General features: G+C 63.4%; 48 protein-coding genes and 6 pseudogenes (2 of these 54 running past the window's edge). 21 read left to right on the forward strand and 33 right to left on the reverse strand.

What is annotated here, in order from left to right; translation table 11 throughout:
• From ACTGJ9_RS32490 to ACTGJ9_RS32510, 5 genes and pseudogenes are all read right to left on the reverse strand, one after another.
• A protein-coding gene (locus ACTGJ9_RS32490; protein WP_456674372.1) for a bifunctional cytochrome P450/NADPH--P450 reductase crosses the window boundary here: on the reverse strand, positions 1-808 show its beginning. Its footprint begins 2,429 nt before the window's first position; 808 of the gene's 3,237 nt are visible here — the first part of the coding sequence; its start codon is at positions 806-808; its stop codon lies beyond the left edge, outside the window.
• A gap of 31 nt (positions 809-839) precedes the next feature.
• Complete coding sequence (locus ACTGJ9_RS32495; protein ID WP_456674373.1) at positions 840-1,835, reverse strand: alpha/beta fold hydrolase; 996 nt, start codon at positions 1,833-1,835, stop codon at positions 840-842.
• Between the two features lie 10 nt (positions 1,836-1,845).
• The gene (locus ACTGJ9_RS32500) at positions 1,846-3,396 is read right to left on the reverse strand and encodes a wax ester/triacylglycerol synthase family O-acyltransferase (RefSeq protein ID WP_456674374.1); all 1,551 of its coding nucleotides are present in this window, start codon (positions 3,394-3,396) and stop codon (positions 1,846-1,848) included.
• 47 nt (positions 3,397-3,443) lie between these two features.
• Positions 3,444-3,719: pseudogene (locus ACTGJ9_RS32505) on the reverse strand (alpha/beta hydrolase); the annotation flags it as partial.
• A 52-nt stretch (positions 3,720-3,771) separates the two neighbouring features.
• A pseudogene (locus ACTGJ9_RS32510) lies at positions 3,772-4,002 on the reverse strand (DUF6489 family protein); the annotation flags it as partial.
• Between the two features lie 374 nt (positions 4,003-4,376).
• On the opposite strand from ACTGJ9_RS32510, the gene ACTGJ9_RS32515 reads away from it, so the two are divergent.
• The 12 genes and pseudogenes from ACTGJ9_RS32515 to ACTGJ9_RS32570 all read left to right on the forward strand — a co-directional run bounded on the left by ACTGJ9_RS32515 (position 4,377) and on the right by ACTGJ9_RS32570 (position 18,257).
• The gene (locus ACTGJ9_RS32515) at positions 4,377-5,978 is read left to right on the forward strand and encodes an ABC transporter substrate-binding protein (protein ID WP_456674375.1); all 1,602 of its coding nucleotides are present in this window, start codon (positions 4,377-4,379) and stop codon (positions 5,976-5,978) included.
• Positions 5,979-6,079: 101 nt separating this feature from the next.
• Positions 6,080-7,060 carry an ABC transporter permease gene (locus ACTGJ9_RS32520; protein ID WP_456674376.1) on the forward strand — a complete coding sequence of 327 codons (981 nt, stop codon included), beginning with the start codon at positions 6,080-6,082 and terminating at the stop codon, positions 7,058-7,060.
• A 1-nt stretch (position 7,061) separates the two neighbouring features.
• Positions 7,062-8,024, forward strand: a complete 963-nt coding sequence (locus ACTGJ9_RS32525) for an ABC transporter permease (RefSeq protein WP_456674377.1) — start codon at positions 7,062-7,064, stop codon at positions 8,022-8,024.
• 13 nt (positions 8,025-8,037) lie between these two features.
• Complete coding sequence (locus tag ACTGJ9_RS32530; protein ID WP_456674378.1) at positions 8,038-9,024, forward strand: ABC transporter ATP-binding protein; 987 nt, start codon at positions 8,038-8,040, stop codon at positions 9,022-9,024.
• Positions 9,021-10,010, forward strand: a complete 990-nt coding sequence (locus ACTGJ9_RS32535) for an ABC transporter ATP-binding protein (protein WP_456674379.1) — start codon at positions 9,021-9,023, stop codon at positions 10,008-10,010. Before ACTGJ9_RS32530 ends, ACTGJ9_RS32535 begins: the two co-directional genes overlap by 4 nt.
• Positions 10,011-10,091: 81 nt before the next feature.
• Positions 10,092-11,897, forward strand: a complete 1,806-nt coding sequence (locus ACTGJ9_RS32540; RefSeq protein WP_456674380.1) for a gamma-glutamyltransferase family protein — start codon at positions 10,092-10,094, stop codon at positions 11,895-11,897.
• Positions 11,898-11,906: 9 nt separating this feature from the next.
• On the forward strand, positions 11,907-12,617 hold the full coding sequence (locus tag ACTGJ9_RS32545) for a DUF1028 domain-containing protein (protein ID WP_456674381.1): 711 nt from the start codon (positions 11,907-11,909) through the stop codon (positions 12,615-12,617).
• Positions 12,614-13,603 carry an ABC transporter ATP-binding protein gene (locus ACTGJ9_RS32550; protein ID WP_456674382.1) on the forward strand — a complete coding sequence of 330 codons (990 nt, stop codon included), beginning with the start codon at positions 12,614-12,616 and terminating at the stop codon, positions 13,601-13,603. Before ACTGJ9_RS32545 ends, ACTGJ9_RS32550 begins: the two co-directional genes overlap by 4 nt.
• Before the next feature lie 175 nt (positions 13,604-13,778).
• Positions 13,779-14,886 (forward strand): annotated as a pseudogene (locus ACTGJ9_RS32555) (ABC transporter ATP-binding protein).
• A gap of 22 nt (positions 14,887-14,908) precedes the next feature.
• A complete protein-coding gene (locus ACTGJ9_RS32560; protein ID WP_456674383.1) occupies positions 14,909-16,417 on the forward strand; it encodes an ABC transporter substrate-binding protein in 1,509 nt (502 codons plus the stop codon).
• A 10-nt stretch (positions 16,418-16,427) separates the two neighbouring features.
• Positions 16,428-17,369, forward strand: coding sequence for an ABC transporter permease (locus ACTGJ9_RS32565; RefSeq protein WP_456674384.1), 942 nt, complete (start codon positions 16,428-16,430; stop codon positions 17,367-17,369).
• Positions 17,370-17,372: 3 nt separating this feature from the next.
• On the forward strand, positions 17,373-18,257 hold the full coding sequence (locus ACTGJ9_RS32570; protein ID WP_456674385.1) for an ABC transporter permease: 885 nt from the start codon (positions 17,373-17,375) through the stop codon (positions 18,255-18,257).
• Here the strand turns inward: ACTGJ9_RS32570 and cnbZ are convergent.
• From cnbZ to ACTGJ9_RS32625, 11 genes are all read right to left on the reverse strand, one after another.
• Positions 18,254-19,000 (reverse strand): 2-amino-5-chloromuconate deaminase CnbZ, encoded by a 747-nt coding sequence (cnbZ, locus tag ACTGJ9_RS32575; protein ID WP_456674386.1) that lies wholly within the window; start codon positions 18,998-19,000, stop codon positions 18,254-18,256. The two genes, ACTGJ9_RS32570 and cnbZ, sit on opposite strands and share 4 nt — an antisense overlap.
• Before the next feature lie 9 nt (positions 19,001-19,009).
• A complete protein-coding gene (locus tag ACTGJ9_RS32580) occupies positions 19,010-20,260 on the reverse strand; it encodes an adenylate/guanylate cyclase domain-containing protein (RefSeq protein ID WP_456674387.1) in 1,251 nt (416 codons plus the stop codon).
• Entirely contained in the window at positions 20,257-20,646 is a 390-nt protein-coding gene (locus tag ACTGJ9_RS32585; RefSeq protein WP_426412687.1) for a response regulator, read from the reverse strand. The genes ACTGJ9_RS32580 and ACTGJ9_RS32585 overlap by 4 nt, the downstream gene beginning before the upstream one ends.
• Positions 20,643-21,137, reverse strand: coding sequence for a sensor histidine kinase (locus tag ACTGJ9_RS32590; RefSeq protein ID WP_456674388.1), 495 nt, complete (start codon positions 21,135-21,137; stop codon positions 20,643-20,645). The genes ACTGJ9_RS32585 and ACTGJ9_RS32590 overlap by 4 nt, the downstream gene beginning before the upstream one ends.
• The gene (locus ACTGJ9_RS32595; protein WP_456674389.1) at positions 21,074-23,770 is read right to left on the reverse strand and encodes a GAF domain-containing protein; all 2,697 of its coding nucleotides are present in this window, start codon (positions 23,768-23,770) and stop codon (positions 21,074-21,076) included. The genes ACTGJ9_RS32590 and ACTGJ9_RS32595 overlap by 64 nt, the downstream gene beginning before the upstream one ends.
• A 53-nt stretch (positions 23,771-23,823) precedes the next feature.
• A complete protein-coding gene (locus tag ACTGJ9_RS32600) occupies positions 23,824-24,807 on the reverse strand; it encodes an ABC transporter substrate-binding protein (RefSeq protein ID WP_456674390.1) in 984 nt (327 codons plus the stop codon).
• 123 nt (positions 24,808-24,930) lie between these two features.
• A complete protein-coding gene (locus ACTGJ9_RS32605; protein WP_456674391.1) occupies positions 24,931-28,026 on the reverse strand; it encodes a MexW/MexI family multidrug efflux RND transporter permease subunit in 3,096 nt (1,031 codons plus the stop codon).
• Between the two features lie 68 nt (positions 28,027-28,094).
• Positions 28,095-29,288, reverse strand: a complete 1,194-nt coding sequence (locus tag ACTGJ9_RS32610) for an efflux RND transporter periplasmic adaptor subunit (protein WP_456674392.1) — start codon at positions 29,286-29,288, stop codon at positions 28,095-28,097.
• A 1-nt stretch (position 29,289) separates the two neighbouring features.
• Complete coding sequence (locus ACTGJ9_RS32615; protein ID WP_456678699.1) at positions 29,290-29,991, reverse strand: TetR/AcrR family transcriptional regulator; 702 nt, start codon at positions 29,989-29,991, stop codon at positions 29,290-29,292.
• 144 nt (positions 29,992-30,135) lie between these two features.
• Entirely contained in the window at positions 30,136-30,726 is a 591-nt protein-coding gene (locus ACTGJ9_RS32620) for a thiamine pyrophosphate-dependent enzyme (RefSeq protein WP_456674393.1), read from the reverse strand.
• The gene (locus ACTGJ9_RS32625; protein ID WP_456674394.1) at positions 30,723-31,265 is read right to left on the reverse strand and encodes a phosphonopyruvate decarboxylase; all 543 of its coding nucleotides are present in this window, start codon (positions 31,263-31,265) and stop codon (positions 30,723-30,725) included. Before ACTGJ9_RS32625 ends, ACTGJ9_RS32620 begins: the two co-directional genes overlap by 4 nt.
• A gap of 106 nt (positions 31,266-31,371) precedes the next feature.
• Here ACTGJ9_RS32625 and ACTGJ9_RS32630 point away from each other — a divergent pair, with 106 nt between their 5' ends.
• The 5 genes from ACTGJ9_RS32630 to ACTGJ9_RS32650 all read left to right on the forward strand — a co-directional run bounded on the left by ACTGJ9_RS32630 (position 31,372) and on the right by ACTGJ9_RS32650 (position 37,792).
• Positions 31,372-32,592: a cytochrome P450 gene (locus tag ACTGJ9_RS32630; RefSeq protein WP_456674395.1), complete on the forward strand. Its 1,221-nt coding sequence runs from the start codon at positions 31,372-31,374 to the stop codon at positions 32,590-32,592.
• A gap of 6 nt (positions 32,593-32,598) precedes the next feature.
• Positions 32,599-33,276 (forward strand): ion channel, encoded by a 678-nt coding sequence (locus ACTGJ9_RS32635; RefSeq protein WP_456674396.1) that lies wholly within the window; start codon positions 32,599-32,601, stop codon positions 33,274-33,276.
• Positions 33,277-33,434: 158 nt separating this feature from the next.
• Positions 33,435-34,649 carry an ornithine--oxo-acid transaminase gene (gene rocD / locus ACTGJ9_RS32640; RefSeq protein ID WP_456674397.1) on the forward strand — a complete coding sequence of 405 codons (1,215 nt, stop codon included), beginning with the start codon at positions 33,435-33,437 and terminating at the stop codon, positions 34,647-34,649.
• Positions 34,650-34,988: 339 nt separating this feature from the next.
• Positions 34,989-36,179, forward strand: a complete 1,191-nt coding sequence (locus ACTGJ9_RS32645) for a hypothetical protein (protein WP_456674398.1) — start codon at positions 34,989-34,991, stop codon at positions 36,177-36,179.
• A complete protein-coding gene (locus ACTGJ9_RS32650; RefSeq protein ID WP_456674399.1) occupies positions 36,176-37,792 on the forward strand; it encodes a hypothetical protein in 1,617 nt (538 codons plus the stop codon). Before ACTGJ9_RS32645 ends, ACTGJ9_RS32650 begins: the two co-directional genes overlap by 4 nt.
• A 66-nt stretch (positions 37,793-37,858) precedes the next feature.
• Here ACTGJ9_RS32650 and ACTGJ9_RS32655 read toward each other — a convergent pair whose 3' ends face one another.
• The 5 genes from ACTGJ9_RS32655 to ACTGJ9_RS32675 form a co-directional block, all read right to left on the reverse strand.
• Positions 37,859-38,236, reverse strand: a complete 378-nt coding sequence (locus ACTGJ9_RS32655) for a hypothetical protein (RefSeq protein WP_456674400.1) — start codon at positions 38,234-38,236, stop codon at positions 37,859-37,861.
• Between the two features lie 367 nt (positions 38,237-38,603).
• Positions 38,604-39,254 carry a hypothetical protein gene (locus ACTGJ9_RS32660; RefSeq protein ID WP_456674401.1) on the reverse strand — a complete coding sequence of 217 codons (651 nt, stop codon included), beginning with the start codon at positions 39,252-39,254 and terminating at the stop codon, positions 38,604-38,606.
• A gap of 148 nt (positions 39,255-39,402) precedes the next feature.
• Positions 39,403-39,708 (reverse strand): hypothetical protein, encoded by a 306-nt coding sequence (locus tag ACTGJ9_RS32665; protein ID WP_456674402.1) that lies wholly within the window; start codon positions 39,706-39,708, stop codon positions 39,403-39,405.
• A gap of 63 nt (positions 39,709-39,771) precedes the next feature.
• Positions 39,772-40,794 carry a tetratricopeptide repeat protein gene (locus tag ACTGJ9_RS32670; RefSeq protein ID WP_456674403.1) on the reverse strand — a complete coding sequence of 341 codons (1,023 nt, stop codon included), beginning with the start codon at positions 40,792-40,794 and terminating at the stop codon, positions 39,772-39,774.
• On the reverse strand, positions 40,719-41,573 hold the full coding sequence (locus tag ACTGJ9_RS32675; protein WP_456674404.1) for an adenylate/guanylate cyclase domain-containing protein: 855 nt from the start codon (positions 41,571-41,573) through the stop codon (positions 40,719-40,721). Before ACTGJ9_RS32675 ends, ACTGJ9_RS32670 begins: the two co-directional genes overlap by 76 nt.
• Before the next feature lie 255 nt (positions 41,574-41,828).
• Here ACTGJ9_RS32675 and ACTGJ9_RS32680 point away from each other — a divergent pair, with 255 nt between their 5' ends.
• A complete protein-coding gene (locus ACTGJ9_RS32680; RefSeq protein ID WP_456674405.1) occupies positions 41,829-41,936 on the forward strand; it encodes a Spy/CpxP family protein refolding chaperone in 108 nt (35 codons plus the stop codon).
• Between the two features lie 162 nt (positions 41,937-42,098).
• On the opposite strand, the gene ACTGJ9_RS32685 is transcribed toward ACTGJ9_RS32680, so the two are convergent.
• From ACTGJ9_RS32685 to ACTGJ9_RS32730, 10 genes and pseudogenes are all read right to left on the reverse strand, one after another.
• A complete protein-coding gene (locus ACTGJ9_RS32685) occupies positions 42,099-42,329 on the reverse strand; it encodes a hypothetical protein (RefSeq protein WP_456674406.1) in 231 nt (76 codons plus the stop codon).
• A gap of 735 nt (positions 42,330-43,064) precedes the next feature.
• On the reverse strand, positions 43,065-43,928 hold the full coding sequence (locus ACTGJ9_RS32690; protein ID WP_456674407.1) for a sugar phosphate isomerase/epimerase family protein: 864 nt from the start codon (positions 43,926-43,928) through the stop codon (positions 43,065-43,067).
• Positions 43,928-45,117, reverse strand: a pseudogene (locus ACTGJ9_RS32695) (dihydrodipicolinate synthase family protein). The gene ACTGJ9_RS32690 and the pseudogene ACTGJ9_RS32695 overlap by 1 nt, the downstream one beginning before the upstream one ends.
• Before the next feature lie 136 nt (positions 45,118-45,253).
• The gene (locus ACTGJ9_RS32700; protein ID WP_456674408.1) at positions 45,254-46,405 is read right to left on the reverse strand and encodes a Gfo/Idh/MocA family protein; all 1,152 of its coding nucleotides are present in this window, start codon (positions 46,403-46,405) and stop codon (positions 45,254-45,256) included.
• A gap of 5 nt (positions 46,406-46,410) precedes the next feature.
• Positions 46,411-47,798, reverse strand: a pseudogene (locus ACTGJ9_RS32705) (enolase-like domain-containing protein).
• A gap of 4 nt (positions 47,799-47,802) precedes the next feature.
• Positions 47,803-48,651, reverse strand: coding sequence for an ABC transporter ATP-binding protein (locus ACTGJ9_RS32710; protein ID WP_456674409.1), 849 nt, complete (start codon positions 48,649-48,651; stop codon positions 47,803-47,805).
• Positions 48,648-49,640, reverse strand: a complete 993-nt coding sequence (locus tag ACTGJ9_RS32715; RefSeq protein WP_456674410.1) for an ABC transporter substrate-binding protein — start codon at positions 49,638-49,640, stop codon at positions 48,648-48,650. The genes ACTGJ9_RS32710 and ACTGJ9_RS32715 overlap by 4 nt, the downstream gene beginning before the upstream one ends.
• A gap of 109 nt (positions 49,641-49,749) precedes the next feature.
• Entirely contained in the window at positions 49,750-50,559 is an 810-nt protein-coding gene (locus tag ACTGJ9_RS32720) for an ABC transporter permease (protein WP_456674411.1), read from the reverse strand.
• 234 nt (positions 50,560-50,793) lie between these two features.
• On the reverse strand, positions 50,794-51,453 hold the full coding sequence (locus tag ACTGJ9_RS32725) for a TetR/AcrR family transcriptional regulator (protein ID WP_456674412.1): 660 nt from the start codon (positions 51,451-51,453) through the stop codon (positions 50,794-50,796).
• 203 nt (positions 51,454-51,656) lie between these two features.
• Positions 51,657-52,505 (reverse strand): VOC family protein, encoded by an 849-nt coding sequence (locus ACTGJ9_RS32730; protein WP_456674413.1) that lies wholly within the window; start codon positions 52,503-52,505, stop codon positions 51,657-51,659.
• A gap of 208 nt (positions 52,506-52,713) precedes the next feature.
• Between ACTGJ9_RS32730 and ACTGJ9_RS32735 the strand changes: the two genes are divergently transcribed.
• Together ACTGJ9_RS32735 and rbsK are read left to right on the forward strand one after the other, a co-directional pair.
• The gene (locus ACTGJ9_RS32735) at positions 52,714-53,607 is read left to right on the forward strand and encodes a sugar kinase (protein WP_456674414.1); all 894 of its coding nucleotides are present in this window, start codon (positions 52,714-52,716) and stop codon (positions 53,605-53,607) included.
• A 75-nt stretch (positions 53,608-53,682) separates the two neighbouring features.
• A complete protein-coding gene (gene rbsK / locus ACTGJ9_RS32740) occupies positions 53,683-54,600 on the forward strand; it encodes a ribokinase (protein WP_456674415.1) in 918 nt (305 codons plus the stop codon).
• 156 nt (positions 54,601-54,756) lie between these two features.
• Here the strand turns inward: rbsK and ACTGJ9_RS32745 are convergent.
• Positions 54,757-55,988, reverse strand: a pseudogene (locus ACTGJ9_RS32745) (NAD(P)/FAD-dependent oxidoreductase).
• 242 nt (positions 55,989-56,230) lie between these two features.
• Between ACTGJ9_RS32745 and ACTGJ9_RS32750 the strand changes: the two are divergent.
• A complete protein-coding gene (locus ACTGJ9_RS32750) occupies positions 56,231-57,025 on the forward strand; it encodes an enoyl-CoA hydratase/isomerase family protein (RefSeq protein ID WP_456674416.1) in 795 nt (264 codons plus the stop codon).
• Positions 57,026-57,034: 9 nt separating this feature from the next.
• On the opposite strand, the gene ACTGJ9_RS32755 is transcribed toward ACTGJ9_RS32750, so the two are convergent.
• Positions 57,035-57,671, reverse strand: the 3' portion of a protein-coding gene (locus ACTGJ9_RS32755) for a TRAP transporter large permease (RefSeq protein WP_456674417.1). Its footprint extends 704 nt past the window's final position; only the last 637 of its 1,341 coding nucleotides appear in the window; its start codon lies off the right edge, out of view; the stop codon is at positions 57,035-57,037.

A 57,671-nucleotide genomic window follows, 5' to 3' on the forward strand; every position in this document is an offset into this window, starting at 1 on the left:
TCAAAAACGTGTTGATCTGGTAGCGGATGTTGACGTCGTCGAGCTGCTCGCCGGTCGAGCGATCGACGCCGGTCATCATCGCGGCCAGCATGTCCTTCTTGTCGTCAAGGCCCGCTGCGCTCTTGCGGCGCTCGGCGATAATTTCGTCGACCATCTTGTTCATGAAATCGACGTCTTCGCTCAACGTCTTCCGCCGCTTCTGCATCCAGAGCTGCTCGAACGGCAGCCCGCGCGTCATCATGATGGTTTCGAGCGAACGCACCAGCGACTCGACGAAAGGATGATAGTCGCGCCGGTAAAATGAATTGAACCGGTACTCGAAACCGCACAGGCCGATCGTGTCGAGCGTCAGCGCCGTCATGTCGTGGACGACGTCGATTTCGTCGTCGGCGTTCAGGCGCTCCCATTTGTGGACGAGCTGCGCGGCGATATCGACCATGCTCGGGTGATAGGACTGCATGGCGCGGCTGCCGAACGGCTGCAGCAAGATGTTGTGCGCCTTGCTCCAGTTCGGCTCCTTGGTATCCGCCGTGAACAGGCCGTCGCCGCCGACTGCGCGCACGCGCCGCAGCGCGCCGCGCACGGCCTTGTCGAAGCGTTTCTCGTCGGAGAGCTCGTTGACGAGATCGTGTCCGGAGACGACGACGATCGGCGATCCCATCATGTCGAGCCAGAAGATCGGGCCGAGCTCCTTGGCAAGCCGCGTCAGGTTCTGCACGGGTGCTGCCGAATCCAGCGACAGCATGTTGCCGACCACCGGCTTGGTCGGCGGCTGGGGAATCGGGTCCAGACGGTTCTTCGATGACATTGCTACGCTTCCCCCTGCTCGCAATGACGAGCTAGCCAAACCGCCTTCTACGCCATTCGATCAGCTTGGCGCTGACCTCTTCCGGCTTCTCCTGCTGCGTCCAATGTCCGCTATCGCGGACAAGATATTTTTCCAGATCGGGAATCAGCTTGTCCATGCCGTCGGCGGAAGATGGCGGCAACACCGCATCGTTCTCGGCCATGATCATCAGCGATGGCACGCGCACCGTATGATCGAGCCCTTCGGCACGCATCCAGTTGCGCGACATGTTGCGGTACCAGTTGATGCCGCCGGTGAAGCCCGTTCTGGTGAAATTGTCGACGAACACCTTTTTCTCTTCCGGCGACAGAATCGGCGCGCGCGGATCGTGCTTCGCGTCGTACGCCGCAATCATCTGCGGAAACGCCAGATTGACCCGCGGCGAAGCGCCCACGCCGGCAATCACTTCCTCCGCCGGCGCATCGGGCGGCCGCGACGCCGGCTTGCGCATGAACGCATCGAAAGTTTGCTCCACCCGGCTGCCAAATATCCTGTCGGGCTCGCGCCCCGGCTCCTGGAACTGCACGATGTACATCTTGTCGCCGAAGCGAGCGCGCAGCAGCTCGATCGGATCGGCCCAGGCACGATTGGTATGGGGCGTATTGATGCCGACAACGCCGGCAACCCGGTCGATGTACCGCAGCGGCATCTGCCAGACGATGAAGCCGCCCCAGTCGTGGCCGACGAAAATCGCCTTGTCGATCTCCAGATGATCGAGCAGTCCGACGAGGTCGCCGGTCAGGTGCTCGATGTCGTAGTCCTCGACCGGCTCCGGCCGCTCGGTCGCGCCATAGCCGCGCTGGTCCGGCGCGATCACGCGGATGCCGGCCTCGCTCAGTGCCTTGATCTGGTGACGCCATGAGAAGGCAAGCTCCGGCCAGCCATGGCACAGCACCATCGGCGGCATGTCGGAGACCGGACCAGCCTCGTAATACCCCATGCGGATTCCGTTCGTCTGCACGAACTTGAGCGGCGGCATTTCGATCATGGCAATATTCCTACTCTGCGGCGCGCTTGACGTCCGCCGCCGGCGGCGCGAAGGCCGCCTCCAGCGCGGCAAACTCCTCAGGCAGCATGTCGCACATCACCTGCACGTGCGGAATGATGTTGGCGCCGACGATGAAGCCGAAATCGAGCTGGTCGCGGTAGCTCTGCACGGTGATGTTCAGCGCCTGCCCATGTGTCGAGATCGATACCGGAAAGATGTGCAGCAGTTCGGCACCTGCGGCATAGAGCGTCTGCCGCGGGCCCGGCACGTTGGAGACGGTAATGTTCACCGCCGGCGGCAACACGTCCGACAGGTCGGAGCGGCTGTAGAGCAGCGCCATGATCTGGACGATGATTGGAGCGCCCAGCATCGAGATGTTGGAGACCTGCGGCATCAAGGCCCGCAACGGGTGCGACATCTCCTTGGATTTGGTCGACTGCGCGATGATGGCTTCCAACCGCGCCTTGGGATCCTCGATGTTGGTTGCGATCGAGCAGATCATGCCGAACACCTGGTTGTTGGCCTCGGTGTTGCCCTCCTCGCGCAGCGAGATCGGCACGGCGGCGGTCAGCGATTTCGCCGGCAGCGTGCCGTATTGCAGGAGGTAGCGCCGGACCACGCCGGAGGCGAGCGCCAGCACCACGTCGTTGAGCTTGCCGCCGGCCTGCTTGGCCAGCGCCTTGGATCGCGACAACGAGATCGACACGCCGGCAAAGCTGCGCTCGGAGGAGATCGACTTGTTGAGCATGGTCGGCGGCGACACCATGCTGGCGAGGCTCTCGCGCGACTTCGGATCGGAAATCTTGCCGAGCACGTCGGAAACACTCTTGACCATGGTCGGGATGTTACCGGCAAAGCGTACCGCGCTCTCGATCTGGTACATCGCATTGTCGAACAGGATCGAGCCGATGTCGCTCTTGCCGGTGCGCGGCAATTGGAGGTTCTTCGCGGCCGCCGAGGCATCGAGCGGCTGACTGAAGAGCTGCTGATAGGAATCGAGCAGGTTCGCCGCGATATCGCGCGGCTCCTGTCCGGGCTTCGATCCGCCCGTCGGCGGCTCGACCTTTCGCGGGATCGGCGAGATGTCGTAGATCATGTTGGTCAGGGCCGCACCGGCACCGCCGTCGATGGCGGCGTGGTGCATCTTGGAATAGAGCCCGACCTCGTTGTCCTTCATGCCTTCGAACACGTAGAACTCCCAGAGCGGGCGAGCACGGTTCAGGAGCTTGGCATGCATCCAGCCGACGATGCGCTCGAGCGTGGCGCGATCGCGCGGCGCTGGCAGGCTGGCACGGAAGATGTGACGGTCGATGTCGAATTGGTCGTCCTCGACCCAGGTCGGATGATCGATGTCGAGCGGTGCCTTCTCCAGGCGCGCTTTCAGGATCGGCGCGATGTGCAACCGCGAGACGATCATCGCCTTGAAATCTTCGAAGAAGTCGCCTTTGTAATCGTCAGGCAGACGAAAGATCGCCATGCTGCCGACATGCATTGGCATTTCCGGCGTTTCCAGATAGAGAAACGACGCGTCCAGCGATGACAGCTTCTTACCGTCAGCCATGGTTCCCTCCGCTCAGATTCGACGGGCGCCTTTGCTGGCGCTTCTCGTCAGGCCGATACTGCCCGCTGCGGCGGGGCATATGCAATGGCAAACGGACCAGCCCGGTCAAATGGCCAGAACTCCCCTCCGGTTGCGCCAGGCGATCCGCCACGACCTACAACGCAGCCGGATTTCCCCGAGCCGATATGGCTTGCGAAATGCACCTCGACATTCTCGGCCCGGCGGGTGGCGACTAGCCCGCAAGTCCGCCGATTCACGACACCGTCTTTGCGCGAATGGCGCGAATAGATCGACTTCGCCGGCCCTGGAAGATCGCCGGCGAGGCTGGCGCCCCGTCGCGCGGTCGGCACTATTTCTTCTTGTCGCCGCTGCGCGGCTGCCGAGACCGGCCATGGTGACGAACATGTCCTGAAACCGTTCGGCGATCTTGGGATCGAAGGTGAACCAGCTCTGGATCAGCGATTCCGGCGAGACCTTGTCGATGTTGCTCAGCACCTGCTGCTGCAGCTTGTCCATCACTGCCGTCTGCATCGGCGACACGTCAGGCAACCCGAAAAACTGCCGGGCTTCGAGGGGGGTACAGTCGATTTCGATGTTAACTTTCATATCCCCTCCGGATGAGATTCGAGCGGCGTCACACAGTATCGCCGCGACATGGCGTGCGACGCAAGCGACCTGAGACGTCGGGGTCGGACACCGGCTTCCGTAATCGGCGGATATGGTCAATCAAATAGTGGGCGCGAATGAGCGCCGGCAGGCCGTTTCCGCCTCATTCTCCGGACCCGGTGGTCCATAAGTCCAATGTCGTCGACGCGCCTCTCGCCCCTAAATTGTTGGTCAGCATTGCTGCACAGCGGTGCAACTTGGCGCGTTCCTTGCTGGAATGGCGCTTGCACGGGTCGAGAACTCTGGGCAACATGGATCGATCAAGCCCGCCGAACAATCAAAAATACGGCGCGGGCGAGTGGAGAGGGTCAAGAATGTCAGTCGGACGAAGTCTGTTTGCGGCGACGCTCGCCGGTGTGCTTGCGTTGGCGGTCGCGCCGGCGTCGAGCCAGACGCTGCGCTACGCCAACCAGGGTGAGCTGAAGTCGCTCGACCCCTACACGCTGAATGAGTCGACCACCAGTGCGCATCTCGGCCACGTCTATGAGGGCCTGGTCGCCCGCGGCAAGGACCTGAAGATCGTCCCGGCGCTGGCCGAAAGCTGGGAGACCCCGGAGCCGACACGCTGGCGCTTTCATCTGCGCAAGGGCGTGAAATTCCACAACGGCGACCCCTTCACCGCGGACGACGTGGTGTTCTCGGCCGAGCGCGTGCGGGCGAAGGGCTCGAATTTCCAGAGCCGCGTTCCCGCCGACGCCAAGGCGGTCAAGATCGACGATTACACCGTCGATTTCGTCCTGACTTCGCCCAATCCAATCCTGACGGCGCTGTGGGCGACCTGGTACATCATGGACAAGAAATGGGCAGAGGCGAACGATGCGGTGGCACCGACGCCCGCAGCCGCGACGACCCCGAGCTATGCCTCGCTTCATGAAAACGGCACCGGCCCTTTCACGATCGAGAGCCATCAGCCGGGCGTGAAGACCGTCTTCAAGGCAAATCCGAACTGGTGGCGCAAGCCGGAGCATAATCTGAAGGAGATCATCTTCACGCCGATCGCAAACCCGGCCACGCGTGTCGCGGCGCTGCTCTCGGGCGAGGTCGACGTGATCGAACCGGTTCCGGTCCAGGACATCGAGCGCGTCAAAGCCAGCCCCAACGCCACCGTGCTGACAGGACCCGAACTCCGCACCATCTTCGTCGGCATGGATCAGCAGCGCGATGAGCTGTTGTACTCCAACGTCAAGGGCAAGAACCCGTTCAAGGACGTACGCGTCCGCGAAGCCGTGTACCGGGCGATCGATGTCGACCTGATCAAGAATCGCGTCATGCGCGGGCTCTCAACGCCGTCCGCATTGATGGTCGCACCGGAGATCTTTACGCTCTCGAAGGACTTCACCCGGCCGAAGTTCGATCCCGACGCCGCCAAGAAGCTCCTGGCGGACGCCGGCTATGCCGACGGTTTCGAAGTGACGATGGACTGCCCGAACGATCGCTACGTCAATGACGCCGCGATCTGTCAGGCCGTCGTCGGCATGCTCGCCCGTATCGGCATCAAGGTGGAGCTGCTGGCGCAACCCAAGGCGCTGTATTTCGCCAAGGTGCTGAAGCCCGGCGGCTACAAGACTTCACTGTTCATGCTGGGCTGGACTCCGGATACGCTCGACGCCCACAACGTGCTGCACGACATCATGGGCTGCCGGGACGACCCCAAGGATCCGAACCGTGGCGAGGCCAATCTCGCCGGCTACTGCAACAAGCAGTTCGACGAACTCGCCGACAAGATCCTCGTGGAGCCCGACGTAGGCAAGCGCGATCTCCTGATCAAGCAGGCCTTCGAGGTCTCGATGAAGGACTGGGCCTACGTCCCGCTTCACCAGCAGGCGCTCGCCTGGGGCGTGTCGAAGAAAGTGAAGCTGACCCAGCGCGCGGACAACATGGTCATGCTCTACTGGGCGACCAAGCAGGACGAGTAGGTGTCGACAAGTCGTGAAGTCCCGGAAGCCCTGGCTTCCGGGACTTGCTGTTTCGGGCTAACGCAATGATGCGTGCTGCTGAAGAGATGTGAAAGGAACAGATGCTCGCTTTCACACTGCGCCGGGCCATCCAGGCCCTCGGTGTCATGATCGCCGTCGGGATCATCTCGTTCTCGATGTTCCGCTTTGCCGGCGATCCCGTGAACCAGATGGTCGGGATGGACACGTCGGGCGCCGAACGCGCCGCGATCCGCAAATCCCTCGGTCTCGACGATCCCGTGATCATGCAGTTCGGTCGGTACGTCGGCAACGCTGCGCAGTTCAAGTTCGGCGTATCTTACCAGTTCCGCTTGCCGGTCACCAATCTGCTGATGGAGCGGATGCCCGCGACGCTGGAGCTCGCGATCTGCGCCACCATCTTTGCGATGATCAGCGGCATCCTGATGGGGGTCTATTCGGCGCTTCGCCGTGACAGCTGGCTCGCGCATATATTCCAGGCCGTCTCGCTGATCGGCATCTCGCTGCCGACCTTCCTGATCGGCATTCTCATGATCTACCTGTTTTCGGTGACACTTGGGTGGCTGCCCTCCTTCGGGCGGGGCGATGTCGTGCATATCGGCTGGTGGACGACGGGCCTCCTGACGCTATCAGGCTTGAAAGCACTGATCATGCCTTCGATCACCCTCGGTCTGTTCCAGATGACGCTGATCATGCGGCTCGTCCGCGCGGAGATGCTCGAGGTTCTGCGGACCGACTACATCCGCTTCGCCCGCGCCCGTGGGCTCACCACGCGGGCCATCCATTTCGGCCATGCGCTGCGCAACACGCTGGTTCCTGTGATCACCGTGGCGGGCCTGCAATTTGGCTCGGTCATTGCCTTCGCAATCATCACCGAGACGGTGTTCCAGTGGCCGGGCATGGGGCTCCTGTTCGTGCAGGCCGTTCAGAACGTCGATATCCCGATCATGGCAGCCTATCTGATGATGGTGTCCCTGATCTTCGTCACCATCAATCTCGTGGTTGATATCCTCTACACCATCGTCGATCCGCGGCTGCGCTCGACGGTCAGCCGGGCGCACTGACATGAGCGAGGCCGTCGTTCCACACAGCACCGAGAAGCGCGCTGCCGCCGCACCGGGCTGGTTCAAGCGCGCGCTCGACAGCGACCTGTTCTTTTCGTTCCGGCGCTCCAAGATCACCATGATCGCGGCCGCGGTGACCCTGCTGTTTTTCATGCTCGCGATCTTTGCCTCAGTGCTGTCGGTGCAGAATCCGTTCGACCCGGCGCAGCTCCAGCTGATGAATTCGCGCATCTCGCCGCTCTGGACCGCCGACGGCCAGAGCCCGTTCCTGCTCGGCACCGACGAGCAGGGCCGCGACGTGCTGTCCGCGATCCTCTACGGCCTGCGCATCTCGCTACTCGTCGGCGTACTCGGCGTGGTATTATCCGGCGCGCTCGGCATCATGCTCGGGCTGACGGCCGGCTATTTCGGCGGCGCCGTCGACGGGCTGATCATGCGCATCGCCGACGTGCAGCTTTCCTTTCCGGCCATCCTGATCGCGCTCCTGATCAACGGCATCGCCAAATCGGTCTTTGGCAACAAGCTCGATGAGATGAGCATGTTGGCGGTCCTGGTCTTCGCGATCGGGCTGAGTTTTTGGGTGCAGTACGCGCGCACGGTGCGCGGCTCGGTGCTGGTCGAGAAGAACAAGGATTATGTCGCAGCCGCGCAATTGATCGGCCTGCCTGCTCCCGTGATCATGCTGCGCCACGTGCTGCCGAACACCACGGGGCCGATTCTCGTGATCGCCACCATTAACCTTGCGCTCGCCATCATCACCGAGGCGACACTGTCGTTCCTCGGCTCGGGCATGCCCGAGACCATGCCGTCGCTCGGCACGTTGATCCGCATCGGCAACGGCTATCTGTTCGCAGGCGAATGGTGGATCGTCGCATTCCCCGGAATCGCACTCGCGGCCCTGATCCTGTCGATCAACCTGCTCGGCGACTGGCTGCGCGACGCGCTCAACCCGAAACTCCGATGAGTATGCAGCGTTCATGACCGAACCCGTTCTCTCCATCCGCAATCTTCAGGTCGAGTTCGCCTCCCGCCGCGGCACGCTGCGCGCGATCGACGGCGTCTCCTTCGACATCGCCAAGGGCGAAGTGCTCGGCGTGGTCGGCGAATCCGGCGCCGGAAAATCCGTCACCGGGCTATCGGTGATCGGCCTGATCGATCCGCCCGGCCGCATCGCCGGTGGCGAGATCCATCTCGCGGGCCTGCGGATCGACAATCTGCCGCCGGAGGACATGCGCCGTATCAGGGGAAAGCGCATCGGCATGATCTTCCAGGATCCGCTCACGTCCCTCAATCCGCTGTACAAGGTCGGCGACCAGATCGTCGAGACGATCCGGACCCACCTCAATCTTTCTGAACGGGCTGCCCGCCGCCGTGCGATCGACCTCCTCGCCGAGGTCGGCATTCCGGCGCCGGAAAAGCGCATCGATGGCTACCCCCATGAATTCTCCGGCGGCATGCGCCAGCGCGTGGTGATTGCGCTGGCGATCTGCGCCGAGCCGGAGCTGATCATCGCGGACGAGCCGACCACCGCCCTCGATGTCTCGGTGCAGGCGCAGATCATCTCCCTGATCAAGCGGCTCGGCCGCGATCACGGCACCGCCGTGATGCTGGTGACCCATGACATGGGCGTGATCGCCGAGACCTCCGACCGCGTCGCGGTGATGTATGCCGGCCGCGTCGCCGAGATCGGCCCGGTGCAGGACGTGGTCAGGAACCCGCTGCACCCATACGCCAGGGGCCTGATGGGCGCGATCCCGACGCTTGCCGGCGACGACAAGCGTCTGGTGCAGATTCCGGGCTCCATGCCGCGCCTGTCGGCGATCCCGCGCGGCTGCTCGTTCAACCCGCGGTGCGCGTCCGCCTTCGATCGCTGCCTCGTCGACCGGCCGGAGCCGCTTTCGCGTGGCACGCAATCGGTTGCCTGCCATCTCTATGACAGCGTGCCGGCGGAGACCGCGGCATGAGCGCGCCCTTCGTCCAAGCCACAAATCTCCGCCGCGTGTTCGACGTATCAAAGCCCTGGCTCAACCGCTTGCTGGAAGGCGGACATCTCGAATATCTCAAGGCTGTCGATCACGTCACCTTCGACATCAAGAAGGGCGAGACCTTTGCGCTGGTCGGTGAGTCCGGCTCAGGCAAAACCACGGTGGCGCGGATGGTGGTCGGCCTGTTGCCGCCGAGCTCCGGGAACGTCCTGATCGACGGCGTCTCGATGACCGATCCGCGGCAGGCGTCGGCGCGCCGAAGGCTGCGCCGCCGCATCCAGATGATTTTTCAGGATCCTTATGCGAGCCTGAACCCGCACTTCCGTGTCGATGCCATCATTGCCGAGCCGATCCGCGCCTTCGACCTGATCCAGGGCGAACGCGACATCCAGGCGCGCGTCGGCGAGTTGCTCAGCCTCGTCGGCCTGCACCCCGACGACCGTCTGAAATTCCCGCACGAGTTCTCCGGCGGGCAGCGCCAGCGTATCGCAATCGCGCGGGCGCTCGCATCCGACGCCGAATTCATCGTCTGCGACGAGCCGACCTCGGCGCTCGATGTCTCCGTGCAGGCGCAAATCCTGAACCTGATGCGCGACCTGCAGGACAAGTTCGGCCTGACCTATTTGTTCATCAGCCATAACCTCGCCGTGGTCCGCCACATGGCGAGCCGGGTCGGCGTGATGTATCTCGGCCGGATCGTCGAGATTGCGGAGGGGCGTGAGCTGTTTGCCCGTCCACGCATGCCTTACACCAAGATGCTGCTGGGCGCCGTGCCTGATCTCGCGATGTCCGGTCGCCAGCGCATTCCGGTGAAGGGCGAAATCCCGAACCCGATCAATCCGCCGCCCGGCTGTGCCTTCAATCCGCGCTGCCCGCTGGCGTTCGACCTCTGCCGCAAGCAAGCTCCGGAATTGATCGACGGTGTCGCCTGCCACGCGGTGAACACCGCGCCGGTCCCGGCGTGACGCGCGCGTGCCATGCGGCCTCCGCATTGGCCGCGCGGCATTGCCTGTGATCAATTGCGCCCGCCGCAAATGAGGTAGCCCATGGCCAGCAACGTCAATCCCGATCCCTTCACGACGCGCCCCGAGATCGAGGGCACGTTCGGTGTCGTCGCAACCACCCACTGGATCGCGACCGCCGTCGGTATGGCTATTCTGGAGAAGGGCGGCAATGCCTTCGACGCCGGTGTCGCGACCGCCTTCACGCTCCAGGTGGTCGAGCCGCATCTGAACGGCCCCGGCGGCGACGTGCCTGTTATCGTCCATGACGTGAATCGCGGCCGCACCGAGGTGATCTGCGGCCAGGGTCCGGCCCCGGCGCGCGCCACGATCGCGCATTACAGGAACGAGGGCCTCGACATGGTGCCCGGCACCGGCCTGCTCGCGGCCTGTGTTCCCGGCACCTTCGAATCCTGGATGATGCTGCTGCGCGACTACGGCACGATGCGCGTCCGCGACGTGCTGGAGCCCGCGATCGCCTATGCCCGCGACGGCTATCCGCTGGTCGAGCGCGCTTGCGCCACGATCCAAACGGTCGAGCAGTTGTTCCGCAAGCACTGGCCGACCTCGGCCGCTGTCTACCTGCCGAACGGCGAGGTTCCGAAACCTGGCACGCTCTTCACCAACAAGACGCTGGCGGCGACCTATGCACGTATCCTCAGCGAGGCCGAAAGCGGTGGCGGAGGCCGCGACGCCGAGATCGAGCGCGCAAGAAAGGCCTGGTCCCAGGGTTTTGTCGCGGAAGCCATCGACAAATTCTGCCGGACCCAAGAGGTGATGGACGTCAGCGGCTCGCCGCATCGCGGCGTGCTCTCCGCCGACGACATGGCACGCTGGCAGCCGACGATCGAGGCGCCCCTCACCTACGATTATGGCCGCTACACCGTGTGCAAGGCCGGCGTCTGGAGCCAGGGCCCGGTGACCCTGCAACAGCTCGCGCTCTTGAAGGGCTTTGCGCTCGACGGGCTCGATCCGACCGGATCGGAGTTCATCCATCTCCAGATCGAATGCGCCAAGCTGGCCTTCGCCGACCGCGAAAAGTTCTACGGCGATCCAAAGTTCAGCGAAATCCCGATCGCGACCCTGCTGTCGGACGCCTACAACGACGAACGCCGCAAGCTCATCAGTGACAAGGCGTCGCTCGACTTCCTACCCGGCACCGTTGAAGGCTTCGGGGGCGTGATCAAGCTGCGCCGCGCTGAAGGACAGCGCGAGGCGGTCGGCGCACTCGGCGCCGGCGAGCCGACGGTCGGCCGCTTCGGCGAAGTTCGCGGCGACACCGTGCATTTCGACATCATCGACAAGGCCGGCAATATGGTGTCCTCGACGCCATCGGGTGGCTGGCTGCAATCTTCACCGGTGATCCCGGAGATCGGGTTCTGCCTCGGCAGCCGCGCCCAGATGTTCTGGCTCGAGGAAGATCACCCGGCGGCGCTCGCTCCGGGCAAGCGGCCGCGCACGACGCTGTCGCCAACCATGGCGCTGCGCGACGGCGAGCCTTACCTCGCCTGGGGCTCGCCCGGCGGCGATCAGCAGGACCAATGGATCACGCAGTTTTTCCTGCGCCACGTCCATTGCAACCTCAACCTCCAGGAGGCGATCGACGCGCCGGCCTGGCACTCCGAGCATTTCCCGATCTCGTTCTGGCCGCGCACCGCGCGCCCCGGCGTGCTCGTGGTCGAAAACCGGGTACCGAAGGCAACGATCGAGAATCTGCGCGAGCGCGGGCATATCGTCGAGGTCGGCCCCGACTGGTCCGAGGGCCGCCTCACCGCGGCCTCGCGCGTCGGTGTGCGTCGCCGCGCCGCCGCCAATCCGCGCGGCATGCAGGGCTACGCCGCGGGACGCTGAAGGCAGCACATGACTTGGTCGATCATCGCGCGCGATCCTGCCACCGGCCAATTCGGCATCGCCGTCGCAACTCGCTTCTTCGCGGTCGGCGCACGCGTCCCCTACATTGCAGCCGGCCTCGGCGCCATCGCGACGCAAGCCTTCGTCAATCCCTATTACGGCATCGACGGCGTCAAGCTGTTGCGCCAGGGCCTGAACGCGCATGACGTGCTCGCCGCCCTGCTCACGACCGATGACGGCCGCGAGAGCCGCCAGATCCACATCATGGACGCGAGTGGTGCGATCGTCGCGCATACCGGGCGCGACTGCGTCGACTGGTGCGGACACATCGCCGGCAGCGGCTTCTCGATCGCGGGCAACGTGCTCGCAGGCGCCGACGTGCTCGCCGAGACGGCAAAGACCTACATCGTCAATGACAGCCTGCCCTTCCCGCGGCGACTGCTCGCGGCGATGCGCGCAGGCGAAGCCGCCGGCGGCGACAAGCGCGGCAAGCAGTCTGCGGCGCTGCTGATTCACAGTGAGGAGGAATGGCCGGCGCTGGACATTCGCGCCGACGACCATCCCGACCCGCTTGGCGAACTCGAGCGGCTCGAACGGGTCAGTCACGAGCTCTGGGTCCACTTCCGCGGCTCGATGCCGACCCGGCAGAACCCGGCCGGCGACACCGATCGCAGCGTCATCGACGCCAGCATCGCCGCGGCGCGCGCGAGACAAGCATGAGCGCAAGCCTCCTCATCGAGATCAAGGACCTGCGCATCCGCTTTCACGGCGACGACGGCCGCGTCACCCACGCGGTCGACAGCGTCGACCTCAGCGTCGCCAATGGCGCAACGCTCGGCCTCGTCGGCAAATCCGGCTGCGGCAAGAGCGTGACGTCGCTGGCGATCATGGGCCTGCTGCCGAAGCAGACGACGGAGATATCGGGCGCGATTCGCTTCGACGGCTTCGACCTGCTGAAGACCTCCGACCAGACGCTGCGCGACCTGCGCGGCAACCGGCTCGCGATGATTTTCCAGGAGCCGATGACCTCGCTCAACCCGAGCTTCACCATCGGCGACCAGATCATCGAAACCATCTTGCGCCACCGCGGCGGTTCGCGCCGCGGCGCACGGGATCGCGCGATCGAGCTGTTGCGCCACGTGCACATCCCTTCACCCGAGCGTCGGATCGACGAATATCCGCACAAGCTCTCCGGCGGCATGCGCCAGCGTGTCATGATCGCAATGGCGCTCGCCTGCGACCCACAGCTGTTGATCGCCGACGAGCCGACCACCGCACTTGATGTTACCCTGCAGGCCCAGATCCTGGAGCTGATGCGCGAGCTGAAGGCCGCGAGCGGTGCCGCGATCATTCTGATCACCCACGATCTCGGCGTCGTCGCCGAAGTCTGTGACGACGTCGCGGTGATGTATGCCGGCGAAATCGTCGAGCGCGCGCCGGTCGACGAATTATTCTCCGCGCCGCAGCACCCCTACACGGTCGGCCTGCTCGGCTCGATCCCGCGTCTGGACCATCGCGCCGAACAGCTTGCGACGATCGAGGGCATGGTGCCGAACATGGCACAGCCGCCCGAAGGCTGCCGTTTTGCGGCGCGCTGCCCGTTCGTGCTGAACGCCTGCACCAAGGCGCCGCCGCCGCTGGTGGAAATCAGTCCCGGCCACCTCTCGCGCTGCATCCGCGCGCCGCTCGAACGTCTGGTGTCGTGATGGCGCTGTCTTCTTACCTCTTGCCCCGCGCGCAGCGCAGCGCAAGCAAAGCGCAGTGCTGCACCGCTGAACCGGGGCCCATGCGGCAACAACCTGGGTCCCGGTTCAGCGTCGCACCACTTCGTGCTGCGCCGCGCCCGGTACACGAGACCGAATTTTGCGGGGCGCGCCGACGATGACCGCTCTCCTCGAGGTCAAAGGCCTGATCAAGCATTTCGTTGCCCGGCGCTCGCTGTTCGGCCGGGCGCTGGCCCATGTCAGAGCGGTCGATGGTGTCAGCTTCACGCTCGAAGCCGGCAAGACCCTCGCCCTGGTCGGTGAATCCGGTTGCGGCAAATCCACCGTCAGCCGCCTCGTGCTGCGGCTGATCGAGCCGGACGCGGGCACAGTGCGCTTCGGCGGTCGCGACCTGCTCTCGCTTAATCCGCATGCGCTCCGCAAATTCCGCCGCGAGGCGCAGATCATCTTTCAGGACCCCTACGCCTCGCTCAATCCGCGCATGACGGTCGCCCAGATCCTGACCGAGCCGCTGGCGCTGCACGATCTCGTGCCGACGGCACAGCGGTACGAACGCGTCGCGGAAATCTTGCGGCTGGTCGGGCTCGAGCCGCGGCTGGCGCGGCGCTATCCGCACGAATTCTCCGGCGGGCAGCGCCAGCGCATCGCCCTCGCGCGCGCTTGCGGTCGAGCCGAAGCTGATCGTCTGCGACGAGCCGGTCTCGGCGCTCGACGTCTCGATCCGCTCGCAGATATTAAACCTGCTGCGAGAGCTGCAGGACCGGCTTGGCCTGGCCTACATCTTCGTTTCGCATGATCTTGCGGTGGTCAAGCACATCGCCGACCGCGTCGCGGTGATGAATCTCGGCCAGATCGTCGAAGAAGCCGATGCGGATACGCTGTTCGCGGAGCCACGCCATCCGTACAGCCGCGCGCTATTGTCCGCGATCCCGCTGCCTCAGCCTCACGCCAGGCGGACGAGGGTCGTGTTGCAAGGCGAGATCCCGAGCGCGCTCAATCCGCCGACCGGCTGTCGCTTCCACACCCGCTGCCCCTTCGTGATCGACCGTTGCCGCTCCGAGGCGCCCGCGTTGGAGGCAGACGAGGCTGGCCACGCCACCGCCTGCCATCGCATCAGCGAGCTGCCCCCGGCCGACAGCATCCTGCCCAGAGCGGGCGGGTTCACGCCGGAACTGGCAAAATTAGTCGCAGCCTTCAGCCGAAAGACGGAAGGCGCGAGCCCGGCCGAGGTTGGTATACAGAGTGCAGGGGCTACAACGACATAGCCGGAGCAATGGGGACTGTCCGATGAAGATGTTTCGCCAGGCCGCAACCGCGGCTGCATTCCTGCTGTCGCTTGGGGTCGCTCAGGCGCAGACCACGTTGCGTATCGGCCTTGCCGAGGACCCCGATATCCTCGATCCCTCGATGGCGCGCACCTATGTCGGCCGCATCGTGTTCGCCGCGTTCTGTGACAAGCTGTTCGACATCGACGAGAAGCTCAACATCGTGCCGCAGCTCGCGCTGTCGAGTGAGACGGTCGATGACGGCAAGGGCCTCGTTATCAAGCTCAGGCCCGGCGTGAAATTCCACGACCGCGAGCCATTCGACGCGGAGGCCGCCAAATTCTCGCTTGAGCGCCATCTGACCCTCCCCGGCTCGTTCCGCAAGCCGGAGCTCGCCTCGGTCGACCACATCGATGTCGTCGATCCCCTCACCATCAAGCTGGTGCTCAAATCACCGTTCTCGCCCCTGCTTGCCCAGCTCACAGATCGCGCCGGCATGATGGTGTCGCCGAAAGCGGCGAAGGCGGCCGGCGACAAGTTCGGTCTCCACCCGGTCTGCGCAGGCCCCTACAAATTCGTCGAGCGCGTGCAGCAGGACCGCATCGTATTCGAGAAGTTCCCGGAGTACTGGAACAAGGACAACGTCTTCATCGATCGCATCGTGTTCCAGCCCATCGTCGACGCCACCGTGCGGCTGGCGAACCTGAAATCCGGCGGCCTCGATCTGATCGAGCGCGTGCTCGCCACCGATCTCAAGGAGGTGCGCGCCGATTCACGGCTGAAGGTCGCCACCGCGATCGAGCTCGGCTACCAAGGCATCACGCTCAACATCGGCAGGGACAAGGCCAAGGGACCGCTGAGCCAATCAGCCAAGGTGCGGCAGGCCCTCGACCTTGCCATCGACCGCGAGGCGATCAACCAGGTCGTGTTCAACGGCGAGTTCCAGGTCGGCAATCAATGGGTCAATCCTGATCATCCCTACTATCAAAAGAGCTTGCCGGTCCGCCCCCGCAATCTGGAGAAGGCGAAGGCGCTGCTGAAGGAAGCTGGCGTGACGCCGCCGGTAAGCGTCGACTTCCTGGTCTCCAAGGGCGCGGAAACGGAGACGCCGGCACAGGTCATCCAGTCGATGGCGGCGGAGGCCGGCTTCGACATGAAGATCCGCGTTACCGAATTTGCAACCGGGCTCAAGCAGGCCGAGGCCGGCGACTACCAGGCCTTCATGCTCGCCTGGAGCGGCCGCGTCGATCCTGATGGCAACACCTTCGTCTTCCTGCACAGTGGCGCGCCTCAGAATTACGGCGATTGGAACAATGCGCAGGCCGACAAGGCTCTGGAAGACGCGCGGCTCGTGACCGACTTTGCCAAGCGCAAGGCCAGCTATGAAGTATTGGCGAAGCTGGTCCAGGATGAGGAGCCGCTGCTTTATCTCTATCACCGCCGCATCATCATCGCGCATACGACCAAGCTCGAGGGCTACAAGCAGATGCCCGACGGCCTCGTGCGCGTCGTCGGCCTCAAGCTGAAGTGACGCCGCGGGGATGCTGAATTTCCTCGCCCGACGGCTTGCGCAGATCGTGCCGACACTGTTCTTCGTGTCGGTGCTGATCTTCTCGCTGCAGCAATTGCTGCCTGGCGATCCGGCCCTCGTGATGGCGGGCGAAGAGCGCGATCCGGCCGTGATCGAGCAGATCCGCCACCAATATCGGCTCGATCAACCGGTGCCCGTGCAGTATGCCTACTGGATCAAGGGCGTGTTATCAGGCGATTTCGGCGAGTCCCTGCGCAACAAGATGCCCGTGCGCGAGCTGATCGCGCAAAAGCTGCCGGTGACGCTTCAGCTCGGTTCGATGGCGATCATCATCGCCTTCCTGATCGGCATTCCCGCCGGGATCGTCGCCGCCGTGAAGAAGGGAACGGCCTGGGACTACGGCGCCAATTTCTTCGCGCTGTGGGGCATCTCGACGCCGAACTTCTGGCTCGGCATCATGCTGATCTTCCTGTTCTCGATCGAACTCGGCTGGCTGCCGGCCTCGGGCTACGTGCCGCTCACCGAGAACTGGCGCGCGAGCCTGGCCGCCACCATCATGCCGGCCTTCGTACTCGGCAACGCCATTGCCGCGGTCCTGATGCGGCACACCCGCAGCGCCATGCTCCAGGTGCTGGAAAGCGACTACGTCCGCACCGCGCGCGCCAAGGGCCTCTCCGAGCGCTCGGTGATCCTCAAACATGCCATGCGCAACGCGCTCACCCCGATCATAACGCTCGGCGCGCTCGAGCTCGGCACGCTGCTGTCGGGCGCCGTGCTGACCGAGCAGATCTTCTCCATTCCCGGCTTCGGCAAGCTGATCGTGGACGCCGTGTTCAACCGCGACTACGCGGTGGTGCAGGGCGTGGTGCTGGTGACGGCGACCGTCTACATCATGCTCAATCTGATTGCCGACGTCGCCTATATCCTCGTCAATCCTCGGCTGAGGGGTTAGGCCATGACCGACGCCACCCTGTCCGGGCCCCTTGAGCAAGCCGACGAACTGGACAGCCCGGCGCGCCGCGCGCGGCGCCGCCTGTTCAAGCGCAAGGCGGCGGTTGCGGGCCTCGTGGTCCTCACCATTTTCATCCTGCTTGCGTTGCTGGCGCCTCTGATCGTGCCCTACGATCCCATCGCGACGAGTTGGAGTCTGGTGCGCAAGCCGCCCACAATGGCGCACTGGTTCGGCACTGACGAGCTTGGCCGCGATATCCTGAGCCGTGTCGTCTATGGCGCGCGGGCCTCGCTGTTGGCAGGCCTTATCTCGGTCGCGATCGCGCTCGGGATCGGCGTGCCGCTCGGTCTTCTCGCCGGCTATCGCGGTGGCTTCGTCGATGCGCTGATCAGCCGGATCACCGATGCGATGCTCGCCTGCCCGTTCCTGATCCTGGCGATTGCGCTGGCGGCGTTCCTGGGCCCGAGCCTTGGCAACGCCATGATCGCGATCGGCATCTCGGCAACGCCGATCTTCATCCGCCTGACCCGCGGCCAGGTGCTGAGCGTCAAGGCCGAGGACTATGTCGAGGCGGCACGCGCACTCGGCAATCCGCCCTGGCGCATCGCCGTCTCCCACATCCTGCCGAACATCCTGCCCGCACTGCTGGTTCAGGCCACGCTCTCGATCGCTGCGGCGATCATCGCCGAGGCGGCGTTGTCCTTCCTTGGCCTCGGCCAGCAACCGCCGGCACCGTCCTGGGGCAGCATGCTTAATGCGGCGCAACGCTTCCTGACCCAGGCGCCCTGGATGGCGATCTGGCCGGGGCTTGCGATCTTCCTCGTCGTGCTGTCGCTGAACGTGCTTGGCGATGGCCTGCGCGACGCGCTCGACCCGCGGCAGCGTTAAATCACCGTCTCCCGGATCACGCGGCGGCAATCCATCTCGTATTCGAGGTCGAGCACCGGCGGCCGCGCAAAGTGCCAGGTGAGACCTGAGCGTAGCGCACCACGCCGAACCAGTTCATCGACCAGCGCGTGATGGAAGTCGTGTACGGAGTAGGCCTGCACGCCGGTTGTATCCTTCCAGCCGAATCCGAACGCCGCCATCCGGTTCTCCATCTGGGAGGTCGTGGTGAACCGCACCTTCTCGCGCAAGCCCTCCGGGCTGAGGTCGCGGTAGCGTACCGTGCGCTCGACATAGGTCCCGCTGCCCTCGCGCGCCTCGGCCCCGCCGGCAATGACGAAGGACGGCGCTTTGGAGTTGCTCGGACGCGTGAAGGAGAACGCATAGAACGACGACTCCGAGGGCGGATCGAGCTCCGGACAGACATTGCTGCGCGCGACCGGATTGGTGGTGCCGTCGAAGATGCCCCATTCCGACAGGGTCTTGACGTAATGCAGGTTGAACGCGCGAAAACCCTCTTCGCTGAAAGCGGCCGGCGAGCGCAGCTCGCAGGCACAGAAGGCCACCAACGGACGCCCTGCTTCCTGAATAAACTTTGCCGCAAGCGCAAACCCTTCGGCCAGAGGCACGAGACGATCGAACCGGACGCGCTCGATCTCATAGCCGTCGTCGGCGGCAGCACCCGCCGAATACTGAAACACGGAGGGGATGAACCGGTAGTTGCCTGCGGAGAATTCACGCGTCATGACGAGCTCCTAATCCAGTTGAATGCGGACGCCCTTGCCGCCGTTGAGCAGGCGCCTCAAGTGAAATCCGGCGAGAGCATCATCGGCGTGCGCGCCGACCAGCGCGGCAAAGGCCGGCATGGCCGCGGCGTCACCGGCTTCCATCCTGGCAAAGGCCTCGGAATACTGCGCCGTCTCGGGCGCCTCGAACCTTTCAGGCCGCAGCGGCTCGAACGCGCGCAGCGGCTCGCTGCGCCCGCGCAGCATCAGATCGCCGACGGGGCGCCCCTGGAAATTCCCGGCTGCCCCGGCGACACTGGAGCTGACACAGATGCGGGTGCCCAGCTGCTTGTTCGCAGCTTCGAGCCGCGCCGCAATGTTGATCGTGTCGCCGTACGCGGTGTAATCGAAGAAGCGGTTGCCGCCGAAATTTCCGACCAGTGCGGACCCGGCGTGAATGCCGATGCGGGTGGCTCCGAAATCCACGCCTCGATCGCGTTGGCGCGCACAAAACTCCTGAGCCCAGGCATCCAGATCATGGGCGCATGCGACCGCACGCGTCGCATAGTCCGGCTGATCGCCGGGCGCGTTAAACAGCACCTGGATCGCGTCACCGATAATCTTGGCAACAGTCCCCTCATGCGCGAAGACCACTTCGGTCATCCCGCCGACATATTCGTTGAGGAGCGCACCCAGCGTCTCGGGCGGCGCGCTCTCGACCAGGGAGGTGAAGCCGGTGATGTCTGTAAATATGGTCGCGATATCGCGCCACTGCACCGCGATTCCCTCGCCCTCACTGCCTGCCGCCAGACGCTTGGCCAGCTCCGGCGAGAAGTGGCGCGATAGCGCAGCATGGGCGCGCTCGGCCTCCGCCTGGCGACGCCGCACCTCGCGCAACATCTCGATGTGGCGAAGGGTCTTGTCGATCGTGGTTTCCAGGTCGGTGAAGTCGATCGGCTTGGTCAGGAAATCGAACGCGCCGCGATTCATGGCGGTGCGGATATTGCTCATGTCGCCATAGGCCGAGACGATAATGGTCGACTTCTTGTCCTCGGCTTCCTGCAACTTCTGCAGCAGCGACAGCCCGTCCATCCTGGGCATGTTGATGTCCGAGACCACCATGTCGACGTGCGGGTTCTGCTCGAGCGATTCCAGTGCCTCCAGGCCGTCGCGCGCGAACATGATCGAGACGAGCCCGTCGCGGATCTGCCTGCGGAATTTCTGCAGGATCAGCGCCTCGAGGTCGGGCTCATCGTCGACGAAGAGAATGGTCGGGGTCATGCCGCCTGCTCGAGCCTCGTGTCGATCTGCTGGCGCAGCAGCGCAAAGTCGATCGGCTTGGTGAGGAGCCCGGTGGCGCCGCGCTCGATCGCCTTGCGACGCGTCTCGGCATCGCCGTATGCCGTGATCATGATGACAGGAACATGCGGATGCTCGGCGCGCACCCTGGGCAGCATGTCGAGCCCGCTCATCCCGGGCATGTTGATATCTGACAGGATCAGGATCAACGAGGGATCTCGCACCTCGGCCGCGAGCTTGAGCGCATCGGGCGCCGAGGGTGCGAACTCCATCTGGAAACGGCCGGCGCGCAGGTCGCGCCGGAATTGCTGCCGGAACAGCGCCTCGACATCGGGCTCGTCATCGACGACCAGGATGTAAACGTTCACGTCTTGCCTCCGGAACTACCACCTGCCGCCATAACGCGCGGCAGGGTGATGATGAATTCAGTGAATACACCGGGCTCGGTGTTCACGTCGATCGTGCCGCCGTGCTGTTTCACGACGATGTCATGGCTCATGGACAGACCTAGCCCGGTGCCCTCGCCGGCCGGCTTGGTGGTGAAGAAGGGATTGAACATCTTCTCCTTTACCTCGTGCGGAATGCCGGTGCCATTGTCGCGGATCCGGATCTCGACCCTGCCACCGAGATTCTTCGTCGCGGCGCTCAAGGTCGGCTGGAATCCATCCGCAGCGCCTTCCTTGCGCTTGGTCGCAGCATAGAAGCCGTTCGAGATCAGATTGAGGAAGACGCGGGTGATCTCCTGCGGATAGACCTCGGCGGTTCCGGCGGTCGGATCGAAGTCGCGTTGGAGCGTCACGTTGAACGACGGCCGTTCGGCGCGCGCGCCGTGATAGGCCAGATTGAGGCTCTCCTCCACGATCGCGTTGATGTCGGCGGGGCGATGCTCACTCGAGCCTTCGCGCGAGTGCAACAACATGTTCCTGACGATGGAATCGGCGCGCTTGCCGTGCCGCACCACTTTTTCGAGATTCCCCGCAGCATCCCGGTCAGCTCGTCCACCTCCTCCTTCGTCTTGCCGTCCAGTGATGCGGTTTGCAGGACCTCGTTGAGCTCGTCGATCAGCTCGGTCGAGATCGACGAGAAATTATTGACGAAGTTGAGCGGGTTCTTGATCTCGTGGGCGATGCCCGCCGTGAGCTGGCCGAGCGAGGCAAGCTTCTCGGTCTGGATCAGTCGGCCCTGCGCGGTACGCAGTTCATCGAGGGATTGCGACAACTCTCTGGTGCGCTCCTGCACCTCCTCGAACAGCCGGACATTCTCGATCGCGATAAGAGCCTGGTCTGCAAAGGTCGTGGCGAGTTCGATCTGTTTCGGGCTAAAGGGCCGCACCCTGTGTCGAGTCAGGACGAACACCCCGATCGGTGTGCCCTCTCGAAGCAGAGGGACACCCAGCATCGTGCGAATGTTAGAGCGCCTTCGCGCGGACGAGGGCGCAAATTCCGGGTCGGCCTGCACATCCGGGACATGGACCGTCTTGCCATCGAGCAGCGTACGGCCGACCACACTTCCCCGTTCCGGTACAGAGGCGAATGTCCGAAGCTTGTTTTCCTGCTCGGCGTCGAGCCCGCAGCTTGCCGCCAAATAGAAAACGTCACCCTTGGGCCGGAAGATCGTCCCCTCGTCCGCGTCGCACAAGCGAGCTGCCGAAACGACAAGTGTGTTCAGCACGGTTTGCAGATCGAACGCCGAACGGCTGATGACCTTCAGCACGTCGGCAGTCGCCGTCTGCTGCTGCAACGATTCGGTCAGATCATCCGTGCGCCGGCGAAGCTCCTTGAGCAGGCGCGTGTTTTCGATGGCGATGACGGCTTGCTTGGTGAAATTCTCGACCACGGAAATCTGTTTATCGGTGAACGGACGGACCTCCTTGCGATAGACGGCGATCGTGCCGATCAGCTCGCTCTCCCTCAGCATCGGCACGACGACGATCGTACGGGCACCGGCGACATCGGAGATTCCGCGAATGCTTGGTCCTCCGGCAATATAGGCAGATGTGTTTTGCACATCGTGAACATGAACAACCCGACGGGTCCTGATGACGGCAGCAAGCGCGCTCTCCGGATGAGGACGAATCGCCACATCTCTTCGCGAAGCGGCGAATGCAGACGGCACGTTGTAGTCAGCCGCGATTGTGAAGCCTTCGCCGTCCCACAGGTTCATGATCCCGAAGCTCGCGCCGCAAACGCGCGTGGCATTCTCGAGTAACTTGTGGAACACCGGCGTGAGCTCGCCCGGAGACGAACTGATTACCTGTAGCACCTCCGCAGTCGCTGTCTGCTGCTCCAGCGACTCCGTCAATTCAGCCGTTCGTACCTCGACCTTCTTCTCCAGATCCGCGTAGGATTCCTGCAAGCGCGCGCCCATGTCGTTGAACTGGTCGGCTAGCTCCTCGAGTTCGTCGCCGGTCTTGATGGAAATGCGCTGAGAGAAATCGCCGTTGCCCATGCGCTCGGCACCACTGCGCAGCGCCTGGATCGGGCCAACCATGCGGCGCGCGAGAAATATTCCAGCGAGCACCGCGAAAATCGAGGCCGCGAGCAGCACGATCGCGAGCCGCTGCAGCGATGCGTAGAGCGAGGCATAGGCCTCCTCGACCGGCAATTCGACGAACATAGTCCAGCCGAGCGGCGCGATCGGCGCGGAGGCCGTCAGGACCTTCTGCCCCTGGATGTTGGTTGCTTCCTGCAATGCATCCGGCATTGCGCCGCCACCGGCCTGAGCACCGCGTACCTGCTCGAGCTTGGACATGTCGGTGTTGCGTAGCACGAGGCTGATGTCGGGATGCGCGATCAGGCGTCCCTCCGGGCCAACTACATAGGCGTGTCCGTGCTCGCCGACCTTGATCTGGGATACGACGTCCCAGATCAGCTTGAGATTGACCTCTGCAATGCTGACGCCCGCATCCTTGCGGGCGCCGGCCTGCGCCAGCGTCATGTAGGGCTCGGAGTCCCTGCGAAAATAGACCGGCCCGTAATAGACCTTGTGCGCGACTGCCTCGGTGAACTTTGGATCGCTCGACAGGTCGATGCCGCTGTCGATCGCGTCCATCGCCAGCCGCGACACGCGCAAGCGCTCCTTGCCGGTCGAATCCACCTGGGCCAGCTCGGTGATGGCAGGCACCTGACGCAGCAGCCGCAGCGCATCGAACCGGCGCGGCTCGATCGAGCCCGCCGACCAGGGCAATTGCGTAGTCCAGCCGAGCTGGCTCTCGATCTCCTTGATGAACTGGCCAATCTTGGCGGCCGCCGCCTCGGCCTGCTCGTGCTGGACCCGGATCAGCGAGGCCTTGTGCTCCCGATAGTAGAAGAAGACCTCGAACAAACCATTGGTCAGCAGGGCGACGGCGACCACGGCCACGAACAGCGCGACGTATTTGGTGAACAGCCGCGTCCTGATCCCCCGCCCCACCTCACCGGACACGACGCCGCCCCCGGCCGCACGCGATAGCGGCCTGGCTTGTGGGGTATCGGGATGGACGGAAATGCTCATTCCCCAAGCCTAGCAAGAAGGCCGGACCTTGTCTCTCGCGGCAGCGTACAGGGTTACTCGATGACCTCGTCGGCAAGTGCCAGCATGGTGGGCGGAATTTCAAGTCCGGTCGCCTTGGCTGTCTTGAGATTGATCACCAGAGGATAGCGGGTCGGTAACTCGAACGGCAGGTCGCCGGGGTTGGCTCCGCTAAAAATGCGGGCGACCAGTGCGGCCGCTCGCTCGAAGGATTCCGAGGAATCCGCGCCATAGGACATCAGACCACCGTCGCGGGCGAATTGGTCGAATTCGTAAATCGCCGGCAGCTTTCGGGCAGCGGCGAACTCGAACACGCGCTCGCGATTGAGAACGGTCAGCGCGTCCGCCACCATCAGAATGCCATCGGGCAAATCATTGTTCATCGCCGAAAAGGCTTCGTCGAAATCGTCGGGCTCGCGCACGCCGAGCGCCTGCACGGTCAGTCCAAGCGCCTGGGCCGCCTTCGCAGACGCCTGATAGCGCATGGTCATGCCGAGGTCGTCTTTGTTCCAGAGCATCGCGACCTTGGAGAGTTTCGGCGACACCTCCTTGAGCAGCGACAGCCGCTTGGCGCTAAGCGTCGCTGCGACGTCCGAAATGCCGGTGATCTTGCCGCCTGGATGCGCCAGGCTCTCGATCAGCCTGGTTTCGACGGGATCGCCGACGCCGCTGGCCGCGACAGTGGCAATGCCGGCCGCCTTGGCGGCCATGGCGGTCGGGTAGCCAATGATCACGATGACGTCGACGTGTTTGGCCTTCAGCTCTGCGATCAATGCGGGCAGCATCGCGACATCGCCAAGTGCACCCCGCGCTTCGAAGGTCAGGTTGCGGCCGAGCTTGAAACCGCGCTCTTCGAGAACCTTGATCAGGATCTTGCCGCCCCGGCTCTCCACCGTCACCGGCGCGATCGGCGCCACCGTACCGAGGCGATAAATACGGCCTGGCGTATCGGCGGACGCCATGCCCGGGCGCGCCAATGCCGCCCCGCCAAGCACTGCCAGAAATTCGCGCCTCTTCATTCGACGACCCGCCTCAAGCGCACAACCACGGCGCAGATGCGATCATATCACGAGATATCGCGCGACAAGAAAAAGCGGCAACAGCCAAGGCTGTTGCCGCTTCGCACCCAAATCAAGCTTAGGTCAGGTCGGCCGCAGCGCCTTGGCGCCGACGTCGAGTTCATTGACCTGCTTGTTACGCTCGGAATCGGCCGCAGCGCGATGGTCGGTCGCCAGCACCACATAAACGGCCGGCAGCACGAATAGGGTGAACAGCGTGCCGATCGACATGCCCGCGACGACCACAAGACCGATCGAGAAGCGGCTGGCCGCACCAGCGCCGGATGCGGTCAGCAGGGGGATCAGGCCGGTGACCATCGCAGCCGTCGTCATCAGGATCGGCCGGAGACGGATCCGGGCCGACATTTCGATGGCCGAGCGACGGTCGAGCCGCTCGTTGACCTGGAGTTCGTTGGCGAACTCCACCATCAGGATACCGTGCTTGGTGATCAGGCCGACCAGGGTGAGCAGACCGACCTGGGTGTAGATGTTCATCGTGGCCGCGCCGAAGAACAGCGGGATCAGCGCGCCGACGATCGCCATCGGCACCGAGATCATGATCACCAGCGGATCACGCAAGCTCTCGAACTGCGCGGCCAGCACGAGGAAGATGATGATGAGCGCGAAACCGAAGGTGATCGCGAGCTGATTGCCTTCCTGAACATACTGCCGGCTATCCGCGAGAAAGTCATGACTGAAGCCCTGGGGAAGCTTCTTGGCCTCGCCTTCGAGGAAGTCCACCGCAGCGCCGACGGTCACGCCGGGCATCGGCACGGCCGAGAACGTCGCCGAATTGAGCTGGTTGTAGTGCGTCAGCGAGTTCGGCTCGGTCTTGGTCTTGATCGAGACCACGGTCGATAGCGGGAGCTGCTGTCCGGTATTGGTCGTCACATAATAGCCGCCAAGCGATTCCGGCGAGAGACGCTCGCTGCGCGGTACCTGCGGAATCACCTGGTAGGATCGGCCCTCGAGATTGAAGCGATTGATATAGTTGCCGCCGAGCAGAACCGCGAGCGTGCTGCCGAGGTTCTGCATGTTGACGCCGAGATCCTGCGCCTTGGTGCGGTCGATCGTGACCTGCACGTTCGGCTGGTTATAGGCGAGGTCGCTATCGGAGACGATGAACATGCCGCTCTTGCGGGCAGCGTCCTTCAGCTTTTCCATCTGCTCAAAGACGGACTGGTAGCCCGCGGTGGAGTTGATGACCATCTGCACCGGCAGACCGCCCGGACCACCCGGCAGCGGCGGCAGGTTGAACGCGAACGCTTGCACGCCCTCGATCTTGGAGAGCTCGGCCTGGACCAGCGGCTTCAGCGCGATCGACGACCGCTTGCGCTCTTCCCAGGGCTTGAGCAGCATGCCGGCGATACCGCCTTGCGGACCGTTGATGCCGTTCAGCACGAAGCGCAAATCGGTCTCGGGGAATTTCTGGAATTCCTTGTCGAGCTTCTCGCCGTAGAAATCGACATAGTCGATGTTGGCATATTTCGGCGCCTTGGTCACCGCGAATACGATGCCCTGGTCTTCCTCAGGCGCCAGCTCCTTCGAGGTGTGCATATAGAGGAAGCCGACAAGCCCGAGGATCGTCACCGCGAACAGGCCGGTGATCGTCTTGTAGTCGAGCGAGCGGTCAAGCCTGCGCCCGTACCAGCGCGTCAGCGCGCCAAACACCCTGTTGACGAGCTTGGCGAAGCGGCCCTCTTCGGTGTTCTTGAGGAGTACCGAGCACATCATCGGCGACAGCGTCAGCGCGATCACGCCTGACACGATCACCGAGCCGGCGAGCGTGAAGGCGAATTCGCGGAACAGCGAACCGGTGAGACCGCCGAGGAAACCGATCGGGGCATACACCGCCGCGAGCGTGATGGTCATCGAGACGACGGGGCCGACGATCTCGCGCGCGCCTTCGAGCGCCGCCTGCACCGGTGTCTTCCCTTCTTCGAGATGGCGGTGGATGTTCTCCACCACCACGATGGCGTCATCGACCACGAGGCCGATCGCGAGCACCATCGCGAGCAAGGTCAGCAAGTTGAAGCTGAAGCCCAGCGCCAGCATCAGGGTACAGACGCCGATCATCGACAACGGGATGGTGACGACCGGAATGATGACCGACCGGAGTGAGGCCAGGAACAGGAAGATCACCACGATCACGATGATGACGGCTTCGCCCAGCGTCTTCTCCACCTCGTCGATCGAGGATTGGATGAACTTGGTCGAATCGTAGGCGACCTTCATCTTCATAGAGGGCGGCAGATTGCGCTCGAGCTCCGGGAATAGCGCCCGCACGCCCTTGACCAGCGTCAGCGGATTGCCTTGTGGCGTCGCGTTCACACCGATGAAGATCGCATGCTCGCCGTTGAAGGCGACGCTCGCGTCGGTACTCTGCGCCGCCAGTTCGACCGTTGCGATATCCTCCATCCGGACGAAGCCACCGTCCTTGGCCTTGACGATCATCTTCCGGAACTGGTTGACGTCGGTCAGGCTGGTGTTCGTCGAGATGTTGGAAACGATGAGATAACCCTTGGTCTGTCCCGCCGCAGACTGGAAGTTATTGGCCGCAATCGCGGACGCGACATCGGCCGGCGATACGCTGCGGCCGGCCATCTTCACGGGATCAAGCCAGAGCCGCATCGCAAAAGTCTGGCCGCCCAAAATATCGGCCGAGGCCACGCCGTCGACGGTCGACAGCACCGGCTGCACCACGCGCGTGAGATAATCCGAGATCGCCGAGCCCGACAGCTCCTCGGAGGAGAAGCCGAGATACATCACGGCCGTGGTCTGGCCCGTGGTCTTGGTGACGACCGGATCGTTCGATTCCTTCGGAATCAGATATTTGACCGAATTCGTCTTGGCCAGCACCTCGGTGAGCGCCTGGTTGGGATCGAAGTTCAGCTTGATGTAGACCTGGATCGTCGAGGTGCCGAGCACCGAGGACGAAGTCATGTAGTCCACGCCTTCGGCCGAGGCCACCGCCTGCTCGATCGGCGTCGTGATGAAGCCCTGGATCAGGTCTGCGGACGCGCCGGGATAAACGGTCGTGATGTTGATGACCGTATTCGACAGCTTCGGATACTGCCGGATCGGCAGCACCATCGCCGCGCGCAGCCCAATCAGCAGGATCAGCAGGCTGACGACGACCGACAGAACCGGGCGCTTGATGAAAATATCAGTAAAGGCCATCGCGGCGATCTCGATTTCTATGGCTCAAGAAACGTGATCCGGCCAGGCCGGATCACGTGAGTGTATTGTCAGTAGCGCGGCGGCTGCGCCGGGATCTGCGGAGCCGGGTCGGGCGAAATCGCCACCGCGGCGCCCGACTGCAGCTTGAGCTGGCCGACCGCGACGACCTTGTCGCCCGGCTTCACGCCCTTGATGATTTCGGTGCGACCATTGACCCGGCTGCCGGTCTGCACGAACGTGCGCACCGCATTCAGGCTGGTCTTGCCGTCCTCTCCCTGCTTCTCGGTGATCACGAACACCGAGTCGCCGTACAGCGTGTAATCGACTGCCGTCTCCGGAACGGTGATCACGGCCGGCTTATCCGGCAGCATCACCGTCGTTGTCACAAACATGCCGGGCTTCAGGATATTCTCCGGATTGGAGACAGTCGCCTGCACGCGGATGTTGCGCGTGTCCGCGGCGATCTGCGGCTCGATCGTGGTGATCTTGCCCTCGAAGGTGCGGCCCGGATAGGCATCGACCTTCAGCCGTACCGGCTGGCCGACCTTGAGGTTGCCCGAGTCCTTTTCCGTCACTGTGAAGTTGGCCCACAGCTCCGACAGATCGGTCAGCGAGACGATCGCCGTGCCCGCCGTCAGATACTGACCGACCTCGACCTTGCGGACGCCGAGGTCGCCTGAGAACGGCGCCCGGACGAGCTTCTGCGAGATCAGCGCTTCGGTCTTGGCGATCCCGGCCATCGCCTGATCATACGCAGCCTGCGCGGAATCGACGGTCGCCTGCGGACCGAACTGGCGCGACGCCAGTTGCTTGGCGCGGTCGAGCGAGAGCTGCGCAACCGTCGCCTGCGCCTTGTAGTTGGCGAGGTCGCCTTGCTCGGGCGCGTCGAACAGCTGGACCAGCGGCGTGCCGGCCTCGACATGCGCGCCGGGCACGAACTTGATCTCGGTGACACGGCCGTTGACGTCGGCGCTGACATCGACCTGGTGCACGGCGGTGAGGCCGCCGACTGCGGTGAGCAGGTTCGGCACCACCTCGGACTTCGCTTCCGCCGCGCTGACTAAGGTCGGCGGCGGCTTGTTGTTGGCGAAGAACTGCTTGATCATCTGGCCCCGGAAATAGTTGAACCAGACGAGACCACCGACCAGCGCGCCCAGGAGCGTGCCGACGATGATGAACCAGAGCACCGGCCGAACCGGACGCTTGGGAGCCTTGCTGTCGATCGGTTCGCCCGAAATCTTGTGTTCGGCTACGATGTTCATGTCATGCGCTTTCTGCAATCGCCGTTTTGCCGGCACCCGCAGCCTGATCGCGGCCCAGATGCGAAGCAATTGCGGCGTCGTTAAGTCCGATGCCTCTCAAGAGAAACTCACAGAGCTGCCGCTCCAGATCGTTCGCCCTGCCATAAGCAAGACAGGGGGCGGACGGCAGCCTGGTCAGCGCAGCGGTCATCACCGTATGATGCGCAAACCAGAACAGGTTGAGCGGTTCGCTGCCACTCGCCCGCGCGTCGCCGACGGCGACCGCGCGTTCGAGCGAGGCGACAAAGACCGCTCCGATCAGCGTCTCGACCTTGGCATATAGCAAACGGGCGAACTCGCCGTCATCCAGATGACTGGTGGCCATCAGCCGCAGGCGCTGAGCCTCCTTCTGGTCGGGCCCGTCGGCGATCAGCAGGAAATGCTGGACCATGCCGCGGATCAATTCCACCAGGGTGGCCGTCGACGGCTCGCGCTCGAGCAGATCCATGAGCGCCGGGTCCGCCTCGCACTCATCGCTGAGGATTTCGGCATAGAGCGCCGCCTTGGACGGGAAATGCTTGAACAGCAGCGCCTCGGAAATGGCAGCAGCGGCCGCCACGCTCTTGGTCGTGGTGCCGGTATAGCCGTGTCGGGCAAAGCAGCGCTTTGCGGCTCCGAGGATCAATTGACGCCTCAGGTCGCTCGTCATACGCAATGAGCTCATGCTAGTGAGTAAGCACTCACCCACGCCAAAGTCAAGCCAAATGGTGCGACGCAACCTAGATGGGTGCCGACTTGTTGGAAATTGGTCACACATTCCCCACCGCCGAGGGCCGGCGCCGCTGAGGGCGTGAGGAACCAGGTGTTGTCAGATCGGCTGGAAGCCGAGATCGCCACGGATTCGATTGACGATGTAGGTCCCGTCCCGGCTTGGCAAGATCCTCTCGACGCTGGCGCTGTCGATCTTCACATTGGCAAAGCGTGGTCCCGCCGAGAGGTCGTGGACGGTCTTGGCGAAGATTTCGACCTCGGCCATGGTCGAGATCGCCCGGCTGTCGCTGATGCCACAGGCCTTGGCCACGCCCACAAGGTCGGTCGCAGCCGAAGTGTGGCTGGTCTGGCCGCCGGTCTCGCCATAGGCCTCGTTGTCGAGCACGACGATCGAGAGGTTGGAGGGCTTCTGCAGGCCGATGGTGGCAAGGCTGCCCATTCCCATCAGCATCTCGCCGTCGCCGGTAATGACCAGCACCGGCAACTTTGGCTGCGCCAGCGCGAGACCCAGCCCGATCATCGCAGCGCCGCCCATGCCACCCCAGAGATAGAAGTTGCGGGCATGGTCGCCGGCGGCGGTGATGTCGTTGGTGGAGGCACCGAGGCCACCAATGGCGACGACGTCCTCGCGGTTCGCAAGCAGCGCGGACACCACCTGGCGGCGGTCGAGGAGATTGGCCTTGCTCATTTGGTGAAAACCTTGGCGCCGATCAAGCGCTGCGACAGCAGGACGGCGGTCGGCGTCAGCGCGTTGTAGGCTTGCGCCGCAGCCGCCTCCAACACCGCCGGCACCTCGGCTGCGTTCGAGGCGCGCAGCACCTTGACGCCCGACAGTTCGAACACGCCCTGCGTGGTCGACCCCATCGGCACCTGCCACGGGTTGAACTCGCCCCACTCGCCGCGCATGGTCACAAGGGTAAGGAACGGAAAACGCAGGATCGGGATCAGCGACAGCATGTTGATGCAATTGCCGACGCCGCTCGACTGCATCAGCAGCACACCGCGCTGACCACCGGTCCAGGCGCCGGCGAGCAGCGCCACGCCTTCCTCCTCCGTCGTCAGCGGAATGCCGCGCATCGTGGACGAGCCCAGCACGCGCTGGATCAGCTTCGAATGGCCGGCATCAGGCACGTAAGGCACCTGCCTGACGTCGAAGCGCTGCAAGGTCGCGAAAATATCGTCCGGCCAGTTCGGGGCCGTGTCGGAAGCATCAGCGCGGGCGTGCATTTTTCTGTCCGGTCGGCTAGCAAATCACGGCGAGACTGTAGACGGTGATCAGCACGGCTCGAAAGAGCGAAAACGGCATATCGGTCTTAATCGGCGAGTATGGCGCATGAACGCAGATGCGAAAGAATTGGCGGCCAATTTCGATCTGGCGAAGCTGACCAGCGAATTCTACGACGATCCCTACCCGACTTATCGTGCACTGCGGGAGAACGAGCCGGTCAAGCGCCTGCCAAGCGGCACCGTGTTCCTGACCCGCTACGACGACCTCGTCGCCACCTACAAGAACACAAAATCGTTCAGCTCGGACAAGAAGCGCGAGTTCGCGCCGAAATATGGCGACACCCCGCTCTACGAGCACCACACCACGAGTCTCGTCTTCAACGATCCGCCGGCGCACACCCGGGTGCGGCGCCTGATCATGGGCGCGCTGTCGCCGCGCGCGATCGCCGGCATGGAGGGCGATCTCATCAAGCTGATCGACGGCCTGCTCGATACCATCGCCGCCAAGGGTGAGTGCGAGCTGATCGAAGACTTCGCCGCCTCGATCCCGATCGAAGTGATCGGCAATCTGCTCGACGTCCCCCATCAAGAGCGCACGCCGTTGCGCGACTGGTCGCTGGCGATCCTTGGTGCGCTCGAGCCTGTCGTATCGCCTGAGGTTGCCGCGCGCGGCAACAAGGCGGTGACGGATTTCCTTGCCTATCTCGAGACGCTGGTCGCGCGCCGGCGCCGGAAGCCGGGCAATCCCGAGCGCGACGTGCTGACGCGCCTGATCCAGGGTGAAGACAACGGTGAGCGGCTGACGGAGAAGGAACTGCTGCACAATTGCATTTTCCTGCTCAATGCCGGCCATGAGACGACCACCAATCTGATCGGCAACGGCCTCGTCGCGCTGCATCGGAATCCGGACCAGAAGCAGCGGCTGATCGACAATCCCGATTTGATCAAGACCGCGGTGGAGGAGATGCTGCGCTACGAAAGCTCGAACCAGCTCGGCAATCGCATCACGACGCAGCCGGTCGAGCTTGGCGGCGTCATGCTCGAACCGGGCACGTCGGTGACGCTGTGCATTGGAGCTGCCAACCGCGATCCCGCGCAGTTTCCGGACCCTGAACGCTTCGACGTCGCGCGCACGCCGAACCGGCACCTTGCGTTCGCCACCGGCGCGCATCAATGCGCCGGCATGGCGCTGGCCCGGCTCGAAGGCGCAATTGCGATCTCGCGCTTCCTGGCGCGCTTTCCGGACTATGCCTTGAGCGGCCAGCCCGTGCGTGGCGGCCGCGTCCGGTTCCGCGGCTTCCTGAGCGTACCCTGCTCGATCGGCTGAGGCGTCATGAACATCGATCAATTGCGCGAACGCTGGGCCGATCCGGCCCTGACGGTGCTGACCGTACTGCTGGTGATCATGATGTTCGTGATCTCGCCGTTGCAGGCGCTGGGGCTTTTTGCATTCCAGGTGTCCGAGCTCGTACTGGCGCTGCTGCTGGTCTGCGGCATCTTCGTGATATCCGGCAGCCCGGTCGCGGTCGTCGGCATGCTGATCGCGCTCGGGATGATCGTGACCGGCGCGATCCTGCGGATCAAGTCTCCGTCCATTCTCGACCTCAATCTGTTCGCGGGGTCGTGGTTCATCGTGGGAACGACGATGGCCTGGGCGGTGGCGCGCCAGACTTTTGCGCCGGGGCGCGTGACCTATCATCGCGTGATCGGCGCCGTGCTGTTGTATCTGACCGTCGCGATCATCTTCGCAGCCCTCTACACCTTCATCGGCTCGCTGGATCAGGACGCTTTCGTCAGCATGAAGGTGGAAGACAGTCCCAGGCTCGCAAGCGAGGTCATCTATTTCAGCTTCGCGACGATGACCACGACTGGCTATGGCGACGTCGCCCCGCTGCACCCGGTTGCGCGCAGCCTGTGCAACATGGAGGCCATCTTTGGCCAGCTCTTTCCCGCGACGTTGCTGGCGCGTCTGGTCACGCTCGAGATCGCGCATCGCGATCAGGACTCCTGAAAAGCCAGGCCCAAACAAAAATGTCGAAAACAACCCCATGCACAGTAGGGGCGCGGGTTGGTCGAAAATGCCCGGTGGATGCGCGGAACCATTTGACACGCCGGGGCAAATCGGCAGCATCGCGCAGGTCCCAAGCTGCCCAATGGGAGTGACGAAAAATGAGCTCGTCGGTCATTGATCTCCTCGCGACGGAAGCACGCTTTGGCGCCCATAATTACCAGCCGATCGGGGTCGTCCTGACGCGCGGCGAAGGTGTCTGGGTCTGGGATACCGAAGGCGACCGCTATCTCGATTGCCTCTCCGCCTATTCCGCGGTCAGCCAGGGCCACTGCCACCCCAAGATCCTGGCAGCGATGGTGGAACAGGCACACCGCCTGACGCTCACCTCGCGCGCCTTCCACAACGACCAGCTCGCCTTGTTCTATGAGGAGATCGCGGCGCTGACCGGCTCCCACAAGGTGCTGCCGATGAACAGCGGCGCCGAGGCGGTCGAAAGCGCGATCAAGTCGGTGCGCAAATGGGGCTATGAGGTGAAGGGCGTGCCGGACGGCCAGGCCGAGATCGTCGTCTGCGCCGACAATTTCCACGGACGCACGCTGGGCGTCGTCGGCTTCTCGACGGACGCTGAGACCCGCGGACACTTCGGGCCGTTCGCGCCGGGCTTCAGGATCATCCCGTTCGGCGATGCCGCTGCCCTCGCAGCAGCGATCACGCAAAACACCGTCGCCTTTCTGGTCGAGCCGATCCAGGGCGAAGCCGGTGTCATCATTCCTCCAGCCGGCTATTTTACCAGGGCCCGGGAGCTCTGCACCGCCCACAACATCATGCTGGTGCTCGACGAGATCCAGACCGGGCTCGGCCGCACCGGCAAGCTGCTCGCCGAGCAGCACGAGGGCATCGAGGCGGACGTGACGCTGCTCGGCAAGGCCTTGTCCGGCGGCTTCTATCCGGTGTCGGCCGTGCTCTCGAACAACGACGTGCTCGGGACATTGCGACCCGGGCAGCATGGCTCGACCTTCGGCGGCAACCCGCTTGCCTGCGCCGTGGCGCGCGCGGCGATGCGCGTGCTGGTCGAGGAAGGCATGATCGAGAACGCAGCCACGCAGGGCGCGCGCTTTCTGCAAGGCTTGAACGACATCCGCGCCAACACCATCCGCGAGGTGCGCGGGCGCGGCCTGATGCTGGCGGTCGAGCTGCATCCCGAGGCCGGGCGCGCACGCCGCTACTGCGAGGCGCTTCAGGCCAAGGGCATCCTCGCCAAGGACACCCATGAGCACACGATCCGCATCGCCCCGCCGCTGGTGATCACCAGCGACCAGGTCGACTGGGCGCTCGAGCAGTTCGCCGCGATCCTGACGCAGGATTTTTCTTGAGACTGACTGCGTCAGAGGATCGCAACGCCGGCCGCGGCCAACAACGAACCAGTCCGCTACCTGCGCGCTGAAGGTTGGTCACTCGGCGCGTACACATAGATCGATCTTGTTTGGTGCAGGCTTGCCGCCGGTCGAGCGCGCAATCGCGCCCCATTCGGCCGGCCGTTCGCTCGCAGGTTGCAAACACGCCGCCTCCATGATGAGGCCATGCCGGCTGAACGGCTATCGCGAGATGCCGGCATGGAGTAGAATTCATCGACAACGACGCCAGGCACACGTTCCGTACACCATTGAGCTCCGTCACAGGATGGCGGGCGCCTCAAGCAGGAGGGGTGGCAGATGGCAGATGAAGTTGCTCGCGGACCGCACGATTCAGCGGAGTGGCGTCCCAGCAAATATGCGCTCTGGAGCGAGCGCTGGGGCGACGCGGTCAACACGCCGACCTCTATTTTGTTGCGTCATCCAACGGCTCCATATCGGGTGACCGTCCGCAGAATTGATGATTCCAATATGCAGCGTGTGGGAAACGAATACCTCAAAGCGGTGATGGCGAACCGCGATATCGATCCGCCCATCAAACTGCCGAAAGTATTCACAACTAAATCGAGAGACTTCTTCAAGCGTCGCTTTTCGGGCTTCATCCGGTGGCTGCCCCTTCGCTGGCCTCCTGCGCATCTGGACGCCCCCGATGCCGGCAACCCGTTCGTATCGTTCCGAGTTGAGCGTAAGTCGCGCGCGCGCGCTGTTGTCGATCAGACCGTGATTCTGGTGGCTTCCGAGTGGATTCCCGATCCCAAATCCAAGCTCAAACCGCCCGGCCATTTCCTGGGCTCAGGGTTTGGCATCCGCGTGGTTGCGCATGTGCGACCGGCAAACGGAGGATACGAAATACGCATCACCGGGATGACCGCGTCCCTTCCGTTCGGCCCTTACAGCACCGAGGAAGTATTCAATTTGCTGGGGAAGGACGGGAGGGAGAACGCGTTCGCGCCGATCTTCGAAACGGACAGGCTTTTTCAGGTCAAGACCGAGATGTCCGCGCAGCTTGGTTTGAAAAATCAATCCGTCTCCATTCGAGGCGCCCGGATCGCCACCGCACCCGACGGAACACCGCGTGTGCAATGGCAAGCCGCGAGCAAGCCCGAGACGGATGGCAGCCGAACCAGGACTACGCCATATTCGTTCGTGTTCTCGGGGACGCCGGAAGAGGCTGGGGCTCTTGTCAGCAAGGTTGAGCTCGTCGCCGATGCGGTGACGCCTGGACATGCGTGGGTGTTTCCGCTTGATCCTGCGTCGCAGGAGCCGCCGACTGATCTTCGCAAACGGCGTCCGACACGCAGCGAAGAAACACTCGAGTATTATCGCGACAATGAGGAAATCACCACGCATCAGGCGGATCCGTTGATTTACCAACGAGCCGGATCCATCGACGAAGAGGTGTTGGTTTGCCCCGGATTTGTCCTTGCCGACGGTCCTCCCCCTCCCCTTACCCGGGAGATCCGAAGACGGTCGATCTGCCCGACAGGTTGACACCTCTCGTTCGATCGAACGACTTCGCGGCCATCAGCGCGTACAACAATGTCAGGCAATTCTTCCAGCGGCTCGAGGCGTATGGAATTGATGCGGTTTCGTACTTTCGGATCGCCAGCCTGCCGCTCAAGGTCTTTTATCGCTCCGGGGTGAGGCCAGGCCCCGGCAAGGACGGCCAGACCGTCAATGCGCGTGTTCTTCCGGAGGGCTGGCTGGTCGACTACGTCGGACCGACCAAGCTCAGCGATCGTCCGATCCTGCAACTGCATTTGGCGCTGGCCGACCTTTCGACCCGGGCGCGCAAGCCATGGGACGGAATCAACCGCTCGCAAGCGGAGCCGCTTGGCATCGCGGCCGACGCGCGCTGGATCTGGCACGAGATCGGGCACGTGCTTTTGATGTGCTCGGTCGGTGAGCTGGAATTCCGCTTCGCCCACAGCGCCGGCGACGCGCTTGCAGCGATCGTCTCGGACCCGCAATCGCAATTGGCGGGAGACGGCAATTGGCGTGGCGCGACATTCCCGTGGGTGTTTACGCCCCGTCGCCACGATCGATGTGTGTCGCATGGATGGAGCTGGGGCGGCTCATTGCACTATGCGATGTCCCAGGTGCCCGATTCAACGCCGCCCCGCCGCAAGGGTTACTGGACCGAGCAGATTCTTTCATCATCGCTGTTCCGGCTGTACCGCGCCATCGGCGGTGATACAAAGCTGGTGGGAACGCAAAACCAGCCTGACCAATTCGCCCGCGAGTCGGCTTCGCACTATTCCGTCTACCTCATCATGAGAGGGATTCAGATTCTGCCGACATCGACCACCGTATTGGCCAACGAGCCGGATCAGCTCGTCTCGGCGCTGATCGACGCTGACATCGGCACCATTCGCTGGGACGTCAACTTTACGGTGACCTTTCCTCCGCCCCCGTCGTACAGCATCCAACCGCTCTCGTTCCACAGGATCGGCGGCTGTGTGCACAAGGTCATTCGCTGGGCGTTCGAAGTCCAGGGCCTGTATTCCGTTGCCGGAACGATCACCAACGCTCCAGGCCTTCCACCGCCGGTCGACATCTACATCCTGGACCGGCGGCCACTTTCGGAAGCCTCGCCCTACGGCGCTATCGCGTATGGGCCGGGCAGCTACAATCCGGTCTCGCTCGATTGGGATCCCCACCAGTCCGGTTCAGATGCTCCGCCCTTGTGGCAGGCCGACCAAAGCGCGATCATTGTGTCGGGGGGCAATATTTCCGTGCAGGTCGGAAACCGCGGCGGTCAACAGGCAACGAATGTCGAAGTCACCGTTTGGTGGCACGCATGGCCCAGTGGTCCTCCGCCGAAATGGACGTCACTGGGGTCAACGACATGGACACCGTGCACCCCATCACCGGGCGCCGGCACGACCATTGACCCAGGTGCGCCGCCTGTCGAATTTGATTTCACGTTCAACCCACCGTCATCCGGCACCCGCTATCTGGTGCTGGCTATCGCAACCTGCGTGGACGATGCTGCCAACACTGATTCAGCGACGTCGTTCCCGTGCAGCCAACTGCCCACGGAACTCATTGACCTCGTACCCAATGACAACAATCTCGGTCTCATCGTCGTTGTCAGCCCCTAGCGGCAGCCCAATGGTATGCGTGCGCTTTGTTGTTCAGGTCGGCCGAGCAGAAGGGACAAGGCCCGGTCAGGGCCACTTGCTCGGCCACTCGGCGGTTGCATGGGCGAGCACCGAGTAGAGCGTCGGACAATTGATGCGGCCTGTCGTGTTGTCGTGCAGCAGCGCGCGCCAGAGACCGGCTGCAATGTGACGACTTCCAGCCGAGTCGGAAGCATAGTGGACGCCAAGACGTTCGCGGTTCTTGGCAAGACGCTCGCCAAGCCAAAGCAGCGGCGATGTGAGTTCGCCCCGCCCCATCAACGGGTTTGCCAGAAGTAAGGCCGGCACAGGCGGCGGCGTACCCTCACCCGTGGGGGTGGTGTCAATCGGGACGCCGTTGGCGTCGCCAACTCCAAAGCTGTTGGCAGTCAAGCCGGAGGCCAGTACGAAATAGGTGGTGCCCACGCCGATTGGCGCCGGCGGCGGGTTTCGCAGAAGTACGGCCGGTACAGGCGGCGGCGTACCCCACCCGTGGGGGTGGTGTCGATCGGGACGCCGCTGGCGTCGCCAACTCCAAAGCTGTTGGCAGTCAAGCCCGCGGCCAGTACGAAATAGGTGGTGCCCACGACGATCGGCGCCGGCAGCGCAGGCGCACCAGGACCAGATATCTGCTGAAACTGGACCGGATCTCCTGCGCTCAGCCCGTGCGCAGTTAACGCGATTAATGTAACAACTGCGGGGTTGGCTTGCGAAATCGTCATCCTCAGCGCAGGAGACACCTGCTGAAACTGGACCGGATCTCCGGCGCTCAGCCCGTGCGCGGTCAACGCACTTAAGGTGGCGACCGCGGGGTTGGCGAGGAGATAGTCACGGCCGGATAGGGGTCGACCACCTTACCCGGCGTTCCGTCGTAGGGAGCGGCGAACATGCCGAAGCGCTGTCTAATTGCCGGTATCTCGAGGAGCAGCAGCGCGATCAAATGTCCAAGAAACGAGTGTCCGCTCGTGAACGAGGGATGCATAGGCGGACCGAACGGGGGCGCCAGGCCTGGGCATAGCGTCGACGGGCGGACGCGACTGAACTGCTGCTTGTAATAAAAATAAGCGATATTGCCGATGGCGAGCCCGCAGTTGACGAGCTCCATTGTCCACGGACGCCGGGATTCACTCGTATCGATGAAGGCGGTGATGTAGCCGGCAAGGCCATCCGCCTGCTCGATAATTTCGGCCATATAGCGATCGCGATCGTCCTGCATCAGCATTTGCAGTTGTTCGATTTCGCCGAGGATCGAATTGAAGGCAGCGTCCTTCGCCGCGGTCCATGCGGCGGGCGAGGCGCCGGCGCCGGCGTTAGGATTTTCAGGATTTAAAAGGGGATCGGGCTGCCACGCGAGATCGAGGCTCTCCAGCCAGCTCATCGCCAGCAGGTCAGCCCGACCGAATTGCCATTGACCGGGCTGGCCGCCGAATTCCCGCGCCGCCATGATTGACGGTCGAGAGGATCGACGGCCTTCAGCCATTGAGTGAGCTGAAGGTCGTATGGAAGCGCCCAGAACCGCAATGCCGGGTCCCAGTCATCGGTCGTCCATTCGAGGAACGCATCCTGCCCGGTTATGTCGACCTGATACGGATTTACAGTTTCCGGCCACGGATACGGCAGATTCCCAGCGTCATCCGGAGTAAAGTCGAGTGCCCAAGATCGATAGCCCAGGTCCGAGGGGGTCGCGTAAAAACTGCGCCCCGTGCCGGGCCCCGCATCGGCGCCCGCTCCAGCACCTGCGCCCGCTCCAGCACCTGCGCCCGCTCCAGCACCTGCGCCCGCTCCAGCACCTGCGCCCGCTCCAGCGCCTGCGCCCGCTCCGGCGCCTGCACCCGCTCCAGCGCCTGCGCCCGCTCCGGCGCCTGCACCCGCTCCCGCGCCTGCGCCCGCTCCGGCACCTGCGCCCGCTCCTGCTCCAGCTCCCATAATAAGCCTCCCAGGTGCTTGAAATTTGTACTTGGCTATTCCGGCAACCCCGCGGCGCGCAATCCCTTTGCCAACCGATCCAAATCATCTCGTCGGCGCAGCGGATACCAGGATATGAACGCCGAGACTTTAAACGTAGGTTCAATTGCGAGAAGCTGTCGAGCGGCCAATTCGGCTTCCGCTTCGTCGCCCGACAATGCAAGTGCGGATGCAAGTGTTCGTAAGCAGGCAATAAAGCGGGGATTTGCCCTCCGGGACCTGCGAAGCCAGACAATTGCTTCATCGTAGCGCCCAGCGACAAACTCGGCAATGCCCGCCACGATCCAAAAATAGAAGTTCAGTGGGTCGAAGGGATTAAGACGCCATACGTTCTGCAATCGCTCCAGCGCCTCGTCGGGCCGGCCCAGATAGGCGAGCGTCAAAGCGCTCAAGCCCCACGCGAACGCTGCGTTCTGATTGAGCGCCAGGGCTCGATCAAAAAGCTCTAACGCCTCTTCAGGCGATCCGACCATAAAGGACAGGACGTGTCCGGCAACAGCAAGTGCAAACGGGTCGTCAGGATCCAGTTCGATGGCTCGCTGCGAAACAACGAGCGCCCGCGCCCGGTCAGCGTCGAAATCGAGCGACCAGCCTTCGCCGATCAGGAAATTGAGCCACCACGCGAGGTAGGCATGTGCCTGCGCATAGGATGGGTCGAGCACGATCGCCCTTTCGAGAAGCTCGCCAGCTTCGCGATAGCTCTCCTCTGTGAAGGAATATAAACGGGACATCGCCCGGAGCACGCAATGGAATGCGTCCAAACTCTCGGTTGGCCGATCACCGACCCGAGCCATCTCAACTGCACGCACGCGCGGCTCAATCGACGACAATATGCTTGTGGCAATTCGATCCTGAAATTCAAACAGGTCGTTGGTAGACCCCTCGTACCGTTGGGCCCAGATCGAGACATTTCCCAAAATGTCGGTCAACTCTGTGTTGATTCTCAATCGCGTGCCCTGGCGTTGGACGCTGCCGTCCAGCAAGTAACGAACGTCGAGCTCACTGGCGATCTGCCGCAAGTCTTTTCCCCGTCGCGATAACGAAGGGTAGAATTGCGCGCAATGACGTAAAGCGACCGATTTCTGGAGAGGCCGGTAATGATCGAGTCAGTGATCCCCTCACCATAGTAGCTGTCGTCGTCGGTACCGCTGATCGTGCGGAACGGCAGCACCGCGAGCGTCGGCTTGGACGCCCATTGCAGATATGGCTGCGCGATCTGGTGGTCGTTGTCTCCCTCGGTCCATTCGACGGAATAGACATGAACGGTTCGCATGATATTTTTCATCACAGGTGCGCCGAGGTGATGAAATGTCAGTGGCAGTCGATTGACAACATAGTCGCGGACTGCCGCCGTGACCACTATTTGGCCGGGCTGCGCGGCCTGGTGGATACGAGACGCAACGTTGACGCCGTCCCCCTGCAATATTCCATCTTCGTCGATGATATCGTCGACGTTGATGCCAATGCGAAGATGCAGGGCGAATGGATCCTTGTCGCCGACGGCGTGCTCTTGTGCACGCTGAACGTCGGTAGCCCAGCGCACCGCGTTCACAACGCTCGGGAATTCGACCAGCACGGCGTCGCCTGCGATCTCGGCGATCCGTCCACCGTGCCGAGCCATGTGAGGCTCCATGATGTCCGTGCGCAACGCTTTCCAGCGCATCACAGTATCGACGTCCCTCAGACCCATGAGCCGGGAAAAGCCAGCTACATCGGCAAAGGCTATGGCAGCAAGCCGCCTCGTAATCATCGACGGTGCGATGGACGGCGCTGCTGTCGCTTGCTCAGCCTGATTCATGCGCACATTGTCATTTTAAAGGACCAAGTACCCGGACACCTTCCGAGCAGTGACGCGCGATCGCTGAACACTACAACATTTGGTTGACCCGCGCGACTCATCGAGCAGATGGGTGACGTCTCGTTGTCCAGCCACTGTTTTGCAACCTGGAGCGCCAAACCATGAGATGGTCCTCAAACCAGAGTTGACGTCCGTCCTCCTCCCAAAAAGGCCGGCATCACCCCACAGAATGCCAGAACGGGGGGCATCAGGGACATGACAGCCGCCAAGCCGGTCGAACCCGCCATGAAGGAGTTCTATGCCACGCTGAGCAGCGAACAGAAGGCGCGCTTCAACACGCAGCAACTGGTTGCAAGCCCATGAGGGCAGCGTCGCATTCTCTTGTTGCAATTTGCGCTACGGCCGAACGACGTGGAGTAACGCAACCGCCCTGCTTCAATGCTTGACGAAAACGTGCATGTCCGGGCGGCGGCTCTCTATGAGACGTGCGGCGGCACGGAATGCAAACGACAGCCTCGTTCCTCCTCACGCCGCGGAAATCGTCTTCGGTCCGGCGTCATTCGTGTTTGTGATCGGCCGCTCTATCTCATTTGCGCTAACGGCGTTGCATTGCTGGAAGTAAGAAGACAACTCGAGATCGGCCAGGTGATCCCAGTATTCTGCTTCTGCGAGCAGCTTCCATTTGTTCACGCTGTTGTAGGCGGCCTGTTGACGGCACAACGAACCCATCGCACGCAAGCGTTGCACTTTTTCCATTGCGAACCTCCTTCGTGCTGGCTTGTTTACAAGCGCATTTGTGTTGTCGCAGCTTCGCAGATTGGACTGACCAGTGATAGTCCCGTGTTTGACGGTCAATCGATGATAGCGCAATCTTTTCACCGAATAGCGAGGCCGGCGATGCGGGCACTGACGGCAGCAAAAGGCGCTGCGCAGAATGACAGCCCTTTCGGCCTGCGCTCTACGAGGCGCATTCCATTTCAGGACTGAAATTTTAATTGTGAGCAGGCCTTGCTGGATGGTGGTTAGCTGTGACCGGGGCCGGACAAGGTTTGATCCCGAAACTATTTTAGCCTTGGCCCATTGGACTGCAAGACCGCCTTCGGGCGGTCTTTCCTTATCGCCTCAACAAAACGGGCGGGGACCGACCACGCCGGAGCGTTCGGCAATGTCGCAGGCCCTGCCCAGGCCGATCACAACAATGGCCCCGACGATTGCACGCCGGGGCCATTCAAGATCATCAGACAGGGTACATCCGCCGTGCCTGCTGATCGTTGATGCCACTGATTACCGCATCGGATCTTGCACAGACTGTGGCAAGGCTGCGGCATCGGGATGATGATATTCTGCCCCAAAGCCGATGGCTGTCCACCTCGTCATTAGTGGTACTCCAGCCAGTTCGCTGCTCTGCAGCAGTTGGCGCTGAGCAGCGGGTAAAGGCGCGCCTCAACTCGCTGCAACAGGGCGCAAGCCCGTGGGGGCAGCGCCGGCGGCCTACACCATCGTGTTGTGCCGTTCGATGCATGTGCGCAGCACCTCGTCCATCGACCTGCCCCACCAGTCGTTCGAGAAAATCTCGATCTCCGAATAGCCGGCAAAACCCTGCGCCTCGACGGCCGCGCGCGCCGACTTGATGTCGATGACGCCGTCGCCCATCATGCCGCGGTCGTTGAGGATGTCCCTGGTCGGCACCAGCCAGTCGCAGACGTGGAATGCGAGCAGCCGATCCTTGCCGGCGCGCGCGATCTGCCCTATCAGCTCCGGGTCCCACCAGACGTGATAAACGTCGAGCGCGACCCCGAGCATGCCGCCACGGCCGGGATCGAGCCGGTCGCAGATGTCGAGCGCCTGCTTCGTCGTGTTGACGCAGGCGCGGTCGGCCGCGTAAGCCGGATGCAGCGGCTCGATCGCCAGCGGCAGCTTCGCCTGCTTGGCGTAATCGAGCATCTCGGCGAGAGCTTCCTCGACCTGTCCGCGCGCCGCCACAATATCCTTCGACGCTTCGCTGCCTGGCCGAGAATATTGCGGCAGGCCGCCGACGACGAGCACGATGCAGGGCGCACCCAGCGCCTTGGCTTCATCGACGCAGCGGCGGTTGTCGTCACGCACTTCGGTGCGGTGCGAAGCATCGGAAGTGAACATGCCGCCGCGGCAATAGCCTGATAGCTCAAGACCGGCATCACGCACGGCACGCACCGCGCGATCGAGACCGACAGAAGCGACCTGGTCGCGCCAGGGATCGATAGCGCGGATACCATGCTTCGCGCAGGCATCGACGATCTGAACGAGGTCACCCTGCTTGCGGACTGTCGCCGTGTTCAGCGACAGCCAGCGGTGGTTGGACGAGAAATCGCGCATCAGGCTTCCAGTCCGTGCGAGGCCAGCACGGTCTTCATCCGCCGCGTCGCCAGTTCAGGATTGGCGAGCAGCCCGGCTTGATCCGCCAGCCGGAATAGCTCGGCCAGATGCAGCATCGAGCGCGCGCTCTCCTGACCGCCGACCATGGTGAAATGGTCCTGATGGCCATTCAGGTACGCCATGAACACGACGCCGGTTTTGTAGAAGCGCGTCGGCGCCTTGAAGATGTGGCGCGACAGCGGCACCGTCGGGCCCAGTACGTCGTGGAAACCGGTCTCATCGCCGGCAGCGAGCCGCGACAGCGCATACGACGCCGCGGGCGCGATCGCATCGAAGATGCCAAGCAGCGCGTGCGAAAAGCCCTTCTCGTCGCCGGCGATCAGCTCCGCATAATTAAAATCGTCGCCGGTATACATCTTGATGCGCTTGTCGAGGCGCCGGCGCATGTCGATCTCGCGCTGCTTGTCGAGCAGAGAGACCTTGACGCCGTCGACCTTGGCGGCGTTGTCGTTGATGATGGCCACCGCGATGTCCATCGCCTCGTCGAGATCCTTGGTGCCCCAATATCCCGTCAGCGCCGGATCGAACATGTCGCCGAGCCAATGGACGATCACGGGCTGCGCTACCCCGACAACACGCGGTCATAGACCTTGGCATAGTCGTCGGCGTTGCGGCCAAGCTTGGCCAGCGCGCGCGACGCCATCAAGATGATGCGACCGCCGACCTTTTCGACCGCCGAGATCTGCTCCTCATAGGCGCGGATCACGTCCTCGAGGCTCTTGGCGTCTTCGACCGCGAGATGGTCCGTGCCTGCGCCGGAGAACACCAGCGCGTTGCGGCGCTTGGCGGCGCCAACCGAACGCGTGATCAGTTCCAGCGAGGTCGGCCAGTCCAGCCCCATGCCGCGCTGCGCCGTGTCCATGGCCTCGGCCACGCCGAGACCGAGATCCCAGACGTGCTCGCGGAAGGCGATGGTCTTGTCCCAGTCGACGGCTGCGGAGAGCCAGGGGTCGTTGTCCGCGAAGGGATCGACGACGGTATGCACGGCCGAGAAGGCGATGCGGTTCAGCGGTCCCTCGACCTTCGTGGGGAACGTGCGCGAGGCCGCAAGCCGGTAAGTCTCGATCGACCGATCGGCCTTCGGCAGCTTGAGCGACAGTGACGACATCGGCAGGACGGGCTTGTTCATGATTTCGAACCTCTCCCCGTCATTGCGAGGAGCGAAGCGACGAAGCAATCCAGACCGTCGCCGCGGAGGGACACTGGATTGCTTCGCTTTGCTCGCAATGACGGCTTGGTAAACATCGCGACTTATCCGATAAATTTCAGGCCTTGATCGGGGCGACGTCGATCCAGCGCCGCTCCCTCCAGCTCTTCAGCGCGCATTCGGCGAGTTGCACGCCCTTGACGCCCTCGAGCAGCGTGAACTTGTAGGGCGCATCCTCGTAGACGTGACGGATGAACATCTCCCACTGCTCCTTGAAGCCGTTGTCGTAGGTGACGTTGTCGGGCAGCTTCTGCCAGTCGCCGTAGAAATCATGCAACCGCTTCTCGTCGGGATTCCACAGCGGCCGGGGCGTTGCCTGACGCGCCTGGATCATGCAGTCGGTGAGACCCGCGACTGCCGAACCATGCGTGCCGTCGACCTGGAAGGTGACGAGATCGTCGCGATAGACACGCGTGACCCAGGACATGTTGATGTGGGCGATGACGCCGCCCTCGAGCTGAAAGGTCGCGTAAGCGGAATCATCCGCGGTCGCCTTGTACTTCTTGCCCTGCTCGTCAAAGCGCTCGGGAATGTCGGTGTTGCCGATGCAGACCACGCTCTGGACGTTGCCGAACAGATTGTCGAGCACGTAGCGCCAGTGGCAAACCATGTCCAGAATGATGCCGCCGCCGTCCTCGTCGCGGTAGTTCCAGGACGGCCGCTGCGCCTCCTGCCAGCCGCCTTCGAACACCCAATAGCCGAACTCGCCGCGCACCGAAAGGATACGGCCGAAAAATCCGGAGTCGCGCAGGAACGCGATCTTCTTCAGGCCGGGCAGGAACAGCTTGTCCTGCACCGTGCCGTGCTTGACGCCCCTTGAATTGGCGAGCTTGACGACTTCGAGCGCCTCCTCGAAATTCGTCGCGATCGGCTTCTCGCAATAGACGTGCTTGCCGGCATTGATCGCCTGGGTCAGAAGGCCCGGCCGCGCCTGCGTGGTCGCGGCGTCGAAGAACATAGTGTCATTCTTGTCGGCGAGCGCGGCGTCGAGGTCGGTGGTCCAGCGCGTGATGTTGAAGCGTTTTGCGAGTCCCTCGATCTTCTCGGCGCTGCGGCCGACCAGGATCGGGTCGGGCATGATGCGATCGCCGTTCTTCAGGCGAACGCCGCCCTGGTCGCGGATCGCGACGATCGAGCGGATCAGATGCTGGTTGAGCCCCATGCGGCCGGTGACGCCGTTCATGATGAGGCCGAGGCGTTGCGTGGTCATGCCAACTACTCCCAAAGTGATTTTGGCTGTTCGAGCGGGCGAAGTGTCGGCCAGTCCGGATGGACCGACGTCGCAAAGCCCGTTGCTTGAAGCGATCCCGTCAGGAGATCGCCGTTGTGAATGGAAAGCCGGATGCCCTGCCCGGCATCGGCGTAGAGATCGGGATGCGCGGCCGCGAAGGCCTGCGCTTCGGCAGCCGGCGTGTCGCCAAAGCCGTCGACATAGTGATGGCCGTTGCGCTCGGCGTGGGTGACGCCGATGAAAGCGCCGAGCGCGAGATCCTGCTGCACGGCGAGGCCGGCCTGGCAGGTGAGGTCCTCGCCGGTCACGCAGAACCTTTCGCCGCCCGCGCTCCATTTCGCCGCGCGCGTTGCGTTGACGATGGACTTGTAGAGCCCCTTGCAGGACTTTGACGAGATGCCGCGATAGCCGAGCGCGCGCGCCGCGGGGAACGCGTCGTAGGAATCGTCGGCCTCGTCGATGATGAAGCCGCGCGCGGCGAGCGAGCCGAGCGGCGATTGCCGGGTGATGTCGCGCGGCATGGGCTGCTCGACATAGAGCAATCGCGACGCGATCGGCCGCAGCGCCGGCTCGCGATCCAGCCGGTCGATCAGCGCCTGCAGGGCGGCAAGGTCGGCATATTGCTCATTGGCATCGAGCGTCACCTTGCAATCGCGCCCGAGCGTGTCGAGTTCCTTGCCAATGCGCGCCAGCCGCGCCGCATCGGCCGCGGGATCGCCCGACAGTTTCAGCTTGAAGTAATTCGCACCGGCGTTCTCGTGGGCATCGGCAACGCCGCCCTTGCCTTCGACGGTATCGTCGAGGCCAACGGTATGCCTGATCGCAACGCGCGGCAGCGGCTTGCGGCCGGCGAGGAACGTCGTGAGATCCGCGTCCTTCAGGTCGGGCGACAGGCGCGCATCGATGCCGGCGATGTTGGCTGCCATTCCGTCGAAAAATTCGTCCCGGTGGCGCGGAGCAGCGCATCGAGGATCGCCTTGTCGATTTCCGCCGGACCATAGGCCGCGGCAAGCGCCGGAATGTTCTGCTTCGCGCAGGTCGCGACCTGGGCACCGATGCAGGACGCGTGCAGATCGAACGCCGTCTGGAATCCGGCCCGCGCCAGATAAAGCCCGCGCGCGATCTCCAGCGAGCGCCGCAAGCCATCGACCGTCTGCGCCGGCGACAACTCCGGCCTCTTGTCGAACCATTTGGGCACCAGCAGCTCGGCGGCGGCGCCGACCGCAACACCGCCGCCCTCGGCCTCGATCTCGACCCGCACGAACAGCTGCGGCGTCGCGTTGATGGTGACAGCGCCAAAGCGGAACGGCCGCGCGAAATGCACGGGGCGTTCGAAGAAGGCGATGTCTCGCAGCTTCAGGCGCGGCGCCATGATCCTAGTCCAACGACCCCTGCGAGAAGAAATGCTTGCGGATGCGTTGCACGAGCTCGGTGAAAACAGGGTCGGCCATCACGTCGAGCGAGCGCGGGCGCGGCAGCGGCACGTCGTAGATCGCGGCGACCGCGCCGGGGCGCTCGGTCATCACCAGCACGCGGTCGGCGAGGAACACGGCCTCCGGAATCGAATGCGTGATCAGGAGCACCGTCTTCCTGGTCTCGCGCTGGATCCGCATCAGCTCGACATTCATGCGTTCGCGCGTCAGCGCATCGAGCGCGCCGAACGGCTCGTCCATCAGCATGATCCTGGGATCGTGCACCAGCGCGCGGCAGATCGAGGCCCGCTGCTGCATGCCGCCGGAGAGCTGCCAGGGCAGCTTCTTCTCGAACCCTTCGAGCCCGACCAGCTTCAACAGCGCCTTGGCGCGGACGAGATATTCGTCCCGCGGCAGCCGTTTCATATCGATCGGCAGCATCACGTTGGAGAGGATATTGCGCCAGGGCAGCAGCAGCGCGTTCTGGAACACGATGCCGACATTGCCATGCGGCTTCGTCACCTTCTCGCCTTCAACCAACACCTCGCCAGCGGTCGGCGGCAGCAACCCCGAGATCAGCTTGAGCAGCGTGGACTTGCCGCAGCCGCTTGGGCCGACCACGACGAAGAACTCGCCGTCGTTGATGTGGAAGTCGAGCGGCCGCAGCGACGGCACATCGCCGTCGCGCGTCCGGTAAGTCTTCGAGACGCCTGAGAGCTTGATGCCAGGCGTGCCGCCGGCAGCCCGGTCGCTCACCAGTCTCAGATGCGCGGCCGGCTGCACGGTTTCACTGGTTACTGCGGCTTGCTTCACGTGCCACTCTTCGGCAGGTAATCGTTGGTGTAGAAGGCCTTCGGGTTCTCCTTGGCCTTGGCATCGAGCCCGCCATATTCCACCATGAGGTTGACGCTGTCGGTCATGTTCTGGTCGGTGACCTGGAAGGGCCGCTTGCTCTTGGTCTCGGCCGTCCGGTAGAGCGGAATTGTCAGCTCAAAGCCCTGCGTCAGCGTGTCGATCTTGCCGCCCTTGGGGTTGGCATCGAGGATCGACTGCGCTGCAGCCTTCGGCTCCTTCTCGGCGGCTTCCACGGCCTTGGTCGTCGCCGACATGAAGCGGCGGACGAGGTCGGCATTGGCTTTCACGTAGTCGGAGTTGGCGATGATGCCGGAGGAGACCATGTTGATGCCGTAGTCGGCAAATTTGATCGGATAGACGTCCTTGCCGGTGGCATCCTTGATCTTCATCGACTGGTCCATGACATAGCCGAGCAGCAGATCAGCCTGGCCGTTGATGACGGCGTTGAGCTTGGTCTGGCCGTCACCGGCAACGGTGGTGAAGTCGCTTTCCTTCAGGCCGGTCTTCTTCAGGAACAGCGGCCAGATCTGGGTCATGGAATCGGCCGGCGTGATCGCCACCGTCTTGCCCTTGATGTCTTCGGGCTTCTTGATGTTCTTGTCGACGAAGCCCATGACGGACATCGGGCTGGTCTGCAGCAGCACCCCGGTCGCGATCACAGGTGCGCCCTTGATCGCGGCGCGCATCATGGTGGGAACGTCGACATAGCCGAAATCGGCCGTCTTGGCAGCGACGGCCTGCGTGGTCGCAGCCGAACCGCGGCCTTCCTGGATCTCGAGGTCGATGCCCTCGGCCGCGTAAATGCCCTTGGCCTTGCCGTAATAGAACGGCGCGTGCTCGCCATAGACATACCAGTTCAGCATCAGCACGACCTTGTCGGCCGCCTGCGCCGGCGATACTGCAAACGCCATCAGCGCCACAGACGCAGCTCCAATCCACCGCTTCATCGTCACTCTCCCTTGTCGTTATGTTTCGGCCGTTGGTGGCCGTTGCTTCACGTATTGTTTGAGCATGATCTTGTCGGAAAACCGCTGCGCACTTTTCCGGATCGTGCTCCTAAGAGACGAAAATCACGTCTTCGCGCTGGCTGACATGCCAGGGAATGACCAGCTTCTCGATCCGGTCGACGATCCAGAACAGGATGACGCCGAGCAGCGCGAGGATGACGAGGGCCGCGAACATCGTCGGCAGGTCGAAGGTGCCAATCGAGCGCTGCATGACGTAGCCGATGCCGGAATTGGAGCCGACGAACTCACCGACGACGGCGCCGACCACGGCGAGCGTCACCGAGACTTTCAGGCCGGAGAAGATCGCCGGCAGGGCATGCGGCAGGTTCACTGCGCAAAACACCTGGAAGCGGCTGCCCTGCATGGCGCGGGCGAGATCGACCATATCAGGGTCGACCGACTTGAAACCCTGGACGGCGGAGACCACAACCGGGAAGAACCCGAGCAGGAACGCCGAGATCACTTTCGGGACAATGCCGAAGCCGAACCAGACCACGAACAGCGGCGCGATCGCGATCTTCGGCACGGATTGGGAGAACACCAGCAGCGGATAGACGTAGCTCTCCACGGTCTTGGAGCCCGCGATCAGCATCGCGACGGGAATGCCGAACAATGCCGACAGCATGAAGCCGCAGACGGTCGCATAGGTGGTCGGCCAGGACTGCCGCAGCAATTCCGGCCAATCGGTGCGCAGTACCGCGACGACATCGGCGGGTGCTGGGATCTGGTAGGCGGGAATCTTGAACAGCCGGATCGCGAGATCCCAGGCCACGACGATGAAGACCAGAAACAGAAACGGCCGCACCCAGGCCGCATTCAGCATCTTGGACACCGCACTTTGCGGTTTCAGCTCAGCCACGCCTCACTCCCGGCATTCTTTTTCGTTCGGGGAAGAAATTAACCCGTTGGATAAATACTGTCCAGCGGTTTCCGTGTGACGTTTTGTCGGGTTCCGCGCCCACACCCTCGGTGTCATTCCCTGCGAAGGCGGAATCCAGTACGCCGCGGCTTCTCCGTACCCCATCAGCGTCTCTGGAATACTGGATCGCCCGCCTTCGCGGACGATGACAGCGGTGATTGAGGAAATAACGGGCTAAACCGTCTGCGCCACCGCGGTGCGCGACTTCGGCCCCTTGGCGATCTCGAACAACGCGGCGGTCTGCCCCGTCAACGCGGCCAGCACGAGGCCGACCATGTGCGCAAGCCGCTCGTCCTTGGCGTCCTTGGCGAGCAGATCGCGGCCGAAGATCACGCTCAGTGTCGCCGAATTCGAAAGATAGAAGAAGCACAGGCCCGCGATCGAGATGTAGAGCTGCACCGGATCGACGGCGACCTGGAAATCACCGCTCTCAACGCCGCGCCGCACCACGGTACGGATCATCTCGACGAAGGGCGAGTGCATCGACTTGACCTTGGTCGAGCGCTTGAGGTGCTTTGCGCGGACGAGGTTCTCGGTCTGGAGCAGTGACAGGAATTCGGGATTGCGCAGGAAGTAACCCCAGGTGAACTCGATCAGCCGCTTGATCGCCTCCGGCGGATCGAGATGTTCGAGATCGAGCCCCCGCTCCTCGCTGCGGATCTTGTCATAGGCGCCTTCCAGCACCGCGAGATAGAGGTCATCCTTGTTGCCGACGTGGTAGTACAGCATGCGCTTATTGGCGCCGGCCTTGGCCGCGATCCGGTCGACGCGCGCACCGGCGAGCCCGTGAGCGGAAAATTCCTGCTTGGCAGCCTCGAGAATGCGCAGCCGCATCCCTTCCGGATCGCGCTGCCATCTCAGAGTTCGCTTTGCCTTCGCTGTTGTCAAACCGGGTGCTCGCTGGGTGCTTACGGTTTGCGATGTACCACGCCCCCGCCGTCATTGCGAGGAGCGAAGCGACGAAACAATCCAGAGTGTTAACGCGGCGGGATTCTGGATTGCTTCGCTCCGCTCGCAATGACGGAGGAGAGCGTCGCTCACCCCGCTGGCTTCGGCGAACGCTCCAGCAGCACGGTCTGGATGCCGCAGGTGCCGCTCCGCACGGTCATGATCCGCGTGCCCGGCTTGCGGCCGTTGCGCACTTCGGTGACGTCGAGGCCGGCGGCGAGCAGGCGGGCGCGGGTGGCATCGATGTCGGAGACGCGCCAGCTCAGGCCCCAGAGACGGTCGTGCTGCGAGTCCGCGCCCGCCACGGGGCGACGTACCACCTCGACGATGAGATCGCCGCAGCGGAAGAACATCAGCTGCCCCCAGTCGTGGTGCGAGCGGTCGAGCGCCAGATCGAGCCCGAGCCGCGCACCATAGAGTGCGGCGGCGCGATCCGAATCCTCGGTGGTGATCACCACGTGGTCGAGCCCGTCGATCGACGCGATTTCGGTCGCAACCGACTTCGGACGCTCCTCGGCGAGTTCGAGGAAGAACATGCGCACGCCGCGCGTCAGCTCGGTCGCGGCCCGCGTGCGCTTCCAGTGCAGCGCCGCTCCGCTCGCATCATCGCTGCTCTCGACCTCGGCGACGGGATCCGGCTTCAGCGCCACACGGTCCAGCCGCCGGTGCATCTTGCCCATGTCTGCGACACGAAAGCACAGGCTGGCGAGCACGCCCTCCTGGTCGTCGAGCAGCGCACGCATCCGGTCCGCCGTCGCGGTGAAGCCGCTCGGCGCCATCAATTCGATGGTCATGTTCTCGAGGGTGAACAGCACCCGATCGGCGCCCTCGCCGGAATTCTGCCAGGCCGGCGCGCGCCCCAGGAGTGTCTGATAGGCGGCCTTCGCCGCACCGATATCCTTGACCAGAGCGACGATGTGATCGAGGCCGGTGATCATGTTTGTCCCTTTTGATCGACCTGGAACCAGCGGCCGAAAAACGGCATTTGTCCGGGCTTGGCATGGGTCTGACATGGTCGTATTCCGGCGTTACGCCGACCTCAAGCGCTTCGGGCCGATTTTGCGAATAATTTCAGCGTCCCCGAAGCGGAACCGGTGTTACAGTAAGCCCGCCGGCCGGGACCACCAAGCGCATCACGGACAAGCAATGCAGGCTCTTTTCATCGGACAGACCTATATCGACGTCGTCTTCATTACCGACCACATGCCGACCGGCGACGAAAAGCACGTGGCGACCGACTACGCAGTTTCTTTCGGCGGAAACGCGGTCACGGCGGCGTTCTGCTGCGCCAAGCTCGGCATCGTGCCTGATCTGATCGCCACCGCGGCCAATGACTGGCTCGGCCGCATGTTCCAGGACATGTGCGCGAAATACGCGATCTCGCTGCACGGACGGAAGGTGAACCAGTCCTCGCTCTCGTTCATCATGCCGAAGGACGGCAAGCGCGCCATCGTCCGCTGCCGCGACGACGAGCACATCCACCCCTTTCCGATGCTCAATCTCACCGGCTGCCGCGCGCTGCATGTCGACGGCCATCAGCCGGACGCAGCCATCCACTACGCAAAGGTGTGCCGCGAGGCGGGCATTCTGACCTCGCTCGACGGCGGCGGCCTGCGCACCAACACGCATGAGCTGCTCGAATACATCGACGTCGCGATTGTCGCCGAGCGGCTGTGCGAGCAGATGGATCTGACGCCGGAGAAGATGCTCGACTACCTCAAGGGCCGCGGTTGCAAGATCGGCGGCATCACCATGGGTGAGAAGGGCCTGCTCTGGTACAACGAGACCGGCGCGGTCGAGACCATGCCGGCAATGCCGATCCCGCGCGAGCGCGTGATCGATACCAACGGCGCCGGCGACGTCTTCCACGGCGCCTATATCTATTCCTACCTCGCGCACCCCGGCAAAAGCTGGCGCGAGCATTTTGACTTTGCCCGCGCCGCCTCGACTTTCAAGATCCAGCGCCTCGGCAACGAGGCCGGCCTGCCGACCCTTGTGGACATCGCCAAAGTCAGGCACGAGTTCGAAGTCAGGGTCTAAGGATTCTTTGTTTGAGCATGATCTTTTCGGAAAACCGCTTCACACTCTTCCGGATCATGCTCTAGAGGGCCTGTCATGGGGCGCGTCTTCGTCGCCGGCAGCATCAATATGGATGTGGTGGCGACCGCCGATCGCCACCCCAGGGTCGGCGAGACCGTCGCGGGCCGGCAGGTGCTGTATTTTCCGGGCGGCAAGGGCGCGAACCAGGCCGTGGCCGCGTCACGGCTCGGCGCGAAGACCACGCTGATCGGGCGGCTGGGCACGGATTCGTTCGGGTCTGAGCTCAGGACATTTCTCGCGGCTCAGGGCATCGATCCCGGCTCGATCAAGGAGACGCCCGAGACACACACCGGCACTGCGATCATCACGGTCGCAGCCTCCGACAACACCATCGTCGTCATTCCCGGCAGCAATGCGCTCGTCAGCGCTGATGACGTCGCGGATGCGCCGCTGGCGAAGGGCGATGTCGCCGTCAGCCAGTTCGAAATCCCGCTGCCGACCATTGCCGCGTTCTTCCAGCGCGCGAACGCGGCGGGCGCCACTACATTGCTGAATCCTGCCCCGGCGCAGAAGATGTCGCCCGAGCTGCTCGCGCTGGTCGATATCCTGGTGCTGAACGAGACCGAGCTTGGTTTCCTTGCGGGCACCGAGCTCACCGACGACGACGAGACCGCAAAGATCATCGCCGTCGCGCGAAAACTTCAGGCGCGCGCGGACCAGACCATCTGCGTCACGCTCGGCAAGCGCGGCGTGCTCGCGCTCGCTGCCAACGAAGAATTTGCGGTGCAGGGACGCGTGGTGAAGGCGGTCGACACCACTGGCGCCGGTGATTGCTTCGTCGGCGCGCTCGCCTCGCAGCTCGCTGATGGAGCCGCCTTGCGCGCCGCCCTCGCCTTCGCCAACGCCGCCGCCTCGATCAGCGTGCAGCGCATGGGCGCCGGGCCATCGATGCCGACGGCCGCGGAAGTGGCGACGGCGCTCAGCGCTGGCTGACGCCGTTCTTACCTCGCCCCGCTTGCGGGGAGAGGTCGGATTGCATCGAAGATGCAATCCGGGTGAGGGAGTCTCCGCGAATCCAACTGTCACCGTACGCGCGGATAGAGCCTCACCCCAACCTCTCGCCGTAAGAACGGGGAGAGGGAGAGAGCCTCACGCCAGCGCGCTCTTCAGCTCGAAGCTCTCATCCGCCGCCTGTTCCGGTGTGATCGAACGGTCCATCGCCTGCAATCTTCGGCCGAACATGTGATCGCCGGCACGGTTGATGGATTCGATGCCGAGTAGCCTGTCGCCGTGATAGCAGAACGCGGAAAACGTCTTCTTCGCAGGATCGCCGCGCAGTACGACGCGGTCGTAGCCGGTGGTGAGACCTGCGATCTGGAGCTTGTCGTCGCCCTGGTCACTCCAGAACCAGGGATGGCCGTCATAGGGCTTTTTGTCGCCGGTCAGCCGCGCCGCGAGGCAGCGGGCGTGGTCGGTGGCGTTCTGCACCGATTCAAGCCGCAGCGAGCCGCCGAAGCGCGGGCTTGCGAACAGCGCGCAATCGCCGATCGCCGAGATATTGGGATCGGCCGTCGAAAGGTATTCATCGACGATGATGCCGGCAGCAACCGGCAGCCCCGCCTTGGCCGCCAGCTCGATGTTTGGCAGCACGCCGACACCGACCACGACGAGGTCGGCGGGCAGATGCCGGCCGTCGCTCAAGGAGACGCCGGTGATCTTGCCGCTATCCTTATCGCCTTGGGCCTCGATGGAAGTGGCCTGCACGCCGAGGTGAATGCGAATGCCGGCCTCGCGATGCCGTGCTTGAAAGTATTCGGAGACCTCCGCCGTCACCGCGCGCGCCATCACGCGCGGCGCGAGCTCGAGCACGTCGACCTCGAGCCCCTTGATCCGGGCGGTCGCGGCGAATTCGAGGCCGATGAAACCGGCGCCGATCACCACGACCCGCGTCTTTGACGGAATGATCTTTCGCAGCGCCTCGCTCTCGTCGAGGATGCGCAGATATTTCACGTCGGGCAGATTGGCATTGGGCAGGTCGAGCAGCCGGTTGCGCGCGCCGGTGGCGAGCACGAGGTGTCCATAAGGCAGCGTCTCTCCGGATGCGAGCAGCACCTTGCGCCCCGCGCGGTCGATCGACACGGCGCGGCCCGCGATCAAATCGATCGTCTGGTCCTGGTAAAATTTCTCCGGCCGGAACATCAGGCTCTCCGGCCCGGCCGAGCCCTTGATGTAAGCCTTGGACAGCGGCGGCCGCTGATAGGGCAGATGCGCCTCGTCATTGATCAGGCAGACGCGATCCGAAAACCCGCCTGCCGCAGGGATGCCGCGGCCTGGTAGCCACCATGGCCGGCACCGACAATGATCACAGGACCGTCCGTCATTGGACAGCCCGTTTCCGCAAGACACGAGCGTCACCCATGTCGTCTCCTCTCTCGCTCATATTGGCTTGGCTAGCCTAGGAGGAGCCGGCGCTCGTGTCCGTTCCTAAACGAAGGCGCCCCATTTGAGCCGATCATTCCGCGCGACGCAAGGCCCGAACGAGAGGACATGGGCGGCCGGGGATTGTCACCCCTCGCCTTCTGAGATTTAGTTGCGGCAACAAACCTCATGCCGGGGATTTCCAATGCCAGCTCCCGTCTCCCAACCCGATGATCCCGCCCTGCTGCGGATCGACGGCCCGATCGCAACCATCACGCTCAACCGTCCCGCCGCATTCAACTCGATCAACCTGGCGATCGCGCGCAAACTCGAACAGCTCGCCGCCACCGTAGAAGGCGACGACGCCATCAAGGTCGTGGTCCTCGAAGGAGAAGGCCGCGCCTTCTCCGCCGGCGGCGATCTGCAGACGATTGGCGCTGCGGCCGAGGCCAACACGGTGACGCCGGTAGTCGGCGAGCTGCTCAGGCACTATCATTCCTTCATCGAGATCATCCGGCGCATGCCGAAGATCTCACTGTCCAGCGTGCACGGCTCGGCCGCCGGCGCCGGCATGGGCCTCGCCTTCGTCACGGATCTCTGCATCGCCGCCGAGGACGCGAAGTTCACGCCGGCCTATGCCAGGATCGGCGTGTCGCCGGATGGCGGCTCGACGGTCGGGATCGTCGGCACGGTTGGCGCGCGCCGCGCGCTGCAGATCTTCCTGTCCGAGGACAATTTTACTGCGCAGCAGGCCCTTGAGTGGGGCCTCGTCGCGAAGATCGTTCCTGCGACCGAGCTGAAGGCGGCGACGCGGCAGCTTGCCGAGCGGCTGGCGCAGATCGCGCCCGCGGCCATCGCCGGCACCAAATCGCTGGTCTACGCGGCCGCCACCACGCCGGTAAAACAGCAGCTCGATGCCGAGGAGCACAAGATCATCATGGCCATGAATACGGAGGAGTTTCGTGTTGCCGTGAAGAAGTTCACGAGCAAGAGCAAGTAGCCGCGGTGCTCATTTGGGACAGATGTAGCCGGTCCCCGCCGGCGACTTGAAGCAGCCGACTGATTCCGGCAGCACGTGCTGCGGCAGCCACAGCACCACGCTGGGGAAATAGATCGCGAACGCGATGGTGGCAAAGAACACGACATAGATCGGCAGCGCCGCGCGCAACGCTTTCGCAAAGCTGACGCCGACAAATTTCGACGCCATCAGCAGCACCAGGCCGTAAGGCGGCGTGATCAGACCAAAGGCGAGCGTCGCGATCAGCACCACACCCATGTGGACGCCGTTGATGTCGCCGGCTTCCGTCAGCGTGTTGACCAGCGGCATGAAGATGATGATGGTCGGCACCGGCTCGATGAAATCACCGACCACGGTGAACAGCAGCACCATCAACAGCATGATCAGATGTGGGTCGTTGCCCGCGATCGAGGTGATCATGTCGGCGATGTAGCTCGCGCCGCGCAAATAGGCGAGCATCCAGCCGAAGGCATTGGCGGCGCCGATGGTGATCAGCGGCAGCGAGAAGATCAGCCCGGCGAGGCAGAAATCATACGGGATCTTCCTGAGATGCCCGCGGTTGAGCGCGGGGATCACGACCAGGATGATCCAGACCACGGCGACGACGCCTGCTTCCGTCGGCGTGAAC

The organism is Bradyrhizobium sp. RDM12 (assembly GCF_051917485.1).
Classification (GTDB): domain Bacteria; phylum Pseudomonadota; class Alphaproteobacteria; order Rhizobiales; family Xanthobacteraceae; genus Bradyrhizobium.

Coding starts and splice junctions, on each gene's coding strand:
- ACTGJ9_RS32645 (WP_456674398.1), top strand. CDS start 34,989: ATGGCAGATGAAGTTGCTCGCGGACCGCACGATTCAGCGGAGTGGCGT.
- ACTGJ9_RS32580 (WP_456674387.1), bottom strand. CDS start 20,260: ATGACCCCGACCATTCTCTTCGTCGACGATGAGCCCGACCTCGAGGCG.
- ACTGJ9_RS32560 (WP_456674383.1), top strand. CDS start 14,909: ATGAAGATGTTTCGCCAGGCCGCAACCGCGGCTGCATTCCTGCTGTCG.
- ACTGJ9_RS32615 (WP_456678699.1), bottom strand. CDS start 29,991: ATGAGCTCATTGCGTATGACGAGCGACCTGAGGCGTCAATTGATCCTC.
- ACTGJ9_RS32565 (WP_456674384.1), top strand. CDS start 16,428: ATGCTGAATTTCCTCGCCCGACGGCTTGCGCAGATCGTGCCGACACTG.
- ACTGJ9_RS32635 (WP_456674396.1), top strand. CDS start 32,599: ATGAACATCGATCAATTGCGCGAACGCTGGGCCGATCCGGCCCTGACG.
- ACTGJ9_RS32610 (WP_456674392.1), bottom strand. CDS start 29,288: ATGAACATCGTAGCCGAACACAAGATTTCGGGCGAACCGATCGACAGC.
- ACTGJ9_RS32535 (WP_456674379.1), top strand. CDS start 9,021: ATGAGCGCGCCCTTCGTCCAAGCCACAAATCTCCGCCGCGTGTTCGAC.
- ACTGJ9_RS32500 (WP_456674374.1), bottom strand. CDS start 3,396: ATGGCTGACGGTAAGAAGCTGTCATCGCTGGACGCGTCGTTTCTCTAT.
- ACTGJ9_RS32495 (WP_456674373.1), bottom strand. CDS start 1,835: ATGATCGAAATGCCGCCGCTCAAGTTCGTGCAGACGAACGGAATCCGC.
- ACTGJ9_RS32605 (WP_456674391.1), bottom strand. CDS start 28,026: ATGGCCTTTACTGATATTTTCATCAAGCGCCCGGTTCTGTCGGTCGTC.
- ACTGJ9_RS32735 (WP_456674414.1), top strand. CDS start 52,714: ATGCAGGCTCTTTTCATCGGACAGACCTATATCGACGTCGTCTTCATT.
- ACTGJ9_RS32750 (WP_456674416.1), top strand. CDS start 56,231: ATGCCAGCTCCCGTCTCCCAACCCGATGATCCCGCCCTGCTGCGGATC.
- ACTGJ9_RS32595 (WP_456674389.1), bottom strand. CDS start 23,770: ATGAGCATTTCCGTCCATCCCGATACCCCACAAGCCAGGCCGCTATCG.
- ACTGJ9_RS32570 (WP_456674385.1), top strand. CDS start 17,373: ATGACCGACGCCACCCTGTCCGGGCCCCTTGAGCAAGCCGACGAACTG.
- ACTGJ9_RS32700 (WP_456674408.1), bottom strand. CDS start 46,405: ATGACCACGCAACGCCTCGGCCTCATCATGAACGGCGTCACCGGCCGC.
- ACTGJ9_RS32690 (WP_456674407.1), bottom strand. CDS start 43,928: ATGCGCGATTTCTCGTCCAACCACCGCTGGCTGTCGCTGAACACGGCG.
- ACTGJ9_RS32685 (WP_456674406.1), bottom strand. CDS start 42,329: ATGGAAAAAGTGCAACGCTTGCGTGCGATGGGTTCGTTGTGCCGTCAA.
- ACTGJ9_RS32530 (WP_456674378.1), top strand. CDS start 8,038: ATGACCGAACCCGTTCTCTCCATCCGCAATCTTCAGGTCGAGTTCGCC.
- ACTGJ9_RS32545 (WP_456674381.1), top strand. CDS start 11,907: ATGACTTGGTCGATCATCGCGCGCGATCCTGCCACCGGCCAATTCGGC.
- rocD (WP_456674397.1), top strand. CDS start 33,435: ATGAGCTCGTCGGTCATTGATCTCCTCGCGACGGAAGCACGCTTTGGC.
- cnbZ (WP_456674386.1), bottom strand. CDS start 19,000: ATGACGCGTGAATTCTCCGCAGGCAACTACCGGTTCATCCCCTCCGTG.
- ACTGJ9_RS32625 (WP_456674394.1), bottom strand. CDS start 31,265: ATGCACGCCCGCGCTGATGCTTCCGACACGGCCCCGAACTGGCCGGAC.
- ACTGJ9_RS32730 (WP_456674413.1), bottom strand. CDS start 52,505: ATGATCACCGGCCTCGATCACATCGTCGCTCTGGTCAAGGATATCGGT.
- ACTGJ9_RS32515 (WP_456674375.1), top strand. CDS start 4,377: ATGTCAGTCGGACGAAGTCTGTTTGCGGCGACGCTCGCCGGTGTGCTT.
- ACTGJ9_RS32725 (WP_456674412.1), bottom strand. CDS start 51,453: ATGCGGCTGCGCATTCTCGAGGCTGCCAAGCAGGAATTTTCCGCTCAC.
- ACTGJ9_RS32660 (WP_456674401.1), bottom strand. CDS start 39,254: ATGGCGGCGCGGGAATTCGGCGGCCAGCCCGGTCAATGGCAATTCGGT.
- rbsK (WP_456674415.1), top strand. CDS start 53,683: ATGGGGCGCGTCTTCGTCGCCGGCAGCATCAATATGGATGTGGTGGCG.
- ACTGJ9_RS32600 (WP_456674390.1), bottom strand. CDS start 24,807: ATGAAGAGGCGCGAATTTCTGGCAGTGCTTGGCGGGGCGGCATTGGCG.
- ACTGJ9_RS32540 (WP_456674380.1), top strand. CDS start 10,092: ATGGCCAGCAACGTCAATCCCGATCCCTTCACGACGCGCCCCGAGATC.
- ACTGJ9_RS32525 (WP_456674377.1), top strand. CDS start 7,062: ATGAGCGAGGCCGTCGTTCCACACAGCACCGAGAAGCGCGCTGCCGCC.
- ACTGJ9_RS32520 (WP_456674376.1), top strand. CDS start 6,080: ATGCTCGCTTTCACACTGCGCCGGGCCATCCAGGCCCTCGGTGTCATG.
- ACTGJ9_RS32550 (WP_456674382.1), top strand. CDS start 12,614: ATGAGCGCAAGCCTCCTCATCGAGATCAAGGACCTGCGCATCCGCTTT.
- ACTGJ9_RS32715 (WP_456674410.1), bottom strand. CDS start 49,640: ATGAAGCGGTGGATTGGAGCTGCGTCTGTGGCGCTGATGGCGTTTGCA.
- ACTGJ9_RS32630 (WP_456674395.1), top strand. CDS start 31,372: ATGAACGCAGATGCGAAAGAATTGGCGGCCAATTTCGATCTGGCGAAG.
- ACTGJ9_RS32675 (WP_456674404.1), bottom strand. CDS start 41,573: ATGAATCAGGCTGAGCAAGCGACAGCAGCGCCGTCCATCGCACCGTCG.
- ACTGJ9_RS32680 (WP_456674405.1), top strand. CDS start 41,829: ATGACAGCCGCCAAGCCGGTCGAACCCGCCATGAAGGAGTTCTATGCC.
- ACTGJ9_RS32620 (WP_456674393.1), bottom strand. CDS start 30,726: ATGAGCAAGGCCAATCTCCTCGACCGCCGCCAGGTGGTGTCCGCGCTG.